This is a genomic window from Synechococcus sp. UW140 (assembly GCF_900474295.1).
Taxonomy (GTDB): domain Bacteria; phylum Cyanobacteriota; class Cyanobacteriia; order PCC-6307; family Cyanobiaceae; genus Synechococcus_C.
The window spans coordinates 54461-110264 of record NZ_UCOB01000014.1; the positions used below are offsets into that span (position 1 = coordinate 54461).

Genomic DNA, 55804 nt, shown 5'->3' on the forward strand with positions numbered 1-55804 from the left:
GACAATGGGCCGTGAACGACACCACAGCGGCGTTGACAGCCCTGAAGCACGACCTAGAGACCACACCACGCACCATCGTGGTCACGAGTGACTCCGAGTTGGGCTATTTGCACGCCACGGCAAGCAGCAGCCTATTTGGCTTTGTGGATGACATTGAAGTGCATGCCGACAATTCACGAGGCCTAATCGAGGTTCGATCAGAATCACGGCTGGGAGACTCAGACCTTGGCGTCAACGCCCGACGCCTTGACGCGATGGCTGAAGCACTGCGCTGAAGCACTGAGCTGAAGAACTGAACAGCCTTGACCAAGCGAAGGCCGAATCCTGAAGACCAACCCTCGATACCTCAAATACAATGTTAGCCATCACGACTGCCACTTTTCGACAATCAACGTGTCGAGACAAGGGCAATCCCAGCACAAGCAGGCACAATTAAAGCGGCAGAATAAATGTGATAGAGCCTTCGACTGTTGATCGCTAATCCCAGCTTCGGATTAAATTCATAATACCAACAACACTAAATACCGCATGGCTAACAAAGATTGTGGTCGACAATGCTGTCACGGCGAAGCCCAGTCCTTGATTTGAGTACCGTCGTCGCACCACAGCGATGACTGACACCACAAGCGCGATGAAGGCCAACAAAACAATCAATCCGTTAGGCACAACATTACCGATCACAAACCTGACCTTCCAATCCATGCCTGACTGTAGGGAGTTCATCAGAAGCCAGAATATCGACTGAAAGAGCTGGATAAAGCCAGCAGCAAGCAAAAGGAGAATTGGCGCGACTTGCATGGTCAATAAATGTTGCGTCGATGATTCAAGGCGACTTGTCGCCACCTCCTTAGCCTATCTCTTTGCCGAAAAGAATCTAGCCCTCCTTAAGTCCTAGTTCCCAGCACTTAACAGTAAAGTCGAAGCCAGTGTGTCAATGGTGCGAGGTCTTTTGTGAAGCCTCAAAACCCAGCAAAAATCATAGGCACGATCAGTACCTAATTCTGTTGAAAAAGACTTGCCGAGGCTTGGAGAAGCCCACAACAACCTTGCCAATATTTGGCGGAAATCAGTCAATTCTCGATGATGATGAGGGGGGCCGCCGCCCCTCTTCGCAGCTCAGCATTCAGAACGCAGAGGATTGCACGCCAAGCATCAACCTCACCAGGTAGCAATCGCCTCATCCAGACTGATCAAAGGCTGGTCGCGGCCGCTAGTCACCTCGATCACACGGCCAATGGCTGAAGGGGTGTGCAGCGCGTCGACACAGCAGCGGGCCACAAGACGGCGTGGAATCGAATCACTGTCCTGCTGATCAGCTGGTGAATAGCGGATTCCTTCAGCCTCAATCCCCTCCTCGCGCTCCGAAAGGCCTCCAGGTCGCACCACCGTCCAGTCGAGACTGCTGGTTTCAAGCACCCGCTCGCCGACGCGCTTCCACACCAGAATCAAGCCAAACAAGTTCAAGGGATGACGCCAGCGACCGGAGCAAAGCGAGCTCACAAGCACCACCCGACGCACACCCACGCGCAGGCAGCTCTCAACCTGACGTTGAACTCCCCAGGCATCCACGCGCATTGGCCCGGTGAGATCGATCGAAGGACGGGCTCCAGTGGCAATCACAAGCGCATCCATACCGGTGAGGGCCGCATCGAGGGCTGAAGAATCCGTCAACGACAACCTGTGTTGATCGCAGCGCGCCAGAGAGGAGGGAAGCTTGGATTCAGTGCGCAGCAACAATTTGGGGCGATCTCCCCTTGCCTGCACTTCCTCTGCAATTCGATACCCGGTTTTGCCGGAAGCGCCGCTGATGGCAACGTTGAGCGTCATGGTCTGCAGGCAGGGATGCGACGCTAACGGCCGATACCAGCCGACGCCAGCGTTGCCATGGGTTGGAAACCTGCACAAGCGTGGACCAGCCAGGAGGCTGTGGGGGGCTATCGCCATTTCCGCCTCGTGATGCAGGGAGGGCGTGGAAAAGAACGGTGGGTGGAACTCGAGGCTGTTCTCGACGCCGGCACCCGCAGGCGAATTGCCTGGCGAGATCTCTGCAACCGAGAGCAGTGGAGCAGCGGCTGGCAACAGATCCCCACCGAAGAAACAGTGGAAACATCCACGCCCGAGAGGATTGAAACCGACGCGGATCCGAGCAGCCACAGCAAGGCCAAAGCTTCGCAATGATGCGCAGATCGGCGAGGACTGTCTTTGGTCACCCAGGTTCTGACCCAGGCCCAACGCATCAAGCTGGACAGCGATGACGACGCGGTCTTTTATCGCGATCCCCGCTTTGTTCATCACCTCGATGCCGGCTTCCGGCAGCGCCTGACCCAGCTCTACCGAGAGCGACTTCACCCCTCAGCCACCCTGCTGGATCTGATGTCGTCATGGGTCTCCCACCTCCCCGACGACATCCGTTACGAGCGGGTCATTGGCCACGGCCTCAACGGTCAGGAGCTGGCTGCCAATCCTCGACTTGACAGTCACTGGATGCAGAATCTCAACCTCGAACAGACCCTGCCACTACCGGACAACTTCATCGACACCAGCCTGATCGTGGCGGGATGGCAGTACCTGCAATACCCGGAGGCAGTGGCCGCCGAGCTGCTTCGCATCACGCGGCCTGGTGGTCAGGTAATCGTGTCATTCTCCAACCGAATGTTCTTCACCAAAGCCCCTCAGATTTGGACAGAGGCTGATGACCGTGGACATCTTGATTACGTTTGCGACGTGCTGACAGCACAGGGCTGGAGCGACCCGATCCGAATCGCCGAGGAGACAAAGGCGACCGGGATGATGGGACTTCTGGGAGGGCAAGGGGATCCCTTCTTATCCGTGACGGCCAGCAAGCCGTAGCCGTGAAGACCAAACGCCCATGTCAGCGATGAGAGTCGTTGGCAGACGAAGTGACCATGGCTAGCCCGGGATGAAGTTCCAGGAGACAAGGCCATGGCTCCCATCGACAAGCCTCTCTACGACGACACCATGGAGGAGCCAAGACACACAGGGGTAGCCGCGCCATCCAAGCCAGACCCTCACGGCAACGAAGTGGCTGCGGAAACGGGCCACCTCAACGTGGCGCGGATGCGTCAAATCCTGAGTGAGCAGGGCCGCCAGGTTGCCGATGCGATCAATCCGCTCCAGAAAAAGCTTGATCTCAAGCTGCACGAACTGGATGAAACCCTGCGGCCGAAGCTGCAACAGCCGGTGAAGGAAAAGCCCCTTCTCTCCGTAGCCATCTCAGCCGGGGTCGGGGTCTTGCTGGGCAGCCTCGGCGCCTTGACCCTCCTGGGCGGTTCCAGATCCCGTTCAGGCGATTGAGCCGTCGGATTAAAGCCCGAGCGTGTCTAGCAATTGCTGCTGGACACGCGGCCCAGCGATCGCATGGGCCGCCATCGCACCACTGGCTGCCACAGGCGGGATGCCGATCCCCGGGAACGTACTGGCACCGCAACGCCACAATTGCTTCAGGGGAGTGCTGACGCCTGGGAACAACCCTTTCGCCGCAGACAGTGCAGGTCCGTAGCTCCCGTGATGCACGTTGAGATAATGACGATGGGTCAGCGGTGTGCCCTCCATCACCACATGACAGCGATCCCGCAAATCGGGGATCCGCGGCTCCAGCACTGACCAAAACAGCTGACAACGCTCCTGCTTAAGCGCTCTGTAAGCAGCGGACCCACGTTCCAGCTCGGCCCAGCGATGCCATGGCTCACTGGCCGGGGTGTAGGCGTGCAAGACATGGTGGCCGTCAGGTGCCATCGCCGGATCGAGCACGGAGGGGATCGAGAACACGGCCGTGTTCTGCTCGGCATCAATCGGTCGATTCCAATCGCCCACCCACACCTGATGCAGTGGAAGGGGGTCAAGGCCGCTGGCGTCAAAGCCGAGATGAAGGTGGAGGAAGGAACCGCAAGCCGGTGTCATCTCAAGCTGCTTGCGCCAGCGCCGGGCTGCCCCATCCGGCAACATTTGCACCGTTCCCCAGGCGTCGACATTGCTCACAACAGCATCGGCACCAATGCAATCGCCATTGCTCAGTTGAACGCCGCAGACGCGGTCGCCGTCCAGACAAAGCTGCCGCACTCTGGTGTGGCAGCGCAACGTACCGCCGTGCCGCACCAGACCCTGCACCAGTGCATGAACGACAGCGGCACTACCGCCCTTGGGGTAATCCAGACAGGCCTCCGGCTCAAACCACTGAGCGAACAAGCTGGCCATGGCTGCGGCATTTGTTTGCCCCATCGGCATGCCACTGATCAAGAAGCAGAGAAGATCGACCCAATGGCGCAGGAACGGATCCTGGAGATGGCGATCCACCAGCGGACCAAACGCCCCGTTCAGATGACGCAGAGCCGGTAGATGGGGAAGCAGGCGCCCACCACGCCGCAACAACGCTCCCATGGCATCAGCCCCGGGCGGAAGGGCCAGCAAGGGCAGGGCCTCGGCGGCCGCAGCCACCGGTTGCAAAGCCTTGGCAAAGCTTCGCCACTCCGCCTGCACCGATGCACCACGCAGACTCTTCACCACCTGCTCGAAGCCGCTGCTGCCGACACCGATGCGCAAATCTCCTTCCGGACAGAGCACGTCCCAATCCCGATAGGTGATCAGCTCAAGAGGTTGATCGAGGGCCCGAAGAATTTGGGTGAGGGGATTGGTGCTGGGCCAGCAACTGAGACCACTCCATAGCGATGGGCCCGATTCGAAGTGATAGCCGCCGCGATTGAAACCATGGGCTGCACCACCGGGAGTTGCATGATCTTCCAGCACCAGCACCTCATGGCCGGCCCGGGCCAATAGGGCCGCACAGCAAAGCCCACCGATGCCGCTGCCGATCACAATCACCTCGGTGCGTTCTCTCGTCATCGCCGACCTCCATCGCAACGCAGGGATGTTTGAGCACGTAAGCAAAAGGCCAAATCCACGGCGCTTCGCATGGCCCCATAAGCCGTGACAAAACCCGGACCCTCGATCCAGTCAGAGCAGAAGTCAAGCGCCAGCCTTTCACACCCCTGCCATGACGCTGGCAGGGGATGGGAGGCGAGCAAAGAGCTGCATGCAAGCCTTTCTCCGGTCAAAGCCAAATCGCAGTCGCACCTCGTCATAGGTCAGCCCCCATCACCAAAGACGTGATCCTGTTTCACTTATAGGCTGCAGGCACCATGATCGAGGCAAGCTCCATGCCGGCATCAGCACCTGCAGGCCAACGGATCGTTGCCATGCTGCGCCGAACACCTCCCCTGGTGTTGCCGATGCTTGTTCTCAGCGCCGGATTAGTGATTGCGGGATCCGTCGCCGTGCGTGGGATCCGCACATCCGCTGACACGATCACGGTGACCGGGGCCAGCACCGAGCGCATCAAGAGTGACTACGTGGACTGGAGGGTGGAAGTAAGGGGCAACGGCTCCAGCCAACAAGAGGCCTATCAGGCCCTCGAACCCCAGGTGGAGCGAGCCGTGGCCTTCCTCAAGGAGCAGAACGTACCGGAAAGTTCCATCCAACTAGGAGTGATTCAGTCGAGCAGTGAAGACGTACGCAACCGCGTCACCGGCGCCCTGATCACCACCCGATGGACTACCCGGCAGCCGATCCTGATCGGCAGCAGCGATGTTGGTCTGATCAGTGGTGTCTCGCGCCAGATCGGCGACCTGGTGGGCCAAGGTGTTCCCATCAGCATCCGGCAGCCGGCATACACGTTCACCCGCCTCTCGGAGAAACGGGTCGACATGCTGGCCAAAGCCACAGCGGACGCCAAACGCAGAGCAGAAGCCATTGCCCAGCAGGCAGGCTCGGGGATCGGCGCCATCACCAAGGCCGACACAGGAACCTTCCAGATCACGGTGCCCAACTCCACAAGCATGAGCAGTTACGGCTCCTACGACACCAGCACCATCTGGAAAGACATCACCGCAGTGATGGGTGTGACCTTCCGGGTCCAGTGAGCCCAGCGGATCAGGGACTCCCTCCCTGGCGACTGTTGTTAAAGCAAGCCCGCCTGAAGGAAGGCCATTCACCGATGGGGCGATGGCTGCAACTGGCGTCGATTGGCCCGGATGGGAGTCCAAGGGTTCGAACCCTGGTGTTCCGAGGATGGTGGAATCACAACAGCCTTGAACTGCTCACGGATGGGCGGAGCGCCAAGCAACAGCAACTGCAGCGCGATCCTCGCGTAGAACTCTGCTGGCTGCTGCCCAAAGCCCAAAGCCAATTCCGCCTGCGCGGACATCGCCACAACCTGGATCAGGGTGAACGGATGCAAAGGCAAACCCACCACTGGCTAAGGCTGCAACCCGAGGCACGCGCGTTGTGGGGCTGGCCACCGCCCGGCCAGGAGCTGGACAGTGCTGGCGACTGGCCCACTGCGATTCCAGATGGCACAACGATGCCCGACAGTTTTGCGCTGCTGCGCCTGGAGATCACCCATGTGGAACTTCTCGAGCTGAGGCATTCCCCTCACCGTCGCCGATGCTGGGGCAGCGAAGATGGTTGGCAGGAAGTCGCACTGAACCCCTGACCAGCCCCGACCCCAGGCCGCAGCCAGCCATGTCCTGGTCCCTGGCGCTTCCCCTTGTACTTGTGGGGATCGCTTGGCTCCAAGAACTGCTGGACACCATTTTATTTGGGGGCCAATGGAACCTTCCACTCGGTCCTGGGACCCCCTGGTGGTCTGTATTCACAGCCCCTTTCAGCCACAGCGGCTTCGGCCATCTCCTCACCAACACGGTGGTCTTTCTCCCCCTCAGCTATCTGGTGATCAGCCAGGGGATGCGCTCATATCTGGCTGTTTGGATTGGCGTGATCGCCGTGGAGATCCCGATCTGGCTGCTGTGGCCAGCGGGAAGCCATGGCCTCTCAGGCATGGTATATGGACTGCTGGGCTTCCTGCTGCTGCTGGGATTGCTTGAGAGGCGGTTGATCACACTGGGGCTGAGCGTGCTGGCCCTGAGCCTCTATGGCTCAGCTCTGATCGGACTGCTGCCCTGGGCCTCTCCCCCTGGCGTGAGCTGGATCGGCCATGCCGGAGGGTTCACAGGAGGCGTGTTGGCCGCTGTGATCACGGCCCGTCCGAAGAATTAACTCTGAGCAGGTATGGCACGTTCCACGCAGGTTCCTTTCGCTTCGATCTTGAGATCCTGCCTTGAGGTCTCTGGGATCTTGAAATCCATTTGAACTGCCATGGTCTGCTCAAAGGAAAACGCAAGACGCCGGGGGTTCAAACGCAGCAGTCCTTCCGTGCGCAGACGTCCCATGCTTTGAACAGGTGCTCCTGGTTCGCTAGGAGGCAACACCATCAAGGGATGCTCATAGGCAAAATCCATCAGCACCTGCCCCCCCTCCAAGCGAGGGATTCCATCGGTTAGATGACGTAAATCGCTGCGCTCCTCAGCCAAATTCCGAGGCGTGATGGCAATGGGGACAGCGCCCTCAGCCATGGTGAGCGTGAACACAGCCTTCTCCGCATTAATGGACGTTGGAGCCACCGGCTTGCCATTGGAGGTGACCCGCTCAGGATCGATCGCGCAACGCAACAGGTAAACAGGCGGTGAAGAGCTCTGAACCTGAGCCAACAGCAACAGCGCAACCGGGATCACGGTTCCTCCTGGGAAAGGAAACGCCCTGAAAACCGAACAGCCATCACAACACTTGCTGCGCCATACACGATGAAGGTGGTGGCCTGAGCAAAGGAACCAGTGCTGTACACCTCGCCAGCGAGCAGGAGCCAATCGATCAAAGAGGCGACGGTTCCCCAGAGAACCACCCACACCGAGACGTAGATCACGCCTCTCACAACGGGATTCATCGTCATTACTGCAGGGATGGTGAGATTAGAGGCAACGGTTCTCGAGGCTGCTGTGACGACACTGCGTTGACGACACTGCTGTGAGGATGCTGCTCAGCCCCCTTCCATCGATTGCTGATGGCTGTGCTGCCGGTAAAGGTCACTGATCGGGTCGATCGGATCATCTGCCGCAGGAGCAGAGTCGCAGTCCGCTGGAGGAGACGAGGAGGGCTTCGCCTTGGACTGCTCAAGGGCCTCCTCCTCACGCTTCAGGATCCGAGCGAAGGCGGCGCTGGAATCGTCCCGCTGACTGGATGTGCGTTGAGAGGCCATATACCGATCCGAGAGAACACTCTGTCGAACGCCTCAGGCAGGCGGCTGCTGGGAACTGCGGCTTGAAAGCTCACAGCCAAACTCGCAGCTGTTGAGGCCCTGAGCCTTGGGGTCAGCATCCTGGAGCCGCTGAAGGATGTGGCGAAGATCAGAGCCTGCGAGCTCGCCATTGGACTCCCACTTCAGGCTCGTTCCTCGACGGGGATTACCTGCGTTGGTCATACGTCTTCCTCGGCAACAGCACTCTGGATCGCCGCAACAGCAGCACGCAAAACAGAGCGACAAGCCTTAATGGAAGTTAAAAACAGTAGCGATTGCTACATAATCTCCCGCAAGCGGCCTGCGGCCCTAGGGTCCGCCCCCTACCAAGGCGCGCAACCCTTGAGACAACGAGAACGGGCCAACCATGTACTCCAACGACTGAACGAGGCCTACCCCGAACCACCCATCCCGCTTGACCACAGCGACCCCTTCACGCTGCTGATCGCCGTTCTACTCAGCGCCCAGTGCACCGATAAAAAAGTGAATGAGGTCACACCCGCGCTCTTCGCTGCGGGACCCACCCCGAAGGCGATGGCCGCCCTCGAGGAGGACACGATCCATCAGCACATCCGTCAACTGGGCCTGGCCAGAACAAAAGCACGCAATGTCAAAAAGCTGGCCCAGATCCTTGTGGTCGCCCACAACAGCGAAGTGCCCGCAAGCTTTGAGGAACTCGAAGCGCTGCCCGGGGTTGGCCACAAAACAGCCAGCGTGGTGATGGCTCAGGCTTTCGGAGTTCCCGCCTTCCCTGTCGACACCCACATTCACCGCCTGGCCCAACGCTGGGGACTCAGCTCGGGCGACAGCGTTCAGCGCACCGAGCAAGACCTAAAGAGACTGTTTCCCGAAGAGGCCTGGAACCGCCTGCACCTCCAAATCATTTTCTACGGACGAGAACACTGCACAGCCCGTGGATGCAACGGCACCACCTGCCCACTCTGCCGAGAGCTTTACCCAAACAGAAGAAGACCAGTCACGTACAAAAAGGCCTAGGGGAAGGAGCTGCTCCCGCAAAGATCTGTTACATTTGTAAATAATTCGACACCTCAGCATGGCCAACCAGCAAGCGTCAGAGAAATGGTTCCAAGACAGTGCAGCCCGATCCATTCATACCGAGCAACTGCGCAAGGTTGAGCTTTTCAATGGCCGTGCCGCCATGCTCGGCTTCGTGATCGGAGTAATCGTGGAAGGGCTTACCGGCCAGGGGATACTCCATCAGATCGGCCTTGGAGCTCTGGTGGATGGCTATGCAGCCTGCAGCACAAAGATGCTTCCTTTCTGCTTCTGACCAGTCCTCTAGCACCCTGTTGTCGGGCGGGTCGGGCGTAGCCTGACCCTTCGCGACAACCCAGGGATGGCCCGAAAGAGGCGCAAACTGAATAAGGAGATGGAAGCGCAGATCGCCGCTGCGCAAAAGAAGGTGGAGTTCATCTCGGCGATGATCCGCGACATCACCGAAGAAGACATCCAAAACGAATACGCCGAAGCATTTGCCCAGGTGCACCTCGCTGCCAAACACCTGGAAGAGCTCTACAAACTCGAGGGCTTTACCGAGGAAAGCGAAGGCACCTTGGCGCTTTACAACGGATTGCTGGCGAGCTTCGAAGAGGAATACGAGCTCTAAGCGTTGATTTGAAATCTCGGCAAAGCTGCAACGATCAGCGCATAAACGCTGTAGAGACGGCGATGAGCCTCTAAAACCGGTCCATCACCATTGTTTGCCGCGGAGCCCAAGCATGTCCGAGGTCAAGGGGACGTCAACTGCGCCGTCCGCTTCTTGGTTCACGTTGGCCATGGCCTGCCGATGGCCCCTGGCCCTGGTCCTGAGCAGCTGGGCTGTGGCTGTGGCGGCCATTCAAATTTTGCGAGAGCCCATTCCCATTGCTCTGCCACAAGACAAACCTTTCCCGGTGCGCTTGGTCGGGGATCTCAAGATCGACTCCCTGCGCCAACCGGTCAGCATTCAAGGGTCGGAGCCTCTGCAAATCCAAGCCTCCGACACCTTGCCGGTGAAAGGGGAGGTCGATGTCAACGGGGAGGTTGATGTCAACGGGGAGGTCGACATTTCCGGCAACGTCACGGTGGATGCGGTCAAAGATCCGGTCAGCGTGCAGGGTGATGACGCAGGCCCCGTCCTCGTGGGGACGAGTCAGGATCAACCGGTTCAAGTGGATGTGGGTGGTGGCATTGACGTCAACCAAGTGAACGGGAAGATCAATGTGCAGCTACGGAATGCAGCCAAATCGATGCTGCCGATTCCCTGATGGCGGCAAACCTCGCTGATCATGCGCAGAACTTGCCGCCTCTCAATCTGGCCGTCGTCGGCCATCAGGAGTGGGTGACCTTTCTGCAAGTCGACGCCTTGCCCCGACCAGGACGCGTGGGCCGTGCCCATCGATCTCTGGAGGAACCGGCGGGAGCCGGAGCAGTCGTGGCCGTCCAATTGGCGCGGCTCACGGGTCGACGGGTGCCCTTTTTTACAGCACTCGGTCGGGATGCAATCGGCGAACGCAGCATCGAACGTCTGCGCGAGCTGAGCGTCGACCCCCTCGTTGCCTGGCGGGATGCACCAAGCCGCCGCGGCATCAGCCTTGTCGAGAGGGGGGGTGATCGAGCAATCACCGTGATTGGTGAGCGCCATAGCCCGCTTGCAGCGGATGACTTGCCCTGGGAGCTTCTCTCAAGATGCGATGGCGTGTTTGTCTCAGCTACCGATGCTGCCGGCCTGCAGCTCGCACGCCGCTGTTCCCTGCTCACCGCCACGCCGCGCCTATCGATACGCGTGCTGCAAGAAGCAGGGGTCGGGATTGATGCCCTGATCGGCAGCGCGCTCGATCCGAGCGAACAACTGCCTGAAAATGCTTTAAAGCCTGCTCCTCAGCTCACGATCGCAACCGAAGGAGACCAAGGGGGTGAGCTCAAGCCAGGCGGTCGCTATGAATCTTGCACTCCCCCCAACGACCCTATTGAGTCGTATGGATGTGGAGATAGTTTTGCCGCAGGCGTAACTGCCGGTCTGGCAGCTGGCTGGACGCCAGCTAAGGCAGCACGCCTGGGAGCATGGTGTGGAGCCGAATGCGTTACACGCTTCGGACCTTACTGATCATCTTTAGGCACGAAGGCCTGCGACAAGGCCACCAGAATGCCGGCAATCAGCAGGGCGGGCAGGATCACAGTTGGGCCGCCAGGAGACGTCTGAGAGGCAAACAGCAGAGGCATTACTCACAGTCTGATGAACGCTGACAGCCTGCCTGAAGCCGGTGGCAACAGCACAAGCGGCAACCTTTCGATATGAAATCCACCCAGCCAAGTGATGACGTGCATTGCTGCGGCTGCGATGTGCTGCTGTTGTTCTCCTGCAAGGGCGTCGGACCTCACTCGGATGCGTTCACCGTGGTGACCAGGCCCTCAAGACGCCAGACCTAGGGACTCTCCCAGGAAGATTTCCCTCTGTTCTCACTGCTGACGCACAGACCCACTAGACACAGAACACTTGGCCTGAGCATTAAGGACACGATTTAGCCATTGCTTAGAGCTCAAAGAGACTGTGCCTTAATTCACATCGCTTCGTTCACGTGTCGAAATGAGCATCGATCCCTTCCCCTCGATTTTGACGAGTTAAAACCTAGAGACTTCTCCACAGCAACATGGCCAGCTACAAGGTGACCATTCTCAGCGAAGGCCAAGAAACAGTCTTCGACTGTCCTGATGACCAATACATCCTCGACGCAGCAGAAGAGAAAGGACTGGACCTCCCATATTCATGCCGGGCAGGTGCCTGTTCGACTTGCGCCGGCAAGGTGATGAGTGGTTCTGTCGATCAAAGTGATCAGAGCTTCCTTGACGACGACCAGATCGAAGCGGGATTTGCGCTGCTCTGTGTCGCCTATCCAACCAGCGACTGCAAAGTGAGCGCTAACGCCGAAGAACAACTCTATTGAGTTGGTCGCCTGAGGCGCCAAAAGATTGGCCACCGCTGAAGCCAACCGCCTGAAACGACGCAACCAAGGCCCTCTCCAATCAGGCCTGCCTGCGATCATCCCAACCATGATTGCAGGCAGATCTCATCGCAAAAACAGCCAAGGTTTCTGATGAACACCTTTGAAAGTGGACTGATGCGCATCAAGCCGAGGCAACCATTTTGATCATTTGAAGCAAGATCCAGAAGAAGCGCGAAAGCAGTCGGCACATCACCAAATTGTCACGACTGATACCCATGTTTTACATCTATTCACATCAACAGGGCAAAAGGGCGCCATATCAGCATGATCCCGAAATGAATCAATGTCTTTCATGCATAGCGGCGCGATACCTCAAACCTATGCCTATCTACTGTAGAGAATCATGATCCGACTTCAAAAGCTAACTCCCAGTGGCTGGGCCAACCTCGCCTTTGACCTGGAAATCCATGAAGCCGTCTCGTTAGCAAAGTACCTGTCAAAACAAAATCAATTCTCCTATCGATTGATGACCGACGAGATGGAGACGCTTTGCTTGATCCGAAGCGATTCATTGGGTGCGAGCGAAAAGGCCCTGAAAGGGTCGCTTCCCACCATCGCGCCCTGAAGCCCAGAGCCGCCGCTCACAGAAGCAGAACGGAACCGTTACATTTCTACACGCAGGGCCTCAGGGACGGGGTCACTAAGGCCTTAGGTGTTTGGAGCCTGGGGCCCTTTTTCTTAGCTGGTTCGCGTTCAGGCAGGCGGAAGCCGAGCCTTCATACACCTCCCCGCCTCGCGGCGCCAACGCCAACGCACCTCAGACGTGATCCAGTCGTCCGATGTTGATCAGCATGACTAACTGGGCCGAGTCGTCACTGACCTTCTCTCTGCAAGGCCAGCTTTCACCAAAACGGTGCTTTTGAAGACGTACGCCCTCAGCAAGGCACAGCATAATTACCTAGTCGGCCTGAGGGGGCCGAGCGTCGTGCCTGGGAGTCTTCTGAGGGGAATGCGATCAGCGACGCTAAACCCCTCTCCCATTGTCATATCTAGCTTTCCGGACGAAGCCGACAGTGCACGACATAAGTCTGAAAGCAAGTGTCGAAGCTTGCCCAACTCCAAGGGAGGTCAGGGCTTTATATCCGCTAGAGCCAGCCAAGGCTTGAAGGCTGTTCAGGGAACTCATGCTGCTTCTGGTGTTCGTCCTCTCCCAGTTACAAACATGGCTACCTCTATCTCAACTCCATCGCCTGGGATGAACTAAAAGCGTTGTTCTTGAGCTGGATCTCAAAAACACGGAACGCCCTAAGGGGATTGCTCGACGCAGCAAAGTGGATTGCCTCAGGGCGTGCGAGAGAGGGCCCATTCTTGTTGTCTGGCCAGACGGTATTTGGTACGCAGATATTTCACCAGACAGAGTCAAAAGAACCATTGAGCAACACATTACAACAAAAACTGTCAAAGGATGGACTTCAAGAAGGACAGCATTTGAGTTAAGACACTCGCCTTCTTGCTGGCGAGACTTAATCTCTTCCCATCCAAATTACGAATCACAAAAAAGTTCGGTCCAGAACCAAGCCTAAGCACCTCAAGAAAGGTGTCTAAATGAGCCTAAATTCTGGGCAGTGAAACCAAAAAAATTCCAGAGTCCACGCCACCACGGCCTCGACAGGCCGCGACTCAAACAATTACGGTGGAAAGCTTAAGCGCAGATCATTTTGCGCTTGTCTTGAGGCTTCCGCTTGGCATTTGCAACATCGATCCGACCAGCAAAGACGGCACTGGAAGCCAGCACTGAACCAGCCTTCTATCCCACCAAATCTGAACTACTCAGCACCTTGCCACCTGAGCTTTCCAAGCTGAGACCGTCAAAGGCATGGGCGAGCCTGGCCATGTCCGTTGGCCTTTCTCTACTGGCAGTTGGCATTGGAACACGCATTCCGCTCTCTGCAGCTGCAGCCCCCCTCTGGCTCCTCTACGGCATGATCACTGGCACCATTGCGATGGGCTGCTGGGTGATCGCCCATGAGTGCGGACATCACGCCTTCCACCCCAGCCGTCGGATTGAAGGAGTCGTGGGATTTGTACTGCACAGCATTTTGCTTGTGCCCTACTACAGCTGGGCCCATAGCCATGCGGTGCATCACGCTCACTGCAATCACCTGGAGCAAGGAGAAAGCCACGTCCCGGCACGGGCAACATCACCCATCGGGAAAGCCACCGAGCGGCTCAAGCGGAATATGAATCCCACCATCTTCGGGATCATTTCTCTCTTTAATCATCTCGTTATTGGCTGGCAGCTCTATCTATTTTTGGGCGTGACTGGAGGAGAGGACTACGACTCCCCCACATCTCATTTTTGGAATCGCAAGCGCAAGATCAACGGGAAACGGCGACTTTTTCCTGAATCATTTGGCAAGTGGATGATGCGATCGAATCTCGGATTGCTCGCCATGGTTGCACTGTTGACCATCGCTTCAGTGCAGTTTTCCCTGCTCCGCGTGCTGTGTGTGTATGGCCTGCCTTACCTGGTGATCAACATGTGGCTGACGACCTACACCTGGCTGCAACATACCAATACCGACATTCCTCACTACTCAAACGAAACCTGGTCTTGGTCGAAGGGAGCACTGCAGACGGTGGATCGCCCCTACGGACCGATCCTCAACCTGCTGCACCACGGAATCGGTTCAACGCACGTATGCCATCACGTCAATTCATCGATTCCGCATTACAACGCCTGGCGTGGGGCCAAGCTTCTGAGGCAAAGGTTTCCTGGGCTGGTGCGGTACGACTCCACCCCGATCCACAAAGCGCTGTGGAGGATTGCCACACGATGCGGTGGCGCTGTTTATCAAAACCCAACGGATCAAGCCTTCTACTACTGAAAAGCGAGAGGCCTGCAAAAAGAAGGGATCACTGCTTATCCAGCATCAACATCCCTAAGCCAGGCCGCCGCCAGCTGATCGGCTTTACCCAGCGATGCTGGAGTGATCGCCGCCACCGACGGAGACGCTTGCTCTTGCCATCACTCAGCAAGGAAGAGACTCCTGCAAGCGATTCAGGCAAGGGAGTGGGATCAGCCCCATGCCTGGCTGGCGTTGCCCTCATGCTGAAGCCCTAGCTTGCAGGCAATACCCTCACCTCCAATTCAGAGGAGCTAAATGCTGTTAGGCGTTCCAGCCATGAGGGCATCAGCCAACTCCCTGGCACGGGACATCCAGGATCTGAACACATCGGGATCAGCCCCAGGCCGTTGGCCACGCTCCACATCCCGATAAAGATCCGCGACGCACCAGGCCTGCGTCTGCGGGTCGCTGCCGAAGCGGGGAATCAGATGAAGGTGAAGGTGACGAGCACCCTCACCAAAGGCGATCAGATAAACCCGGTCACAACCACTCACCTGCTTCACCAACAGGGAGGCACGTTGCACCATCAGCCCCCATTCACGCGCTTCCTCCGGCCAAAAGTCGGCGGGACCGCCAAGGTGGCGACGAGAATCCAACAGACACCACCCCGACATGGGCGCCGGCAGGGGGTGATGACGCAGGAGCCATCTCTCATTGCGCCAGATCTCGAGGAGCTCGAGTTGCGCAGAATCTCTGTGAAGGGAGCAGATGCCGCAACTCAAGTGGGCTTGGTCTCCAATGGGATTGAGACCAACAGCAGCAGCCTGACTGCTGTGTTGTTCAAGCTCACGATGGCAGAAAGAGCGATCAACAGAACACTAAGGAAGAAAGACTCATGCCCATGAAAAAGCCCCCACCTTGCGGCGGGGGCTTTGCGATTCAGCGCAAGCTGAATCTCTTGGAAACTTCAGCCAAAGGCTGTTCCGATCAACCGATGGCAGGTGCTTGCAGAGCCACAGGAGTGGACTCAGCAGCAGCCAGGTCGAGGGGGAAGTTGTGAGCGTTGCGCTCGTGCATCACTTCCATGCCGAGGTTGGCACGGTTCAGCACATCAGCCCAGGTGTTCACAACCTTTCCTTGAGAATCAAGGATGGATTGGTTGAAGTTGAAACCGTTCAGGTTGAAGGCCATGGTGCCGATGCCCATGGAGGTGAACCAGATGCCGACCACAGGCCAAGCACCCAAGAAGAAGTGCAGGCTGCGGCTGTTGTTGAACGAGGCGTATTGGAAGATCAGGCGACCGAAGTAACCGTGGGCAGCCACGATGTTGTAGGTCTCTTCCTCTTGGCCGAACTTGTAGCCGTAATTCTGGGACTCGCTCTCGGTGGTTTCACGCACCAGGGAGGAGGTCACCAGGGAGCCGTGCATGGCGGAGAACAGTGAACCACCGAAGACACCAGCCACACCAAGCATGTGGAAGGGGTGCATCAGGATGTTGTGCTCAGCCTGGAACACCAACATGAAGTTGAAGGTGCCAGAGATGCCCAGGGGCATGCCGTCAGAGAAGGAACCCTGACCAAAGGGGTAGATCAGGAACACCACGAAGGCAGCAGACAGCGGAGCGCTGTAGGCAACGCAGATCCACGGACGCATGCCGAGGCGGTAGGAGAGTTCCCACTGACGCCCCATGTAGGCAGAAATGCCAATCAGGAAGTGGAAGATGCACAGCTGGTAAGGACCGCCGTTGTACAGCCACTCATCAAGAGAAGCTGCTTCCCAAATGGGATAGAAATGCAAGCCGATGGCATTGCTGGAAGGAATAACAGCACCAGAGATGATGTTGTTGCCATAGATGAATGAGCCGGCAACGGGCTCACGGATGCCGTCGATATCAACCGGAGGAGCGGCGATAAAGGCAATGATGAAGCAGATGGTGGCCGCCAGCAGGGTGGGGATCATCAGCACACCGAACCAACCCACATAGATGCGGTTATTGGTGGAGGTGACCCACTGACAAAAGTTTGCCCAGGTACTGGAGCGACCGCTGCGAATGGCAGTAGCCATGACGAAACAAGGAGGACGGGACCTGACCCAAATGTCTTCAACAGACATAAGGGCAGGGCCTAAGCCTATGGAGGGTCGATTGTTTTTTGCCAGATTTAAAAACTTCGAGTCATTGCGCAAACTTCCTTCATGAAGAGCTTCATGAAGAGTTCATGAAGCAATGTTAATCATGCTGTTTTTGCTGCTGTTTGGCCCTGCATCCAGCGGCCGGCCTGTTGAAGGAATCCCTGCCAATTCAGTCGCTCCTGTTCTGAAGCCTTCGCCACAAGTAAGGGAGCTTGTTGCTTCAACAGCTCCAGATCTGGCTTTGCCACACCGGCATTGAGAGCCATCCAATCAGCCATGGAGACACCCACAACCCTGGTGAGATAGGCAGCACTGAGGCCCTGCATCATTCCAGCCGCCATCCAACTGCCACCCTCCAACTTGGCCAGACCCAGCAAAGCCTGACCACTCCACTCCACCACCCCCTGTGCAAGGGCAGCAGCCGCAAGATGCTTGGCCGCCACCTGCAGAACATCGGGCGTCCAACGGCAACCCCAGATCGAACCCATTTCACTCAGCATCAAGCCATTTCCCACGGCCACAGCAAGCAAATCAGTGCTGGGTAAAGGTGAGGCGACAACAGCTCCTGCCACGAGCCACTGGCTGCGTTGAAGCAACCCACGGAAGCGTTGACGCCGCAGGCTTTCCAGCTCCGCCTGCCAATCGCGATGTAGGGCCTCCAGCAACCGTTGACGGGTCAGATCGAGACCCAGGCTGGGTTGCTGAAGCAGCTGTCGAATCGGCAGCAGAAGGGACCTGAGCTGATCGGGCGACCCATCCCAAACCAGTAAGCGTTGATGCCAACGGTCTGGCAACTGGGCCAGCAAAGCCTGGTGAGCAGCGTCCCAATCCCCCTCAAGCTCCGCACGATTCACAGCCAGCCAGGCCGGCTGGCGCAAGGGCACCTCCTGCAGACGCAAGAGATCTGCGGCACGAAGCGGCAGAGGAAGGATGAACAGCAACGCATCCTGTTGCTGAATCGTGAGAGGCCAAGCCCAGCTATCACTGACACTGGGGAGAGGGTGTCCGACACAAAGGTTGAGGGCATGGCGCCCACTCAGCGCTTGCTGGAGAGCCTTGCTCTCTGGCAAAGCCACCCCTTCCGATCCCACCACTGCAACAGTCAGAGGGCCGGAACGCTCCACGACCTGGTCAAGCGCGCGCTGACGTTGGTCACGGCTTGCAGCCGTGCCGGCAAGCTCTTCAAGAGCATCGAATTGGTCAAGCACCGCATCACAGCGCTTCAACCATCCCTGCACCGAAGCAGGGGACTGAAAGGCAGGTGCCTTTGCAGGCCGGCTCAGCCACCAGATGCCTCCACCCACTGCCAACAGCCCAAGGCCACCCCCAGGAACGTGTAAAACGTCTGCCAGAGCCCACTGCGCCACCAGAAAACCACCTCCTGCTACAGCGATGCCACGCAGGAGCCTCGGCTGTTCAAGAAAGGAGCCGATTGACGGCACCGGAAGCATGCGGAACTGGTGAGAAGTCTCGTCTTCCTAGCTCACCCTCGGCAAGGCGACCAGTGGGCGTTGCAGAAGCGAGGCAGAGCGCAATCCGCCCCCCGGCAGCAGACGCACGGCCTGGGCCTCCATAAGTTGAAGGAGTGAGTGCAGCACTCAATGGCGAGCCACCCCGCCGGAACCGATCGACGCAAGGATGTGAAAAGAGTGCTGGTGACAGCACTCTTGCTCAACCTGAGCATGACCGGCCTGAAGCTCACCATTGGGGTGCTGAGTGGCTCCCTGGCCGTGGTGGCTGATGCGATGCACAGCGCCACAGATGCCCTCTCAAGCCTGATGGGCCTGATCACCAATGGCCTTTCTGATCCGAGACCAGATCGTGACCATCCCTACGGCCACGACAAATACGAAGGCATTGGAGCCCTCGCCATTGCAGGCTTCATCCTGTTCACGGCGATCGAGATCCTGCTGAAGGCCGGCGAACGGGTCATGGAAGGCGTGCCGCCCCTCCGCCTTAGCGGCCAGGAACTCCTGCTGCTATGCCTTGTTCTGGGCTTCAATCTCGCTCTAGCACTCTACGAGCGTCGGGAGGGCAAGCGACTGAAGAGTCCGCTGCTACTCGCCGATGCAAAGCACACCACCAGTGACATTTGGACCACAGTGATCGTCCTCGTGGGACTGACCGGTGCCTGGTGGTTCCGATTGAACTGGCTGGATGTGGCTCTAGCGGCTCCACTCGCCCTTCTATTGATCAGGGTGTGCTCGCAGGTTGTGCGGACCAACCTTCCATGGCTCGTTGATCACATTGCGATTGCGCCGGAAGCCATCCACGAACAGGCCATGGCTGTTCCTGGAGTACTCAACTGCCATGACATCGCCAGCCGTGGCGTACTGGGACAGCGGGTGTTTATCGATATGCACATGGTGGTTGACACCGACGACCTACCCACCGCTCACGGCATCACCGAGCGGGTTGAGGAGCAATTGGAAAGGCGCTTCGGCCCAGTTCGCTGCACCATCCACTTGGAACCGAAGGACTACGCCGAACAACAGATCACCTTTCGAGGCACCCACGGCTGATTGGGCCGGTCGTCAGGGCGGCGCTCTCAGGTACTGACTCCCCCCCTGTGATGCGTCACACTTGCGCCTGACTGCAGGCCACGGGCCATGACTGATTCCTACGGAGATTCCCAGCAAAATGGGGGACAGGGTGAAGGTGGCCGTGATGGCGGACGCGATGGTGGTCGCCGTCGCGGTGCCGGGAATCGCGAAGGTGGTGGCTTCCGCATCCGCCTGAGTGACAACGAGATGCGCTCCGTGCGCGCTCTTCAAGAAGCCTTCAACCTGCGCTCCACTGTCGCGGTGCTGGGCTTTGCGGTGCGGAGCCTCGCCCAGATGCTCGAAGATGGCCAGTTGGATGCCCTGATTGAACAGGAACGTTCCCGTGCCCCCCGAGGAGGCGGACGTCGCAGCGAAGGTGGCAGGGGCGGTAGCCGAGGCGACGGTGGTCATCGCGGCGAAAGCGGCAGAGGTGGCGCCGGGGGCAGAGGCGGAGATCGACCTGATCCTTTCGCCCGCCCGGCCAAACCTCAGCAGGCCCCTGTGGAGGAAAACGTAGATGCCCCAGAACCTGAGGGTGCTGCACCCGCAAGCGAGGCGACTGAGAGCGAAGCCACGATCGAAACCAGTGTTGGCAGCACTGCCGAGATCACTGTCGACAGCGACGCCCCTACGGAAGACGCACAAGCCAACCAGGAGTAATCAATGGTCCAGTCGCGGGTTCTTTCCGGCGTCCAGCCCACCGGTGCCCTTCATTTGGGCAATTGGCTGGGCGCCATCCGCAACTGGGTGGAGCTTCAGCGCGATCACGACACGTTTTTTTGTGTCGTCGATCTGCATGCGATCACTGTTCCGCATGATCCCGACCGCCTGGCCGAGGACACCCTCAGCACCGCTGCGCTGTACCTGGCCTGTGGCATTGATCCTGAGCGCAGCACGGTGTTCGTTCAGAGCCACGTGCAGGCCCATGCCGAACTCTGTTGGCTGCTGAATTGCGTCACCCCGCTCAACTGGGTCGAGCGGATGATTCAGTTCAAGGAAAAGGCGGTGAAACAAGGGGACAACGTGTCCGTGGGTCTTCTGGACTATCCGGTTTTGATGGCCGCCGACATTCTTCTCTACGACGCCGATCTGGTGCCAGTGGGAGAAGACCAGAAACAGCATCTCGAACTGGCCCGCGACATCGCCCAACAGCGCATTAACGCCCGCTTTGGCAGCGAAGACGCCCCAGTGCTCAAGGTGCCCAAGCCCCTGATCCTCAAGGAAGGGGCCAGGGTGATGAGCCTGAGCGATGGTCGCAGCAAAATGAGCAAAAGCGACCCCAACGAGGGCAGCCGGATCTCCTTGCTCGATGCTCCTGAGTTGATCACCAAGAAAATCAAACGCGCCAAAACCGATCCCCAGATGGGGCTTGAGTTCAACAATCCCGAGCGCCCGGAGACGGAGAACCTGCTGGGTCTTTACGCCATTCTCAGCGGCAAGGGGCGCCAAGCCGCCGCCGAGGAATGCGCCGAGATGGGTTGGGGCAAATTCAAACCGCTGCTAGCGGAGGCTGCCGTCTCGGCCCTGGAACCGATCCAGACTCGCTACCGCGAACTCATCCAAGACCGCGGCGAACTGAATCGTGTTCTGGTCGACGGCCGCGATCGCGCCAATGCTGTGGCGGAAGCGACGGTGGCAAGAGTGCGCAGCAGTCTGGGGTTTTTGGGCACCCCCTGAGCACCTCGCCTCCACCGAACTGCACGGATCAGACCACTGGGAGCTGATCAGTGCAAGAGCTTCAGAAAAGCTGCGCTAATGATTAAAACTTCCTGAGAGCTTGAAGCATTCTCAACCAGGCCATTGGAGTCGACCCCAGTGACAGCCATGGGTCCCATGGGTCCAAGCTCCTGTTTGATCTAAGAATAAGTGCTCAAACACATGCCAAGACTCCCGTCAAGACCGGTCCCAGACCACTCGCATCCGAACCCCTTGGGTCTGCATCGTGATGGGCCCTTGAACGGACTGTGTGCCCGAACCCTTGCAAGCATGGATGCCCAACATTCTCGGTCGCGTTTTCAACGCTGACCGTCGGATGCACCTGCTTCCCGTGGCCGGAGTGATCGGAACTGTCCTAGTCACAGGACAGGCCTTGCAAGCTGAGCGCTCCGACGGACGCCTGGCCCAAGCCGAAGCGGTCAAGGCCCATCTGCAAGCAGAAGAGGAGAACCTCAGCGCTGACCTCAGTGGTGGTCATTACCAAATCACCCCGGAACGCAGGGCTCTCCTCAACACGATCCGTTATGCCGAAGGCACTTGGAAGGACGGCAAAGACCTCGGCTACAAAACTCTCTATGGAGGAGGCCAGTTCGCGGATCTTTCCCGCCACCCCGACCGGGTGGTCGTGAAGAGATACGCCAGTGCCGCAGCCGGTGCCTATCAGTTTCTGCCCACCACCTGGCGGATTGTTGCGACCGAGCTCAAGCTCACCAGCTTTGAACCGAAGCATCAGGATCAAGCGGCGTTGCGCTTGATTGAGCGACGCGGTGCGCTTGAGGAAGTCGACAGCAACGGCCTCACCAAAACGGCGATGCATCGTTTAGCGCCAGAGTGGGCCTCTTTTCCCACCCATGCTGGCTCCAGCGCCTATGGCCAGCCGGTCAAGAGCCATGCGGAACTTGCGAAGTTCTACTCCGACAATCTGCGTCAGATTCGTCTAGGGGCATGAAGCTGGAGGGGCGAAGGCCCCGATCAACGTTCTTCACCCTCATCGGAGTGCAACGGATGGTGCTCTCTCAATTCAGCTGTTGTGAGATCCGCGCCGAGAGCGACCACACCTCGGTCATCAGCTGATGCCAGGCAGACATCGCCCGCATTGAGACAGCCATCGCCTCAGGCGATGCCTCCAGAAGGGCACGGGTCGCTGTAATCGCCTTATGCCCCTCGACAAGGCGTTGGGCCATGGCCAGGCGCTGCTCAGGGTCCATCACTTGATCCGGGCAGATCGCCAACAATTGCTCCCCACGGTTGAAACAATCGCTGAAGTCTTTGAGCAACGAGTCGAGTAATGACCGAAGCAGCGCCTCTGCCTGCTCATCCCTGCGAGGCTCTCCGGAGCCAGACGAAGTCGATTCCATAGAGCTGCCTGACACGCCCATAAGATGGCGGCTGACACGCAAGTACCGGTGAGCAGCACAGCAGTAACCGCCCTTCCCCCGAACGAAACGGTGGTGCTGCCTAAAACCAGCGAAAGCGAAACGCTGCTGCGCATCCGCCACTCCATGAGCCACGTGATGGCCATGGCGGTACAGAAACTTTTCCCCAAGGCTCAGGTCACGATCGGCCCCTGGACCGAGAGCGGCTTCTACTACGACTTCGACAATCCGGATCCATTCACGGAGGCCGATTTGAAGGCGATCCGCAAGGAGATGATCAAGATCATCAACCGCAAGCTGCCCCTTCAGCGGCTCGAGGTGGATCGTGCCGAAGCAGAGGCCAAGATCAAGGCCCAAAACGAGCCCTACAAGCTCGAGATCCTGGCAGGGATTCAAGAGCCCATCTCCTTGTACACCCTTGGTGACGACTGGTGGGACCTCTGCGCCGGCCCCCATGTCGCCAATACCAGCGAACTCAACCCCAAGGCATTCGAGCTCGAGAGTGTGGCCGGTGCCTACTGGCGAGGCGATGAAACGAAAGCGCAGCTGCAACGCATCTACGGCACCGCCTGGGAAACCGCGGAACAGCTGGCTGAACATCGCCGTCGCAAAGAAGAGGCCTTGCGCCGCGATCACCGCCGCATCGGCACCGACCTCGACCTGTTCTCAATCGAAGACGAAGCAGGGGCAGGACTTGTGTTCTGGCACCCGCGCGGCGCACGCATGCGCCTCTTGATCGAGGACTTCTGGCGTCAGGCCCATTTCGATGGAGGCTACGAACTCCTCTACACACCCCACGTTGCAGATATCAGCCTCTGGAAGACCTCAGGTCACCTCGACTTCTACAGCGAAAGCATGTTTGGGCCGATGCAGGTTGACGAACGGGAATACCAGCTCAAACCGATGAACTGCCCGTTCCATGTGCTCACTTACGCGAGCACCCTGCGCAGTTACCGGGAGCTCCCCATTCGCTGGGCCGAGCTGGGCACTGTGTATCGCTACGAACGTCCCGGTGTCATGCACGGTTTGATGCGCGTTCGGGGCTTCACGCAAGACGACGCCCATGTGTTCTGCCTGCCAGAGCAAATCAGCGATGAAATTCTGCGCATCCTTGATCTCACCGAACGGATTCTCTCCACCTTCGATTTCTGCAATTACGAGATCAATCTCTCCACCCGCCCGGAGAAATCAATCGGCGAAGACGCCGTGTGGGAACTGGCCACCAAGGGACTGATTGAGGCACTGAACCGCAAGGGCTGGGCCTACAAGGTGGATGAAGGGGGCGGTGCCTTTTACGGACCAAAGATCGACCTCAAGATCGAGGATGCCATCGGTCGGATGTGGCAATGCTCCACCATCCAGCTCGACTTCAACCTGCCCGAGCGCTTCAAGCTTGACTACGTGGCTGCCGATGGCTCGAAGCAACGGCCGATCATGATCCACCGCGCCATCTTCGGATCCCTGGAGAGGTTTTTCGGGATCATGACCGAAAACTATGCCGGTGACTTCCCGTTCTGGCTGGCCCCGGAACAGATCCGCCTTCTGCCCGTCACCGACGAGGTTCAGGGCTATGCCGAAGACCTCTGTCAGCAGCTCACCCGAGCTGGTGTACGTGCCTGCGTTGACCGCAGCGGCGAACGGCTGGGCAAACTCATTCGCACCGGTGAAAAAATGAAGATCCCCGTCCTGGCGGTGATTGGAGCCAAGGAAGCCGAACAGAGTGGTGCAAGCCTGCGCAGCCGCCGCGATGGTGATCTGGGCCTTGTCGATGCGGAAGCCTTGATCAAAGCGGCCTGCCAGGCCAATCAAAGCCGCAGCCAGGGACTGTCGTTATGACTGAGACCCCGATTCAGTGCCTCGCCGATTTCGCCACTCTGCGGACGGCACCAGAGCTCAATCCCGACCAGCGAGAGAGATTGCGACCCACACTTGCCGATGCGATGGCGTCATTTGAGTGGTTCACCGTGGGGATCATGGCCCCATCCAAAGCAATCGCCCTCAACGCTTTGCGCAGCCTGGAGATCTCCCTCTCCTGGGAAGCGATGACGATCGAGGATGACGCCGAGGATGTTGGCCCTGTGTTTCTCAAGGCCAATCAATCCAATGGTCTGATCCGCATCCGTGTGGAACATGGACTCGGAGAAGGCATCCTGATCTCTGGCCACAGCAACATCCCCGAGCAAACCGGGATGACTTGGGGCCCGCTTCCACTCGATTTCTTCGCTTGACCTATCCAGTGCATGCTTGCGGTTTTCATGCCCTGCAAGCAGCCTGAGGATCAATCGCATCACAGCCCTGGGGATGGCGGCGAACACCTTTCTGGCAGGCGATGTGGGAGGAACCAAAACCCTTCTCGCGGTGTACGGCCAACGCGAAGGGCAGCTCCAAGCCCTCTATTCCCAGCGCTATCGCTCAGGCGAGTGGTCCTGCCTTGAAAGCATCGTCCACCGCTTCCTCTCCAGCCTGCCGGCCGACCTTCCCAGGCCAAAGACCAGCTGCCTTGCTGTCGCCGGCCCCGTGCAGAACGGCACAGCCACACTCACCAATCTGCCTTGGGTTCTGAGCGAAACGCTGCTGTGTGATGCCACGGGACTCAAGCATCTCGAGCTGGTGAACGACTTTGCAGTGCTCATTCACGGCCTGCCCCATCTGGATGATCAGCAACAAGTCGTTCTGCAGGGTGGTCATCCCTCTCGTTCAGCAGCCCTGCCCCAGGGGGGGGCAGTGGCGGTTGTCGGTGCCGGAACAGGACTAGGAATGGCCCGCGGAATTCCTGGCCCGCATGGTTGGCTGGCCGTGGCCAGCGAAGGTGGGCATCGAGAATTCGCTGCCCGCACAGAGGACGAATGGCAGCTGGCTTCATGGCTCAAGGCTGACCTTGATCTCGATCGCCTGTCCGTGGAGCGCATCGTCAGTGGAACCGGCCTCGGCCATGTGATGCGTTGGCGGCTGCAACAACCGGATGGAGACGGCCACCCACTGCAGCAGGCAGCTGAGGCCTGGCGAAGCAAACCGGTGGATGCAAAGGAGTACCAAGACCTGCCGGCCCTCACCGATCAGGCTGCGCAAAGCGGTGATCCCTTGGCCCGCCATGCTCTCGACCTATGGCTCGGGGCCTATGGCTCAGTCGCCGGCGATCTGGCCCTGCAGGAACTCTGCAGCGGCGGGCTGTGGATTGGCGGAGGCACCGCCGCCAAGCACCTGAAGGGACTGCAGTCCGCCACCTTTCTTGAACCCATGCGCCGCAAAGGACGCTTCCGCGCCTTCATCGACGGGCTCCGTGTTCATGCTGTGATCGATGCGAATGCGGGCCGATTTAGCGCAGCGTGCAGAGCTCGGGATCTCGCGGCTGAGATCGAATCCACCTAGCAACGTTGGTGGCCACGATCGTCAAGCGGCGGCCACTCAGGTGAGACACTGGCTTGAACAGAACAGCAGGGATGGTGCAACCACGCATTGGCCAATCGGTGGTTGTTGATGTTCCTGCCACCTCAGCCAATATCGGCCCTGGATTTGATTGCCTCGGTGCCGCACTCGATCTCAACAACCGGTTCACGATGCGCCGGATCGAGGGAGATGGAGAACGGTTTGAGCTGATCATCGAAGGACAGGAAGGCAGTCATCTAAGGGGTGGCCCCGACAACCTCGTCTATCGCGCTGCCCAGAGGGTCTGGAAAGCTGCTGGTGAAGAACCAGTCGGACTCGAAGCGCGCGTACGTCTAGCGGTGCCGCCAGCGCGAGGGCTTGGCAGCAGTGCCACAGCGATCGTGGCAGGCCTAGTGGGGGCCAATGCACTGGTTGGCGAACCCCTGAGCCGCGAAAAGTTGCTCGAGCTGGCGATTGATATCGAAGGGCATCCCGACAATGTGGTTCCATCCCTCCTCGGTGGTCTCTGCATGACGGCGAAGGCCGCATCCCAGCGCTGGAGGGTTGTGCGCTGTGAATGGGTGCCCACGGTGAAAGCGGTGGTGGCCATCCCATCCATACGACTGAGCACCAGCGAAGCGCGCAGAGCCATGCCCAAAAACATTCCGTTGGGGGATGCCGTTGTCAATCTGGGTGCCCTGACGCTTCTCCTGCAAGGACTGCGCACCGGCAACGGCGATCTGATCGCAGACGGCATGCACGATCGACTGCATGAGCCCTACCGCTGGCGGCTGATCAAAGGCGGACAGGAGGTTCGCGAAGCCGCACTCAAAGCAGGAGCCTGGGGCTGCGCCATCAGCGGAGCGGGCCCCAGCGTTCTGGCCCTTTGCTCCGAAGAGGTCGGTGCCGCCGTTAGTCAGGCGATGGTCCGGGCGTGGGAAGCCGCGGGTGTTGCCAGTCGAGCACCACTACTGAACCTTCAGACCACAGGCAGCCACTGGCATCCCATGGAATCTGAGTAGATTTACTCAGTTCTGGGCGAGGCCCTGATAGGTTCAACATCCATTAGATGGATGCCATGGACGTCAATCTCCCGCTGATTGCCGCGTCCGATGCCACGTTTCCCTGGCTTTCGCTGATCATCCTGCTCCCGGCAGCTGCTGCCCTGGTGATGCCGCTGCTGCCGGGCGATGAGAGCAATCCCTCACCCTGGCCCCGCAACCTCGCCTTGGGTGTTCTGGCAGTCGACTTTGCCCTGATGCTGGTGGCCTTCAGCCGCCATTTCAACCCACAGGACCCCTCACTCCAATTGGTGGAGCGTCTCAACTGGGTGCCGGCCATTGGCCTGGAATGGTCAGTCGGGGCCGACGGTCTATCGATGCCTCTGGTGGTTTTGAGTGGCCTGGTGACCATGCTCTCGGTGGCAGCGAGCTGGAAGGTTGAGCACAAAGCCAAGCTCTACTTCGGCCTGCTGCTCGTTCAGGCCGCCGCCCAAGCCCTGGTCTTCCTCTCCCAGGACTTCCTCTTGTTCTTCCTGGCCTGGGAACTGGAACTGGTCCCGGTGTATCTGCTGATCGCCGTTTGGGGAGGTCAGAACCGCCAATACGCCGCCACAAAATTCATTCTCTATACAGCCCTGGCCTCACTGCTGATCTTGATCAGCGGCCTGGCACTGGCTCTTTCCGGTGACCAGTTCACGCTCAACCTGAGCGAACTGGCCCAACGCTCTCCTGGCGGCACCTTCGGGCTGCTCTGTTACTTGGGCTTCCTGGTGGGATTCGGCGTGAAATTACCGATGTTCCCTCTCCATACCTGGTTACCTGATGCCCACGGCGAAGCCAACGCTCCGGTCTCCATGCTGCTGGCTGGAGTGCTGCTCAAAATGGGCGGCTATGCCTTACTGCGCTTCAACGTGCAAATGCTGCCGGATGCCCACTTGGTCCTGGCACCTGCTCTGATCGTGCTGGGGATTGTCAACATCATCTATGGCGCACTCAACGCCTTTGCTCAGGACAACGTCAAACGTCGGATCGCTTGTAGCTCGGTCAGCCATATGGGCTTCGTCCTAGTCGGCATTGGAGCAATCGACGCCCTCAGCATCAGCGGAGCGATGCTGCAGATGATCAGCCATGGCCTGATCGCCGCGGCAATGTTCTTTGTGACCGGCAGCTTCTACGAACGCACCAAGACCCTCTCCATTCCGAACATGGGAGGACTCGCAAAAGTGCTGCCAATCACCTTCGCGTTTTTCCTCACAAGCTCACTGGCATCGCTGGCATTGCCTGGGATGAGTGGCTTCATCAGCGAGATCACTATCTTCCTGGGCATTACCAGCCAAACCACCTTTACGACAGGCTTCCGAGCGATCACGATTGTGGCCGCAGCCATTGGTCTGGTGCTCACCCCCATCTATTTGCTGTCGATGTGTCGCCGCGTCTTCTTTGGGCCACGGATTCCTGCTCTGGCCTTTGTGGGCGATATGAATCCGCGTGAGCTCGTGATCGGCCTCACCCTGCTAGTGCCCACACTCACCATCGGCATCTGGCCCAGGGTGGCGATGGATGTCTACGAGGCTTCCACCGATGCTCTCGCCAGCACGCTGTCAACCCATAGCCTGATCGCGCTCCACAATCTTCTGCCCCTGGGCTGAAGCGATACGGCATGACCAGCACCAGCCAGCCGGCTCTCCTCACGGGCCGGGGTCTTCCTGACTACGCGGCAATCACCCCTGAAGCGGTGGGAGAACATCTACCAGGTCTGCTGCGAAGACTGGAGGAGCAACTGGTGTCTCTGGAGACCAGCCTCAAGCACAAGCTCGGCCAGGCAGAACCGATCAGCTGGGCTGATGTGATGCCACCGATGCAGGGCATTGGGGAGCAGCTGCGCTGGAGCTGGGGTGTGGTCACCCACCTGAATGGCGTCTGCAACTCCCCGGAATTGCGCGAAGCCCATGCACGCCAACAGCCTGAGGTGGTGCGCTTCGGCAACCGGATGGGCCAGAGCTCGATCCTGCATCAAGCTCTCGAACAATTACGCCATCATCCAGCCCAGTCGCTAGATCCCACCCAAGTGCGGATCGTCGATGCTGAGTTGCTCTCGATGCAGCAGAGGGGGGTTGGTCTTCAAGGCGACGACCAGACGGCCTTCAACCAAGCCAGCGAGCAGCTGGCCGAGTTGTCAACCCAGTTCAGCAACCACGTCCTTGATGCCACCCAAGCCTGGAGCTTGGTGCTCCACGACCTGGATGAGGTCGCCGGGCTTCCATCACGCGCTCTCGACACCCTCGCTTCTGCGGCTCGGGATGCCGATGATCGTCACCGTGACGGCAGCGAAGCAAGCGCAGAACGCGGCCCATGGAGGCTGGGCCTCGACATGCCCCGCTACATCCCCTTTCTGACCTATGCCGATCATCGAGATCTAAGAGAAACCCTCTACAAAGCCCATGTGGGACGCGCAAGCAGTGGCGATCTCGACAACACACCCCTGATTGAATCAATCCTCAGCCTGCGGGCTGATCAGGCCCAAAGGCTGGATTATGCCCACTGGGCCGAACTCAGTCTGGCCAGCAAAATGGCAGACAATGTCGACAGCGTTGAAGCTCTACTTGAAGAGCTGCGCGCTGCGGCCAAGCCAGCCGCCGAAAGGGAGATCGACGCCCTGCGGGACTGTGCCCATCGCCACCAGGCACCGGAAGCGGACTGCCTGGCCCCTTGGGATGTCACCTACTGGGCCGAAAAGCTGCGCCAGGAACAGTTTGATCTCAATCAAGAAGCTCTGCGCCCATGGTTCCCTCTGCCTCAGGTCCTTGAGGGGCTATTCGGACTGTGCGAGCGCCTGTTCTCAATCCGGATCGAGGCCGCTGATGGGGAGGCGCCGATCTGGCATCCGGATGTGCGTTTTTTCCGCGTCTGCGAGCAGGACGGCACAGCCTTAGCAGCCTTTTATCTCGATCCCTACAGCCGTCCATCCAGCAAACGTGGCGGTGCATGGATGGATGAATGCCTCAATCGTTCCCGCAGCGAATCAGGCGAGATGACCTTGCCAGTGGCTTATCTGATCTGCAATCAGACCCCTCCCACGGACAACACCCCAAGCCTGATGAGCTTTGAAGAGGTGGAAACCCTCTTCCATGAGTTTGGCCATGGCCTTCAACACATGCTCACCACCGTGGAGTATCCCCAGGCCGCGGGCATCAACAACGTCGAATGGGATGCCGTGGAGCTGCCCTCCCAGTTCATGGAGAACTGGTGTCTCGACCGCGCCACCTTGATGGGAATGGCCCGGCACTGGCAGACCGGTGAACCCCTGCCTGACTCCGACTTTCAAAAACTGCTGCAGGCGCGCACATTCATGGCAGGGTGCGCAACGCTTCGCCAGGTGCACTTCGCACTCACGGATCTACGCCTACACAGCCAATGGTCGAAGCAGCTCGGGATAAGTCCGGATCAGCTGCGCAGGCAACTTGCTGCCTCCACCACAGTGATGCCGCCGATCGCAGAGGATCACTTCCTCTGCGCCTTTGGCCACATCTTTGCCGGTGGCTATTCCTCTGGCTATTACTCCTACAAGTGGGCTGAAGTGCTCAGCGCCGATGCCTTCGCCGCCTTCGAAGAAGTTGGCCTCGACCAGGAGGAGCAAGTGCAGTCGACCGGTCAGCGTTTCCGCAACACCGTGCTCAGCCTCGGCGGCAGCCGATCGCCCGCCGAGGTTTATGCCGAATTCCGAGGACGCGCCGCCAGCACTGATGCTCTGATCCGCCATTCAGGACTCACCCCCTCTGCGCCAACAGCCTGAGCCGCCAACCATGACGGAGCAGGGATCGGGATCAAACCATGACCCCCTCGCCATCTCTGATGCTTGGGGGCACCAGGCTGATGATCAGATTGAAGCGGCAGCCCTCATCAGCTTCGAGGCAGCACTGGAAACAAGCTGGCTGCGTCGAGGCATCAGCCGTGAAGCCTTCCTGTCTGAACTGCTCAGGGATCTGCATCAGCGCCACCTGATCCCCCTGCTCGCCATCCTTCCCCGCAAATGGAAGCAAACTTCAGCTGTCCTCCCAGACCATCTCCGCGGTCTGGGGGCCGTGCTTGAGGGAGGACTGATCAGCCCCCTGATGCTGGCGGCCCTGGCCGACGACCTTCAGCACCTGATCCCCGCAACAGAGGCGACCCAGCCGTCAAGAGCTGACGCCCTCCAGAAATGGTCTGCGCTCACGATCCAAGCCAGCGAGACAGCCCATCTGCTGCCAGGCTCCCTGGAGGCCTGGCGCAGGCAAGCCAAACAGTTGCCGGATTCAGCCAGGGAAGGGAACAACAGCTCATCCGATGCGCGTTCAGGACTGCGCAGCCTGGGCGCGGGGTTGGTCTGGCGAAACCACGGATTGCAGCATCGACAGACCGCCGAAAGCCGCTGGAGCAACACGCTCCTGGCCCAGGTGCTCAACGCCCTGGGATCGAACCGACTGCTCAAGAGCGCAGGCTGCTACGGCAGCCGGTCAGCCCCTTTCAGCTTCGAGGGCACGACCAGCCCCCGTGAGCTGATTGCCCTCCTGAGCGATCGTGGCTGGACCTGCAGAGCTCGCATCCGAGCCAGTGTCGCCAGCTTCGGAATGGGGGCCAGCTGTCCCAACGACCCGAAGACAGGCAGCGCCTGGAGTCAGGTGCCCCTTGGGGTGGCTTACCGCACAGGATTGCTACGCCAAGACCAAGAGCTGGAAGCGCTGCTGCCTCACTGCAGCTTCGAACTGGAGCTGATACCGCCGGATGGAACAGCCTGCACGTTGCTGCAGTACTACCAGAGCACTGAGGGGCTGAATGGCTGGGCCGCCATGAACGACTTGCATCGCCCCTGGCAGAACGATCGCGCCAATGGAACTGTCGCCTACCCGGGGCAGGTATTCAGGGCTGGGCAACTCTTGCTAGCCCTCGACCTCTGCGACCTGATGGCTGCGGTACACAACACGGCTGCCGACCTGGGCCATCTGCACGCCGGGGGCTATGGAGCCCTGGGATTCTGCATTGATTCAACAGCTCTACTCGAGCAGGCGCTAACGGGACGCAGTCATTTGTTCCCACTCACCCTGGGCGGACTCTGGCGTGAACGCCTCCACAGACAACTCGATCAACTGCTCCAGGATGGTTTGAACCCGGGCATTGGCAACGATGCTGAGGACTGCGTTGCCCGCTATCGGAACGCTCTTCGGGCCCTGCCCTCAGATCTGATCCTGCAAGGTGATGCCTGTGCTCCAGCGCTCGAGCGCCTGGTTGCCAGCCAACCCCGCCATAGCCCCTTCCATGTAGTCCGTCGCCTCAACGGGGAGGACAGTCTCACCCCGCCTGCGTGAGCGCCAGCTCACTGCAAATGGCTGCCACCACCTTGTCGCGATAGTCCCGACTGAACGGCCCGGAATTGCCGTTGTGGCTCATCGCAGGAATCTCGTAACGATGCAGACGTCCATAGGTCAGCCAACGATTCCAATTCGAGAGCGGAAGCAGAGGAAGTCTTCCCGGGTAAGCGATCCTGCCGAGGGCAGCCACAGGATCCTTGGAACCCACCACCATCGACACGTGCTCAAGCGTCTCCAGATCACCATTGCCGCTGAACACCCCGCAGACGGTGATCACATGTACAGGCACATGGCATAACTTCTGAAGCATGGCCGCCGCGCCGATGGCCATCTCGCCTCCTCCGCTGTAGCCAACAAGAACGACGCGGCTGGCTCGACTGGGATGGAAGCCGATGGCAGCTAAACGTCTGGCGATCTTCAATGCCAATTCGTAATTCATCACCGGGCCGTAACGCCGGTCCGATGAAATCCCCACCTTGATGACGTTGTTGGCTTGCACACAGAAGGAGCAGAGAAATCGCACCCAGCCATTGGGATGGTGCTCCTGAAGTGAAAAGAGGCGTTGCCAAAACCAGTGGGCAAACGGAGTGGATTTCAGGCCAACAGGGGTAATTGTGTAGGCCTCAATCCCCTTAACCAACAAAGAATCACGGTCGATCGCCTGCTCCAGATGCTGCAGAAATTCACTCACGCGCGGCGGATGATCCTCCTCGCTCTGATGAATGCCATCGAGATACACCAGATAGTGCCGGTGACCAGAAGTATTGGGATCCAAGGCAGGAAAAAGATCTCGGGGATCCGGCAACCCCCGCATCCAACCTTCCCAGAAGACGAAGTCCACCATCACCGAATACACCCCCACCAAGGCCACCACCACCACCACCAGAGCGCCAGCCATGATCAACAGCTCACGGATGGACTCAGGCTTGAGCAGGATTGCGGCGTCTTGGCGAACCGCACTCACCCCGAGGAACGCCAACACCGAGGTGATCAGGAGGAGGATCACCACCACTCTCCAGCCCAAGCGCAGATGGTTGCGGTGATGCTGAATGGCCGCGCTGGGCTCCATCATCTGCCCACCTCGCGCGCCAGGGTGTTGTAACTGGTTCGCCAGCGCTGGGCAAACACCAGAGCAATCAGCACCAGTGCCAACACAAAACCAGGAAGAGATACAACAAGGCCTTCCTGAAGAGGGATGCCGTAGTGGACCTGAAGCAACAGCATCACGTTGAGGTGAATCCAAGCCAACAGCGTGACGGCGATCAAATCACTGATGTAGGGGGCCGCAACAAGCACGTAGAACAATCCGGGCCACAGGGCCGCCCCCATGCGATTGGCCATCATGATCGGCTGCGGTGGAACATGTTCCATCAACGTCAACATCAAGCTATGGCAAAGAATTCCAAGACTTAGAGCCAGGCTGAGAACAAGGGCATCAAGCACCATTTGCAGCGCGATCTGGCGAAGACAGAGTCGATTCGCCAAAAGCGAAAACAAATGCGAGGCCGACATGGAAAGGCCAACGCCGATCACCAAACCAAGGCCCGTGTCCATGGCCAGCATGGTCTGAACCATGGACTCGAGCAAAGCGCTGAGCGGAAATCCCACAGGATCAAGCACGACGCATTTCCGGACGATTCACGATCCAAATCACCATGATCGACAACACCGCACAGTAGAAACACCAAACAGAATTGAAGGTGGCGCTGTACGTCAGCCAGGTCAGAAAAATCGAGACAAAGATGAGAACACCAAACAATTTCACAGCCCTATCACTTACCGCCAAAAGGGGCAAAACGATGAAGCCCCAATAAAGCAGTTCACCAAGAGGTGAGCGGGTGTTAACGAAGTCATGCCAGATGCTGCCAAGACCACTGAGGTCATACAGCAATCTGCCTGTACTGTGAACTGAAGGCTGCACAGCCGGCATATTGAAAAGGAACGGGGCATAAAAGATAATCCCCAGCACCGATGCAACAATCGCCACCCATTTCAAACGACTCTGCAGCCGGCGAGAGTCAGTACTGCGGCTAATACACCATGCACTCCATGGGATCCAGATCATCCAGAAGCAATAAGCAAAGAAAAGAAAGCCCAGGGCGCCAAAGGTTGCTAGTGGTTCCATTGGCGGAGCCGATCCATTACCGATGGCCGTCCACTCCAATCCTTCAACAAACTGTTGCACCCCGAAAAAGAAAGGAACCAGTGCAAGAGGTTTATATCCAGGGCGTTCAGCATTGGAGGCCAGATGATGGGAGTAGAGACCAAGGGGCATCAAAACCGCCGATGCCGTAAAACTGGCTGAAGCCGAAAAACACATCGGTTGCGATAGGAAAGCTTGGTTTCAGTGTGTCCACGTTGCAGCGAATTGCCATTCAATCCTTCAGGATCGTTTGCATCAAGATTTCAAGCGATAAAGGGTGTGCCATCAGCTGCTGATGGGTCAGCACCGGCACCGCTTGCTGCGTTCCCATTGGCAGCACGGCCTGCCAACCAGGAACCACCATCAGATCCCAGCGGCAGAAGAAACTCGCGCATTCCACACGTTCCAAGGCCGTGAGATCGGCATTGAGGTGGTTAAGAAGGGGACTTCCTCGTTTCATATCTGCGAGACCGGCAAACAGCCAGCGCGGAATCCATTGAGCCGTCACCGTGCCTTGCTGAGGACTTCCCACGCTGATGAACCGACGGCAACGCCTGGACCCACCAAAGTCCTGAAGCCAAACGCGACCGATGACACCACCCATCGAAAAGCCAAGGAGGTCGATCTCCTGATCACCCCAGCGAGCGCTAATGCGCTGGTCGAGCTGTCGAGCAAGATCCGCCAGGGGAACCGCCCCGAGACGATGGGGGAGGTGAGGCACCAGCAGCGAGATCTGATGCTGCTGAAGACGGTGAATCAGGCGCCGAAACAGGTGCGGCGTGTCCCACAGTCCATGCACCAGAACCAGGGGTCTGGAGTCGTTCACACCGTCCAGTGGCGATGGCGTTCAACGGCAACCGTACCCCCGAATCCAGGGATCGGCGCCGAACATTTGCGCAGAAGAACGCGCATGGGCACCGGTCCGTAGAGCTCTTCGAGTAACGCCAACACCCGCTCACTGAAATGCTCAATGGTCTGACACTGAAGCGTGGTGGCCAGCGACTGGACAGCCTGCACCGCAAGGCTGTAGTCAGCGGAACTGGCGAGATCGTCGTTGCGAGCGGCATCGCCCAAATCAAGCCTCATGCTCAGATCCAACGAAAACCATTGGCCATCGCGGCGCTCGTGATCGAGCACACCGACATGGGCCCAGACCCGCAGGTCAGAGATATGGAGGGCGTCCTTCAAAGCTTCAGCGGAAAAAGCGGGCAGGGATTAAGGCGGGAACCGTCAAACCGGCAGATCCCGATGAATGAACTGACACTCCCCTGTCGCGAAGTCTGCAGCGGTATGGCCATCGCCACGGAGGCGGTAGCGGTAGGTCACCAGGCCCTCCAGTCCGACGGGCCCGCGGGGAGGAAGGGTCTGGGTGCTGATACCCACCTCAGCACCGAAGCCGTAACGGAAACCATCGGCAAAACGCGTGGAGCAGTTGTGATAGACCCCCGCACTGTCGACCGCGCGCAGGAAACGCTCTGCAGTCGTGCTATTCGCGGTGGCGATCGCTTCGGTGTGGCGAGAGCCATGGCGGCGGATGTGCTCCAGAGCCGTCTCCAGATCAGGCACCACCCGCACGGCAAGGATCAGATCGAGATATTCGCAATCCCAGTCGGCCTCAGCGGCGGGATGGGTCACACCCAGAGCCATGCAGGCCTGATCACCGCGCAGTTCGACCCCAACACCCGCAAAGGCGGGAATGGCGTCCTTCAGAAAACGTTCGGCGATCGCCTCATGCACCAGAAGCGTTTCAATCGCATTGCAAGCGGCGGGGTACTGGGTCTTGCTGTCAATGGCGATGCGCAGAGCCTGGCCACAATCCGCCTCAGCATCAACGTAGAGATGGCAGACCCCATCAGCGTGGCCAAGCACGGGGATGCGGGTGTTGTCCTGAATGAAGCGCACCAGCTCATTGCTGCCGCGGGGAATGATCAGATCCACCAATCCATCCAGCCGAAGCAGGGCCAGACTTTCCTGACGCGTGGTCAGCAGAGCGAGAGCATCAGCGCTCACCACCGAGTGAGCCAGGCCCTCCTGCAAGGCTGCCATCACCGCCTGATTGGTGCGGTTGGCTTCGCTGCCTCCCTTGAGGATGGCCCCGTTACCGGAGCGGATCGCCAGGGACGCGATCTGGATGACGGCGTCGGGGCGGGCCTCAAAGATCACTCCAAGTACACCCAGAGGCACCGTGATGCGCTCCAGCACAAGTCGGTCGCTCAGCTCCCGATGCAATTGCCTGGATCCGAGTGGATCCTGCAGGTGAGCCACCTGCCTCACGCCCTCAATAGCCCCGACGAGCTTGACCTGATCCAGCTTGAGCCTGGCCACCAATGCCGGAGCCAGACCTTCAGCCGCAGCCTGCTCAAGATCGGCGGCATTCGCAGCTGCGATCCGATCTCCATGGGCCTGAAGGGCTGCGGCCATCGCCGCAAGGGCCTCCTGACGCTGCTGATCCGTGGTCTGCCCCAGATCGATGGCGGCGCGGCGAACCCCCGTTGCCAGGCGCAGTAGCTCAGCGGACGGTTCGGGCACAGCCTGGCTGGTCATCGTCACGAGTGGGATCTGCGATGCATCATCCCGTTTCACGGGGCAATGCCGAAGCTGAGCCCGTCGGCAGACAGCTCAGGCCAGTCGGTCTAAGGCCAGACGAGCAGCGCCAAGGCGGCCTGCACCGTTACCGAGAGCACAGGCCTCGATGCACAGCCCTTCACGACTGACAGCCTGCACCCTCTCCTCCACCTCGCGACGCACAGCCGGCAGGAAATGCTCCGAGGCAGCTGCCAGCCCACCACCGAGCAGCACCCGTTGCGGGGTGAAGAGGTACACCAGTGAGCTGATCCCCACCCCAAGGGTGCGGCCGTAATCCGACCACACCCCACGCGCCTCCACATCTCCGTCCGAAGCCCGACGGGCAAGCTCAGCTGGATCCCCATCCCACAGCCTGCGCAAAGCGGCGATGCTGGCGAACTGCTCAAGGCTGCCTCGATTGCCGCTGTTGCAGGACAACCCATTCGGGTCAATGCTGATCAGCCCCGGTTCCGCAGCAGCACCGTTATGGCCGGTGAACAGCGTTCCACCCAGCATCACGCCACCCCCCACACCGGTGCCGAGAGTGAGCAAGACCACGTCTGTGCAGTCACGGGCAGCCCCAGACCAGGCTTCTCCCACCAAGGCGCAATTGCCATCGTTGGCCAGGGTGACCCTGCGCTGGAGACGGGGCTCCAGCCAGTCCGCCAGTGGCACCTCTTCCCAGCCAGGCAGGTTGATGCACACCCGAGCCACCCGCGCCGCTGCATCCATCGGCCCTGGCAGACCGACACCCACCAGAGAGGCACAGCGATCAGGATCCAGCTGGTCAATCGCCTCGCAGAGCGCCATGCAAATGGCCCCGGGCATGGCCGGCTGCGGAGTGGGGATCTGCTTTTGCGCCAACAACAACCCCTCACGATTGAAGCGCGCCAGCTTGATCGCCGTGCCCCCCAAATCCACCCCGATCACCTGCTCAGCCGATGCCATGGTCAGAAGCGGAAGAACACCTGGAACTGGCTCTGCCAGGTGCCCTGACTGTCAACCGAGCCTGACAAGCTGAGATTGGGATTGATCTGATAAGAGAGCGTCCCCTGGGGGGGGATGTCATTGCGATTGGGGGCTGCGAGCACCGAGAAATTGAAGCGGTCAGTGACGTCAATTCCCAGTTCGGTCACCAGAGCCAACTGAGGTGGCACCTGGCCAGACACACGCTCTTGCTCATCCTGTATCTGTGGCGTGACGTAGGTGGGATACAGAGCGAACTGAAGCCGCTGGCTGAAGGCATCCGTGAGCGTACCGATCACGGGAGTGAGCAACGACTGACCCAGCAATGCCGCCAGCGCGGTTCCCCCTCCAGCACTGGAGAGGCCAGCAAGCGAGTTGCCACCAATCAGCCCGAGGAGCTGGGCGCGGGGCATCGGAGGGGAACTACGCAGCGTGAAGTTGTCGGCGAGACGATCTGCAGGGCCACTGGCTTCCACCATCACCTTCACAAGTCTGAGCTCACCACCAGCGCCAAGACTGCCGCTGCCATTGGTATCAAAAATGTTGGTGGATGCGGAGTTGTTACCGGTGCCGATACTCACACTGTCTGAAACGCGGCTGGAGAGAGCCACGTCGACATAGGGGATCAGCCCCATCGAAGGAGTGAAGATGGCCACGTTGGCCGCACGGCGATCGAGCTGAAAGCTGGTGGTAAAGAAAGAGATGCGTCCAGTCAGCATCTGCACCACACCCTGAAGCTTGAGGCTGGGATCCAGTGCACCATTCAAGGTGAGTCGACCCTTGGTGGTGAAAGCGGCTACCGGCGCGACGGTGACCGCCAACTTCGGACCGAAGCTCACCCGCAGGTTGTTGAAACCCAATGCAGGCAGCTTGGGCATCGCAGCCTTCAGAGAGCGACTGGAGCTGGCCTCCACCTCTGGGCCCAAAAGCACCAGGGGCTTCTGAAAATCCCATTGATCCTCAAGCAAGGTGTTGAAGGCCACGGGCTGGCTTGCCGATTCCTGCCCTCCGTCAGCACGCTGCAAGCGCTTCCTTGAGAACAACGAGGGGGACGGCCGGATCGTGCCATTGCTGATCGCCAGTGCGCCACCGATCCGCGGACGCACCAGCGCACCGTTGACATTGAGATCCGCAGTGACCTCAACATCGGCAATCGGCAGATTGAGACGGGTCTTGCTGAGGGACAGAACGAGGGGCTGAGGCTCAGGCAGTGCGGTGAATAAACCAAGGCCGCCCTTGCCCTCCAAGCGTCCCTTTTTGCCAACCCGAGCTGTCAGCGACTGAACCTCAAGTCGGTTGAAATCAAAGACGACAGAGGTATTGAAGTCACTGATGTCCTGCTTTTCAAGCTGGAACCCACCCTTGTCGACCACCAGGAAACCGTTCGCCTGCGGCTGCGTGAGAGTGCCGCTCAAAATCAGACGAAGGCGGGCATCACCTTTCGTCCATACGAGGCGATCATTGGTGAAACCCGTGAGGAAGCGAAGACCGTCGCCACGGGTAACCACGCGCACATCGAGAGCACTCGACGGTTCCAAGGGGACCTGTCCGGTCACCACGACAGCCTGCTCAGCCGACTCATCACGCAGGGCCAGATCCAGCAGCAATGCGTTCGCGGCCAAGGTGATCTGACCCTTGTCGAGGGTGAGGCGATGGGCACCGATCCGGGCATCTTCAAGAGCCAGTTCCGTCGTCAGCTCAGGAGCTCCATCACCAAGGCGATAGCGTCCCGAAAGACCTATGGCCCCGAGCAACGCAGGGGGAACCGGTGCCACGAGCGCGAGCAGAGAGAAGGGCAGATGCTCCAACGAGACGTGTCCTTCACCCGACCCAATCGGACCGCTGATCCTGGCGACGAACGGTTCGATTTGCAAAGCATGATCAACGTCATCGCCTTCCACCCAGAGGTGGCCGCTGGCCTTGAGTTCAAGATTGAGGTCAGCCAGATGGTCTCCACTCAGGCTGATGCGGGCATCGATCTGACCGCGCAGATCCTCGGGATGGAAGGCGGAGCGATTGCGGACCTTCTGCTCGTGCGCGATGAGGTCTTGCTGCACCACTTTTAAAGCCTGAAGCTGTCCATTCAGCGACCCACCAAAGGTGTTCACAAGCAGGGTGCCGAGATCCTCCGCCCTGCCCTCTTCGACAGGGCGGTCATCGGTGAGGTTCGTGAGGCTGAGCACACCGCGTGTCAGCCATCGAGCACTGAGGCCAAGGGCATCCACCTCAGCATCCAGGCCAGCACCCAAACGACCTTCGGCCTTGAGCAGCACTTGGCCGGAATCAGGCGGAAGCAATTCACCTGTGAGTTGATACCGGCGGTTGCTGTAGGTGCCCTGAAGCTGGGCCTGACGAAGCTGAACACCGAGCAGTCCCGGACGGTCAAAGGTGAGGTTTCCCTCCATGGCAAGAGGCTGCAGTCCGAGCGTGCCCTCCCCAGACAAGCGGCCATACAGTCCCTCGAACCGGCCCTTCGGCGGCAGGGCTACTTCCAAGCCATCCAACGGCAGACGCCGCGCCTGCCATCGATAGGACGCCGGAGTGCCAGCAAGGCTGAGCTCGCCCCCCTGACGCACCAACGTGACTGTGGTTGGAAGCCAGTTGCGCCCGAGCCTGGCCTGAAGAGATCCTCCGATCACAGCATCTGCGGCGGTCATGCTTAACCGACCACCTCCGCCGGGACCGCCCTCAAAGCGCCCCTGCCACACTTCAGCCAGGCGAAGGCGTCCAGCTTCCGGAGTCACCAGCTGAAGATCGAGATCAGGGCGCAGGGCGTTCAACGGACCGCTCAGCTCACCGAAGGCCGAGAAGCGGCCCGCCATCGAGGTGCCGACGATGGGTCCAAGCCGCGCCAGGGAGAAGTCCTTGAGTTGCAGACCCGCCTTGAGGGGGCCCAGCTGCAGACGCCTACCCGTGAGTCGCAGCGGCAGCACCGCCTGGGCCTGGAGGTCAGGGCTGCTGAAACGATCCAAGCGAACCAGGCCCTTGGCCACATCCCAGTCGGCCTTCAGGGACCAGTCCTGCAGCAAAGGATTGGCGCGTTGGCCAAGGGTCAGGCTGAACTGAGGCTTGGTCGTTGGCCCACTGAGGCGAACGCTGCCGCGCACAGGAGTGTTGGCGCCAAGCAGCTCGGGCACCAGCGACAGCTGACTCCAGGCTGATCCGGCCATCTCAAGCTGCTGGCTGGCCACTCCCATGCGGGGGTAAAGCCCGCCAGCGGCCCTGAGTTTGAGCCCGGGCCCGTGAAGATCCAGGCGATCAAGGCTGGCGGTGATTGCCTCTTGGTCACTCCAGTCGCCGCTCAGCTCCAGATCGAGCTTGAGTGGCCCCTTCAAGGCAACGGAGGGAGGCAGGCTCCAACGCCCGCCGATCCGCAGTCGAGGTTGATGCCAAGGCCCCTTGAGATCAGCACGGAGCTGACGGTCATTGCCAGGTTCCTCAAGATTCAGGTGCAGATTGAAGGACCGGTTGAGCGCCACATCGCCTTGCAAGGAGGCCTGATAAGCACCAAAGCTCCAGGGGCTTCGCGGCAGCGTCAGCCGATCGCCTTGACAACTGATCTGTAACTGAGGGCTACGAAGCGGTGCCTGCAGAGCCGGTGAGTTCATTGCGAACCCAACCAAAGAGATCCCTCCATCGCAACGGGCCTTGCCGGCCTGCCAGCCAAGCCGGAGGTCCCCCCCCAATTGCCCCTGAAGTGAGACCTCACTAGCGGGTGGGATCAACCCCTGGATGGACTGAAGACGCAGCTTCTCAATCCGAGCCTGAAGATCGAATTGAGGGTCTCGCCAGCGTCCCTTCAGGCGCATCGCCACCTTGCCCTGCTGGGGGAGAGTCAGCTGAACGGCCGAATCAGCCCAGGACTGATCCAAATGCACATCAGCACGACCCGCTGCCCGCAGCGTCAGGTCCGCAGGCTGAATCCTGATCTGGGCCGGATCCAGAAGACGGATCAAGAGATCCAGCTTCGGAGGAGGCTGATCACCGGCAGGGCCGGGCACCCAGTAGGCCCCCTCGGCATTGCGACGCAAATCAACTCGTACGCCACGCAACTTGACCACCGCCACTGGTTTCCAGCGACGCAGGCTGGCCAGTGGGGCCAAACCGACAGACACAGCGTCAACGGATGCGGTGGAGTCATCCAGCGAACCGCGAAGGACTTCGCTGGGGCCGAGGGAGACACCCCAGAGATGCAAGCCGTTGTAAGGACCAATCCGCAGGGGATGGCCAAGGGGCTTGGCAAGCTGCTGCTCAAGGCTGGGACGCATCCGCGCGACCACCGAGGCGGCGATGCGATCCGCACCGATCCAACAGAGTCCACCGGCAACGGTGAGGAGGACTCCCCTAGTCAGGAGCAGACGCGAGAGGGTCTGCGGTGGTGACCCACTGCCCATCGACCGCGTCAGTCCGTTCAGAAGTCAGCGCAATATAAGGAGCACAACCGCTGATCACCAGCCCATGAATCTGCCCCTGCTGCTTCAGAGTTCCACGGAATGGTTGGCCTGGAGCGGACTCGGCTTCGCTCTGGTCACAGCGATCGCCTTCGCAGCACGTTGGGGACTGCGATTCCGTCTAGTGGGAGTCACCAGCTTCACGCTTCTACTCGCCGTGAGCAGCTGGGCGTTCTCAGTGAGCTACACCCCGCCCGTGGCGATCGAAGGGGCTGTTAGGGCTCCGGTGGTGTTTGACAACGGCAACGATCTGGTGGTCGCGAAGGCATCACCAGAGATGGATCCTGACTCGGTCGATCCAACCCTGAAACAGCTGGCGGGGAATTTGCGTCCAGGTGGACGCAGCAGCGACGTGGTGGTCGTGCGCTTACGCCAGCTGCAACAGGCCGGCGACGGGTTGAGCAAACCAGTGATCCTCGGCCAGACCGAAGTGAAAACAAGAGCGACGGCGAGACTGAACAAAGGATGAGCCGCGAATCTCCACTTCAGGAGCTACCCCAGAGCTTCCGTGATGAGCAGCGGGAACTGGTGGCCGCAGGAATCGACACCTGGGGAGCGCTGCAGCAGCTCAGCGACCACCAGCTCAGCCAGCTCTCTCGCCGCGGCCGTGCCAGCGCCCGGAACTTCAAGCGGCTGAGGGGCATGGCCGAGCTGGTCTGCTGCCTGGATCTCGCACCGGCCGATGCCGCCCTGCTGATGCATGCAGGCCTGGCAACAGTGGCAGCACTTTCAGCGGCCTCACCCCAGGATGTCGTCACGCGTACGGGACGACTCGAACGCCAGCTCCGCAGTGGGAGACCACCAGTCGTGGATCTGGCAGTGGCCCAACGCTGGATCAAAGCCGCCCAAGCATGGCAACCAAGAAACTGACCCCAGAGCGCTGCAAAGCAGGCTGAATGCCACTTCAAATGCAGATAGTCCTTAGGGAGGGTGCATGCGCCATCTCCAAGCCTCGCTGCTGTTGTGCACCTTTGCGGCTGCAGCCACTGCGGCTGCTTCCAGCGCGGTCGCTGCACAGTCTTCACTTCTGGAAAGCGTCAAACGCAACCCCAGCGAAGCCAAAGCTTTGTGCCGGCAGTTCAAGCAGCTCAATGCCCAAGGGGTCTCCGCAACATCCACTACAGCCATCGCGGCTCTGGCCTCTCGGCGGAATCTGACGTCGCAAGACGCCGAGATTTTGGCCACGTATGTGATTGGGCTTCACTGCACGGATGTGTCCTAAGCGGTCCACCTCAACCTCACAATCCGGGCCCATTGATCCACGCTGATCACTCCCTGACGCTTGAAGACGGTGTCGATCTGATCGCAAGGATCTGGCAGCCATCAGGATCTGGCCCCTGGCCAGCTCTTCTGATGCGCCAGCCCTACGGACGAGCGATCGCCTCGACACCGACCTACACCCATCCTTCCTGGTGGGCCGAGCATGGATTTCTGGTTGTTGTTCAAGACGTACGTGGCCAGGGCGCTTCTGGGGGCTGCTTCCGTGGCTTTGAGCAAGAGGCAAGAGATACCACCGCCACCTTGAAGTGGCTGCGATCCCTGTCGCTATGCAACGGACGGATCGGGCTCTACGGCTTCTCCTACCAGGGATTCACCCAACTGGTGGCAGAGGAAGACACCCCTCCTCCCGACTGCCTTGCCCCGGCGATGACCGGTTTAAACGAACGGGAGCACTGGAGCTGCGAGGGGGGAGCCCACTGGTGGCACCTTGGACTGGGCTGGGGTCTTCAGCTCGCCGCTCTGCAAGCCCAACGCCGGGGGGACGCAAGCGCATGGGAGGCAATCCGCTGCAGCCTTGAAGGGAACCGGTACTGCCGTGACGGACTTGATCTACTGCGTCGGTATGACCCGGAAGGGATGGCAGTGCGCTGGCTCGATCGTTCCCCGGAGGATCCTGATGCTTGGACCTGCTATCAACCACCGACCAGCTGGCTGCGCCAGCCAATGCTGCTGATCGGTGGCTGGTGGGACCCCCATCTGCGCGGCGTCCTGGATCTGCATCGTCTCAGCCTGGAGGCAGGTGGTCAGCCAGATCTGCACATCGGCCCTGCGACCCACCTGAGATGGTGGCCAAACGCCCAGCAACTTCACCTGGACTTCTTCCAGCGCAACCTGATCGGCCCCTCTGCGTATCCATCCATCCAAGCGGAGGGGACCGTTCGCCACCGGGGAGCTGTCATGGCCTGGGACCTCTGCGAACAGCGCTGGTACTCCGTCACCGACGCCAGAAGCAGCAGCGGTGGACTGTGGCAACTGAGCGGCAGCTCCCTGGCCTGTCTTGATCCCAGTGCCGGTGAGTTGAGGGCCCTCTCCGCCGCCAGTCAAATCCCCGGCTCGTTGGCTGATACCAGCTCCATCGAGCAAAAGATCAACCGATCCAAGACTGTGATGTCCGAGACTGTGGTGATCGTCCATGATCCCTGGCGTGCCGCCCCGGCAATCGGTGGCCACCTCAGCCCCACCCCAGGCCCCTGTGATCGATCCGAGCTGGATGCCCGCAGCGATGTCGCCACGTTCACCACGGCTCCGCTGAGCCTCACCTGCCATCTGCGCGGCCGACCTATTTTGTCACTGCTGGCGGCTGCAGATCAATTGGGATTTGATCTATGCGTTGCCCTCTCCGTCTGTCCATCAGGTAGCGATCAGGTGCAGCAACTCAGCACTGGTGTTACCCGCGTGAGGGGCCTCAAGCTTGGCCAAGCGTCAAGCCAAACAGTGGCGCTGCAACCCCTCGAAGCCAGGCTGCAACAAGGAGATCGGTTGCGCATTTCGATTGCGGGAGCCTGTTGGCCTGCAATCGCGATCAACCCTGGCCATCCCGATAGTCCCTGTGGTGCCCCCAGCAGCGCATGCCGTGTCACCAGCATTGAACTGACTCTGAATCAATGCCAATTACGTTTTGAGCCACTGATCGATTCACCGGAACGCTGAACCTCCGGCAAACTGACGCCAAACATGCGTCGCCTTCACGCCGTGAACACCACAGCCTGCGTTCTCGCCCTCGCGCTCTGCAGCCCGATCGCATCCGTGATGCCGATGCACAGCAGTCAGGCTCTCGAGATCGCCCAGGCCGGAGCCGCTCCTACAACGACACTGACCGCCGCCCAAGCCACCCGCGCCGCGCGTGAGCTTCTGGAGGCCCTGAAAGCGCAGGATGCCGCTGGCATCTACGCCGGTTTATCAGCTCCTCTCCGCAACACGACCAACGAGCAAGCAGTGCGGACGAGGCTGCGCAACCGCCCATCCCTCAGTGACTATCGGATCAGCGCAATCTCCCGCGGCATGGATGACACCACCGTGGAAGCGGTGGCTGTGCTTGCCGATGGAAAAAAGGAGGCACCGCTCCTGCTGGTTCTCGACAATGAAGGGAAGCTGGTGGCTTGGAAATGGGTGGGCACGACTCTGCCCATCGAGCAGAGCGCTCTCAACTTTGTGCAGGACCTAAACGCGGAGCGATGGGTCGCCGCTCGCTCCTATCTCGATCTCGACTTTCAGAAGGAGATTGGCCCTCAAGACCTCAAGCGCAAATGGAGCAAACTTTCCCGGGTCCTGGGCGGCACGAAGCAGATCAAGAGCGCTCTCGTCGCAAGCCAAGGAGGCGAGCAACAGCTCGTGCTGGTCACGATCGAATTCGGCAAAGTGACCGACAATCTGTTTGTGATTTTCAACCGCGAAGGCCGAATCATCAACGTCGATTTCTCGGCCGATCTGGTCTGATCGGTTCAAGGGCTGGCAACCGACCGCAGGAACCAGGGCTTTTCCGCCTAAGCTCCCGGCCAATACTGCCTTTAGGTCATGGCTGCTGCGGTCCTCGACTGGATGATTGAGGATGGTCTGCGGCTGGCGGAATGCCGCCACGACCATCCGCTTTCCGTTCTCGGGCCCCAGACCACAGACAGCGGCTGGACTGTGCGTGCCTGGATGCCCGAAGCCGATCGTGTCGATCTGGTGGTGGATGGCGAGGTCATCAGCACCGCCACCCCCCACCACCCCTGGCTGTTTGAAGCGGAGCTGGCTCAAGATCCAGGTCAGGCCTATCGCCTGCAGGTGAGCCGTGGCGGCATCAGCCACGAGCAGAACGATCCCTGGGCGTTCAGGGATGAATGGATGGGCGAGATGGATCGTCATCTCTTCGCCGAAGGGAACCATCACCACATCTGGCGAAAGATGGGTGCCCATCTCACCACAATCGGCAACGTTGCCGGGGTGATGTTCTGCCTTTGGGCGCCCCACTCTCGCAGTGTGAGCGTGATCGGGGACCTCAATGGATGGGATGGGCGCCACCACCCCATGCAGCAGCGCAACGGGGGCATCTGGGAATTATTCGTTCCCGGTTTGAGCGAAGGAGCTCTCTACAAATATGAAATTCGCACCCAGGAAGGGCACTGTTATCAGAAGGCAGACCCCTATGGCTTCCGCCATGAGGTCCGTCCGGCTACCAGCTCATTGGTGTCCCGTCTCGACAACTTCCAGTGGACAGATTCCGCCTGGATGCATGAACGGGACCGTCGAAATGCTCTCGATCAACCGATCTCGGTCTATGAGATGCACATGGGCAGCTGGATTCATGCCGCTGCCGATCAACCCTTCATCGAAGCCGACGGAACTGCTCGCCCGCCCGTTCCTGCCGCGGACCTCAAACCCGGTGCCCGCCTTCTCACCTACCCGGAACTCGCGGATCGCGTCATCCCCTACGTGAAGGCACGCGGCTTCACGCATATCGAACTGATGCCGATCACCGAGCATCCCTTCGACGGTTCCTGGGGGTATCAGGTGACCGGTTGGTACGCCCCAACCAGTCGTTTCGGCAACCCCGATGAATTCCGCGCCTTCGTCGACCGATGCCATGCCGAAGGCATCGGCGTGATCATCGACTGGGTCCCTGGTCATTTCCCAAAAGACAGTCATGGCCTGGCGTTCTTCGACGGCACACACCTGTATGAGCACGCCGATCCCCGGATCGGTGAGCACAAGGAGTGGGGCACGCTGATTTTCAATTACAGCCGCAACGAGGTGCGGAACTTCCTTGTTGCCAACCTGGTGTTCTGGTTTGAGCAGTTCCACATCGACGGCATCCGTGTGGATGCAGTGGCCTCCATGCTCTACCGCGACTACCTGCGCCCCGACGGCGAATGGCTGCCCAACGAACATGGCGGCCGCGAAAACACCGAAGCGGTGCGCTTCCTGCAGCAGGCCAATCATGTGCTGTTCGAGCACTATCCCGGTGCCCTCTCAATTGCAGAGGAATCGACAACCTGGCCGATGGTGACGCAGCCCACCGACATCGGCGGGCTCGGCTTCAATCTGAAGTGGAACATGGGCTGGATGCACGACATGCTCGATTACTTCGAGCTCGATCCCTGGTTCCGCCAGTTCCACCAGAACAACATCACCTTCTCGATCTGGTACACCTACACCGAGAACTTCATGCTGGCGCTGAGCCACGATGAGGTGGTTCACGGCAAGAGCAATCTCCTGCACAAGATGCCTGGAGATGACTGGCAGAAATACGGCAACACACGCGCGCTTCTGGCCTACATGTGGACCCACCCCGGCAAGAAGACGATCTTTATGGGGATGGAATTCGGTCAGCGGGCCGAATGGAATGTGTGGGGAGACCTGCAGTGGGATCTGTTGGGATACGAGCCGCACCAGGGCGTGCAGCGGCTGGTCGATGACCTCAACGTGCTCTACAAGGCAGAACCAGCCCTCTGGCGGGATGACTTTGATCAGTACGGCTTCCAGTGGATCGACTGCAACGACAATCGCCACTCCGTGATCAGCTTCATGCGTCGGGAGAGCACTGGCGGTACCTGGCTGGTGGTTGTGGCGAACTTCACACCCCAGAGCCATGCCCATTACCGCGTGGGCGTCCCCCTAGCCGGCTTCTACACGGAGATCTTCAACACCGATGCAGAGCGCTACGGCGGTAGCAACCTGGGCAACATGGGTGGGAAGCATTCAGACGAGTGGGGAATCCATGGCTACGACAACTCCCTCGACCTCTGTCTGCCTCCTTTGAGTGTGATGGTGTTCAAGCACGATCCAAAGCGGAGCCTCGCCCCAGACTCCACTGCTGGCTGAGTTTGAGGCCAAAAGCGTGTGACGAAGCAGATGCTTTACCTGAGAAGAGCCTCAGTTGCTCAGGTTCTCTCAGGTAGGTTGCCCGCTTGATCTCCACTTCCCGATGAGCGACTCCCTGCCCCTGCTGCTGCGTGCTGCCCGCGGAGAGGCTGTTGAGCGTCCCCCGGTGTGGATGATGCGTCAGGCAGGTCGGTACATGAAGATCTACCGGGACCTGCGCGACAAATATCCCAGTTTCCGAGAACGCTCCGAGAATCCTGACCTCTCCTACGAAATCTCGATGCAGCCGTTTCGGGCCTTCAAGCCTGATGGTGTGATCTTGTTCTCAGACATCCTCACGCCGCTACCTGGAATGGGGATCGACTTCGACATCATTGAGAGCAAGGGGCCTCAGATCGGGGATCCGATTCGCAGCATGAGCCAAGTGGACGCACTGCGGACCCTCAATCCGGCTGAGTCGATGCCGTTTGTGGGCGAAGTCTTGGGTCGCCTACGCCAGAGCGTCGGCAATGAAGCCGCAGTGCTTGGTTTCGTGGGTGCCCCCTGGACCCTGGCTGCCTATGTGGTGGAGGGCAAGAGCAGTAAGAACTACGCGGTGATCAAGGCCATGGCCTTTCAAGAGCCCGAGATGCTGCACAAGCTGCTCGATCACTTCGCCGAATCGATTGCTCATTACCTTCGCTACCAGATCGATTCGGGCGCCCAAGTGGTGCAGATGTTCGATTCCTGGGCAGGCCAGCTCAGTCCTGCCGACTACGACACCTTCGCTGCGCCTTATCAAAAGAAGGTCGTTGATCTGGTCAAGCAAACCCACCCAGACACCCCGTTCATCCTTTACATCTCCGGCAGTGCCGGTGTGCTCGAACGCATGGGCACAACCGGTGTGGACATCGTGTCGCTCGACTGGACCGTGGACATGGCCGAAGCCCTGGCCCGCCTACCCGAACACATCGGGGTCCAGGGCAACGTCGACCCAGGCCTGCTCTTCGGAACCCCCGAAGCGATTGAAGCCCGCATCGATGACTGCGTCCGCAAGGCCAGGGGTCGCAGGCACATTCTCAACCTTGGCCATGGCATCCTCCCTGGCACACCCGAGGAGAATGGAGCAGCCTTCTTCCGCTCTGGCAAGAGCGTGATGGAACGTCTGGGCGCCGCGGCCTGACCCACTCTCCCTTGCGCAAGGAATCCTTGACCACAGCACCGGCACGCATCCTGATCACGGGCGCCAGCGGCTGCGTCGGCCAGTACACCACTGCCTGGCTGCTCGAGCATTCCAATGCTGAACTGCTGCTATGGCTTAGGGACCCAAGCAAACTCTCGGCGATTCCCCACGATCACCCGCGCATCAAACTGCTCGTTGGTGATCTGAGGGATACCGATCGCTTTGCGACGGATCTAGGCAGCGTCAACAGGGTGATTCACACCGCCACAGCCTGGGGCGACCCTGAACGTGCTCAGCAGGTGAATGTGGTGGCAGTGAAGCGAATGCTGAGTCTGCTTGATCCCAACAAGATCGAGCAGGTGGTGTATTTCTCCACGGCCAGCATTCTCAACCGCGATCTGCAGCCGTTGCCCCAGGCCCTGGCCTACGGGACCGAATACATCCAGACCAAGGCCCAATGCCTGAAGGATCTCGAACAACATCCGCTCGCTGAACGGATCGTGGCCGTGTTCCCCACGTTGGTCTTTGGTGGACGGACTGACGGCAGCAGCCGCTTCCCGACGAGTTATCTCACCGAAGGTCTTACTGAAGCCAGCAAGTGGCTCTGGCTGGCGCGATGGCTACGGGCCGATGCCAGCTTCCACTTCATCCATGCCGCCGACATCGCTGCCATCTGCGGGTCGTTGGCCACGACTCCCCATCAACGAAATCCCGAGCCGGGGCAGGGCCCTGTCCGCCGAATCGTGATGGGCCAGAAAGCGATCAGTGTGAATGAAGCGGTGGCCACACTCTGCCGCTGGCGTGGTGTCGCCAGAACGCCTGGAATCCCTCTATGGCCCTGGCTGATCGAAGGGCTGATCAGGGTGCTGCCCATCGAGGTGAATGACTGGGATCGTTTCAGCATCCGCCAGCGCCACTTCATTCACAACCCAGTCACCCAGCCTGAACGCTTCCAACTCACCAGTCATGGACCGGATCTTGAAGCTGTTCTTGAAGACTCGGGATTGCCTAGGCGTGGACAGGTGTCAATGCAGCTAAACTTAAGCAAGTGACTTTGACGTGATGATCCATCATCTGCGTTCCCTTCTTTCCGCCTGTATCGCCCTCGTTCTGGTGATCGGCATGGGTGTGGCCTCCGCAAGCGCCGCCACTGTTGAGGTGAAGCTCGGATCCGATTCCGGCATGCTGGCGTTCGAGCCCAGCACCGTGAACATCAAGGCGGGCGACACCGTCAAATTTGTGAACAACAAGATGGCTCCTCATAACGCCGTCTTTGATGGGCACGATGAGCTCAGCCACTCCGACCTTGCCTTCGCTCCTGGCGAATCATGGGAAGAGACGTTCTCGACAGCTGGCAGCTACGACTTCTACTGCGAGCCTCACCGTGGAGCAGGGATGGTTGGCAAGGTCATCGTTGAGTGATCGCCCAGATCAGTAGTACCCCTCTGATCTGACCCGTTCAAAACAAAAGCCATAACCAATGCCCCTCGGTGTGAATCAGTAATCACATCGAGGGGCTTCACATGAGCGTCGCCATGGATAAGGTTGAAGTCCATCATGTGCCGCGTTCGACCATGCCGCAGCCAGCAGCGATTCTCCCCTTGATTCTGGCGATGGTGATCGGCCTATTTGGGGTTCTTCCTGTTGCCGCGACTGAATCTCAACCAGACCTTGAAAACGGCGGTCAGATCTTTTCAGCCAATTGTGCCGCCTGCCATATGGGTGGAGGCAACGTTCTCAGAGCCAGTCGCACCCTCAGCCAACCTGATCTCCAGGCCCATCTGAACGCCTACAGCCAAGACCACCTTGAGGCGATTGAACATCAGATCGAAAACGGCAAAAATGCCATGCCTCCCTATGAAGGCAAACTGAGCGAAGCCGATATCGCGGATGTCGCGGCCTTCGTGGAAGAACAAGCCGAGCGGGGCTGGCAACGATGAGCCGCCAGGGTCTCAAAGATTTTGTTCATGCTGTGGAACACAGTGCAGCTCTGCGAAGGGAGTTGCACCAGCTCGATTCAATGCATGCCCTCCTAGCGATGGCCCACAAATTTGGTTTCAGCGTGAGTGAAACCGATCTCAAGGATGATGAAACCTGCGCACAGGTTGAGACATGGTTCGCAAGCAGCTGGATTTCCTGAGCGCAATCACACATTGAGGCCACACCATCAGCCAGGAAGGCTGGTCGGATACACATCAAGCGGATGGCATCTGCCCAGCGCAGGCCAAGCAGCCACCGTTGATGCGATAGGGGGCCAGATGATTGCGAAGGCAACGGGTACCGCGGAAAAACAACACCTCTCCCCGCTCCCTGGCATGGGCATCGGTGAGTGGTAACGACAGCCAGCGCTCAGGCACGGTTCCCTTGAGCTCAACCCGACTGCGCTCAGCCTCTAAGCGACGACGACGCTCCTCTCGATCGTTCTTGGCGCAAACCGCCTCTACCTGGAGTTCGCGGGAGCAGGCGAGGCAGGCCATCACCACTGGTTTCTTCCGTGCTGTGTTGTGAGACAGCTTGTCGCTGGGCACTTCCCGCTCTCGTCCACAACTACAGCGACACCACCAGAACGCATTCCCACTTTTCGTACGCCGCTCGGAAGCCCTCACCACCAGCAGTTGGCCATACACCTCACCAACGCGGTTGCGGGGCTTCGATGGCATTCGATCATCAAGAGCGCTACCACCAGCATGGGATCTCAATGCCGACCTCTGCCATGGATGCAACAGAGCAACTCAGAGCAGAGGCGCTGGCCAGCCTCAAGCGCAAACGAGCATTCCATAAACAACTGAAGGCATACCTGTTGGTCAGCCTCACGCTCATGCTGGTTTGGTGGGCAGACGGGATGGGTGACTTCTGGCCCATCTGGCCGATCGCGGGCTGGGGCCTGGCGTTGATTATCCAAGGGTGGACTCTGTCTCACACCGAGCAACCGATCACAGATAGGGAGATCGAGACCGAAATGGAGCGGATGCGGGCAGAGCCCTAGTCCGAGCCATCGTTGGGCCCGACTTCAAGGCCTCGTCCTGCGCCGACGGATGATCCTGCAGATGACAGCTCAGACTGAGTTTTTCGCCGCTTAACTCCATGGCTGTGGTGACCCTGCTCAGCGATTTCGTCGACGGCACCTCCATGGCTCTGAGCGAAGACACCGAGGCAGAGACGCTGAATGCATACATGACTGCTGCCCCTGGACGCCTTTGGGCAGGCATTCAGCAGCGTCGCCTGGCTCGACATCTCACCCGTGAACGCCGCGGACCTGGCACCCTTTACTTCGCAACAACGGCAGAGGCTCACGCCACGGTGATGGCGTATCTACAAAGCGACACGGGGTCGTGCGAGGAGAGCAACAAGCTCAAAGCGATGCAAGCGGCAGGGGTTGAAATCGCTCCACACATCGGCAAGGCATCAGAACGAGACGTTCTGATACGAGGCCAGCAGCGTGATCTCACCGCTCAGGCCCGAGCGAAAGGATTCGGCTAAACCACTTCCACTTCGGATGCAAGCCAGAGCCACGACGCCGCAACGAGCAACGGCTCTGCGTCAGGACACGGCTCAACAAAGTCGGTGAGCAAGCTCACCAGCGCAACGACTTGCCGTCATCAGCTGCTGCCTTGATCAAAGCAAGGGTGAAGGCATCCAAGAGAGCCAACCCTCTCCACCCCCATGCATCAGCCATGAATGCCTTCACCAAAACTCTCACCTGTGTTGCCCTCGCCGCAGCCAGCCTCGGCGTCAGCCAACAGGCAGCGGAAGCCCACTCCATCGCCTCTCGATCCAACTGGAATTACATCGGGCCCACCCGCTCTGGGAAGAACATCTATGCATCCATCCGGCAGGTGAGATTCAACGGTGCTCCAGTGATCACCTACGACCGATTGGCGATCAAACGCCATGGCCGACGCCGCTATCAACTGGTCCAGGCGCTGTGCGATCGCCGTGGTCTTTATCGAATCAACAACGGCTTTTTCAAGACGGCGCGCTTCGGCTCATTCCGCCACTACGAAATCCAGCGTGTCTGTGCCAATGGTCGCTTCTGGAGACGGCAGCCGTTCCGTCAAGCCGTCATGCCCTTCGCGGCCCGAGCCTTCAGTTCCGGCGGCCACTCCCATTGATCCAGCGCAAAGCTGTCCACTCATGAGCTCGCAGTGCCATCAACCTGGTTGGTGCCATTGCGAGCAGCGCTGAGCACAGCGAGATAAAGCTCCTCATTCACCTCACGGATGTCGTACTCCGTAGGCATGGCACCGTGATGATGTTCATGCACCACCATCCAACACATCCGTTCCAGCTCCCTTGGAGTGGATCCATACAGCTCGTGCAATCGCTGCACCAGCACTCGCACCAGCTCCGCATCCAACGCGCTGCTGTCGTCCATCGTCCTGGCTCTGATCGGCTGACCCTACCGAGCCAGGTCGGTTTGCCGCAGTCTGGTGGGCAGACCGACCGTGGCGGATCGGTTCTCCGCTCGAAGACTGCGAACACTCCTCATACGGTCTGAACAACAGAGCGAAGGACATGCAACCAACCGCAGAACAATTCACTGAGAAAGCCTGGGCCACGATCGTTTCCTCCCAGCAACTAGCGCAGAGTCAGCGCCACCAACAAATCGAAACCGAGCATCTGCTGCTGGCACTGCTGCAACAAAATGGATTGGCCAGCCGCATTCTCGAGAAAGCAGGTGCCTCGCCACCCGAACTTGAGGCCGCGGTTGAACAACACCTCAAACAACTGCCAGCGCTCCAGCAGCGACCGGAATCGGTCTATCTCGGCAAAGGCCTCAGCGACGGGCTCGACCGTGCAGACAGCCTCAAACAGAGCTATGGCGACAGCTACATCTCCATCGAGCACCTGCTGCTCTCCCTTGCTGACGATCAGCGCTGCGGGAAGCGGCTGCTGAACCAGGTTGGAGTGAACGCAACATCCCTGAAAACCGCTATCGATGCCGTGCGTGGCAGCCAAAACGTGACCGATCAGAACCCTGAAGGAACCTATGAATCCCTGGAGAAATACGGTCGCGATCTCACCGCAGCCGCCCGCGACGGCCAGCTCGATCCGGTCATCGGTCGCGATGAGGAGATTCGCCGCACGATTCAGATCCTCAGCCGCCGCACCAAGAACAACCCTGTCTTGATCGGTGAACCCGGGGTCGGCAAGACAGCGATCGTGGAGGGATTGGCGCAGCGCATCGTCAATGGCGATGTTCCTCAGGCTCTACAGAACCGACAGTTAATTGCTCTCGACATGGGTGCCCTGATCGCTGGTGCCAAGTACCGAGGTGAATTTGAGGAGAGGCTCAAGGCCGTCCTCAAAGAAGTGACCTCCTCAGACGGAGGGATCGTTCTCTTCATCGATGAGATCCATACCGTTGTGGGCGCAGGAGCGACCGGCGGAGCCATGGACGCCAGCAACCTGCTCAAACCGATGCTGGCCAGGGGTGAACTGCGTTGCATCGGCGCCACCACCCTCGATGAACACCGCCAGCACATCGAGAAGGATCCGGCCCTTGAACGGCGCTTCCAACAGGTTCTGGTGGATCAGCCCACGGTGGAAGACACCATCTCGATCTTGCGCGGCCTGAAGGAGCGCTATGAGGTGCATCACGGCGTACGTATCGCTGACAGCGCTCTGGTGGCCGCTGCCATGCTCAGCAGCCGCTATATCGCTGATCGATTCCTGCCCGACAAAGCCATCGACCTGGTGGATGAATCCGCCGCCCGCCTCAAGATGGAGATCACCTCCAAGCCGGAGGAGATCGACGAAATCGACCGCAAGATTTTGCAGCTCGAGATGGAGAAACTCTCCCTCGGCCGCGAATCCGATGCCGCCAGCCAGGAACGGCTGGAGCGACTGGAGCGGGAACTCGCGGAACTCTCTGAGCAACAGAGCACTCTTAATGCCCAGTGGCAACAGGAGAAAGGAGCGATCGACGCTCTCTCCACCCTCAAGGAGGAGATCGAACGCGTGCAGTTGCAAGTGGAACAAGCCAAACGCAGCTACGACCTCAACAAAGCAGCGGA

Annotated in this window: 61 protein-coding genes (2 of these 61 cut by a window edge); 41 read left to right on the top strand and 20 right to left on the bottom strand. The window is 59.4% G+C overall.

Features of this window, described 5'->3' with window-relative positions; all coding sequences use genetic code 11:
- Positions 1 to 275: the 3' portion of a DUF1499 domain-containing protein gene (locus DXY10_RS05150; protein ID WP_115016837.1), read on the top strand. Its footprint begins 133 nt before the window's first position; 275 of the gene's 408 nt are visible here — the last part of the coding sequence; its start codon lies off the left edge, out of view; its stop codon occupies positions 273 to 275.
- 202 nt (positions 276 to 477) lie between these two features.
- On the opposite strand, the gene DXY10_RS05155 is transcribed toward DXY10_RS05150, so the two are convergent.
- Positions 478 to 798 carry a hypothetical protein gene (locus DXY10_RS05155; RefSeq protein ID WP_115016838.1) on the bottom strand — a complete coding sequence of 107 codons (321 nt, stop codon included), beginning with the start codon at positions 796 to 798 and terminating at the stop codon, positions 478 to 480.
- A gap of 360 nt (positions 799 to 1158) precedes the next feature.
- Positions 1159 to 1827 (bottom strand): NAD(P)H-binding protein, encoded by a 669-nt coding sequence (locus DXY10_RS05160; RefSeq protein ID WP_115016841.1) that lies wholly within the window; start codon positions 1825 to 1827, stop codon positions 1159 to 1161.
- Between the two features lie 57 nt (positions 1828 to 1884).
- Here DXY10_RS05160 and DXY10_RS05165 point away from each other — a divergent pair, with 57 nt between their 5' ends.
- The 3 genes from DXY10_RS05165 (at position 1885) to DXY10_RS05175 (ending at position 3315) form a co-directional block, all read left to right on the top strand.
- Entirely contained in the window at positions 1885 to 2178 is a 294-nt protein-coding gene (locus tag DXY10_RS05165) for a TIGR02450 family Trp-rich protein (RefSeq protein ID WP_115016842.1), read from the top strand.
- 24 nt (positions 2179 to 2202) lie between these two features.
- A complete protein-coding gene (locus tag DXY10_RS05170) occupies positions 2203 to 2850 on the top strand; it encodes a class I SAM-dependent methyltransferase (protein ID WP_115016845.1) in 648 nt (215 codons plus the stop codon).
- Between the two features lie 93 nt (positions 2851 to 2943).
- On the top strand, positions 2944 to 3315 hold the full coding sequence (locus tag DXY10_RS05175) for a hypothetical protein (protein WP_115016847.1): 372 nt from the start codon (positions 2944 to 2946) through the stop codon (positions 3313 to 3315).
- A 9-nt stretch (positions 3316 to 3324) separates the two neighbouring features.
- On the opposite strand, the gene DXY10_RS05180 is transcribed toward DXY10_RS05175, so the two are convergent.
- On the bottom strand, positions 3325 to 4860 hold the full coding sequence (locus DXY10_RS05180) for an NAD(P)/FAD-dependent oxidoreductase (RefSeq protein ID WP_115016848.1): 1536 nt from the start codon (positions 4858 to 4860) through the stop codon (positions 3325 to 3327).
- 314 nt (positions 4861 to 5174) lie between these two features.
- On the opposite strand from DXY10_RS05180, the gene DXY10_RS05185 reads away from it, so the two are divergent.
- From DXY10_RS05185 to DXY10_RS05195, 3 genes are read left to right on the top strand one after another with little or no spacing between them, the layout of a single operon-like run.
- Positions 5175 to 5936: an SIMPL domain-containing protein gene (locus DXY10_RS05185; RefSeq protein WP_115017364.1), complete on the top strand. Its 762-nt coding sequence runs from the start codon at positions 5175 to 5177 to the stop codon at positions 5934 to 5936.
- Positions 5933 to 6508, top strand: a complete 576-nt coding sequence (locus DXY10_RS05190; protein WP_115016850.1) for a pyridoxamine 5'-phosphate oxidase family protein — start codon at positions 5933 to 5935, stop codon at positions 6506 to 6508. Before DXY10_RS05185 ends, DXY10_RS05190 begins: the two co-directional genes overlap by 4 nt.
- Before the next feature lie 29 nt (positions 6509 to 6537).
- Positions 6538 to 7071, top strand: coding sequence for a rhomboid family intramembrane serine protease (locus DXY10_RS05195; RefSeq protein WP_115016851.1), 534 nt, complete (start codon positions 6538 to 6540; stop codon positions 7069 to 7071).
- Here the strand turns inward: DXY10_RS05195 and DXY10_RS05200 are convergent.
- The 3 genes from DXY10_RS05200 to DXY10_RS05210 all read right to left on the bottom strand — a co-directional run bounded on the left by DXY10_RS05200 (position 7068) and on the right by DXY10_RS05210 (position 8107).
- A complete protein-coding gene (locus tag DXY10_RS05200) occupies positions 7068 to 7586 on the bottom strand; it encodes a hypothetical protein (RefSeq protein ID WP_115016854.1) in 519 nt (172 codons plus the stop codon). The genes DXY10_RS05195 and DXY10_RS05200 overlap by 4 nt on opposite strands.
- Entirely contained in the window at positions 7583 to 7795 is a 213-nt protein-coding gene (locus tag DXY10_RS05205; protein WP_115017367.1) for a hypothetical protein, read from the bottom strand. Before DXY10_RS05205 ends, DXY10_RS05200 begins: the two co-directional genes overlap by 4 nt.
- Positions 7796 to 7888: 93 nt before the next feature.
- Positions 7889 to 8107: a hypothetical protein gene (locus DXY10_RS05210; RefSeq protein WP_115016855.1), complete on the bottom strand. Its 219-nt coding sequence runs from the start codon at positions 8105 to 8107 to the stop codon at positions 7889 to 7891.
- A gap of 381 nt (positions 8108 to 8488) precedes the next feature.
- Here DXY10_RS05210 and nth point away from each other — a divergent pair, with 381 nt between their 5' ends.
- The 8 genes from nth to DXY10_RS05260 all read left to right on the top strand — a co-directional run bounded on the left by nth (position 8489) and on the right by DXY10_RS05260 (position 14978).
- Positions 8489 to 9142: an endonuclease III gene (gene nth, locus DXY10_RS05220; RefSeq protein WP_115016859.1), complete on the top strand. Its 654-nt coding sequence runs from the start codon at positions 8489 to 8491 to the stop codon at positions 9140 to 9142.
- A gap of 58 nt (positions 9143 to 9200) precedes the next feature.
- Positions 9201 to 9437 (top strand): chlorophyll a/b-binding protein, encoded by a 237-nt coding sequence (locus DXY10_RS05225; protein ID WP_115016861.1) that lies wholly within the window; start codon positions 9201 to 9203, stop codon positions 9435 to 9437.
- 66 nt (positions 9438 to 9503) lie between these two features.
- Positions 9504 to 9773: a hypothetical protein gene (locus tag DXY10_RS05230; protein WP_115016863.1), complete on the top strand. Its 270-nt coding sequence runs from the start codon at positions 9504 to 9506 to the stop codon at positions 9771 to 9773.
- 112 nt (positions 9774 to 9885) lie between these two features.
- A complete protein-coding gene (locus tag DXY10_RS05235) occupies positions 9886 to 10413 on the top strand; it encodes a FapA family protein (RefSeq protein ID WP_244281945.1) in 528 nt (175 codons plus the stop codon).
- Positions 10413 to 11252: a PfkB family carbohydrate kinase gene (locus DXY10_RS05240; protein WP_115016866.1), complete on the top strand. Its 840-nt coding sequence runs from the start codon at positions 10413 to 10415 to the stop codon at positions 11250 to 11252. The genes DXY10_RS05235 and DXY10_RS05240 overlap by 1 nt, the downstream gene beginning before the upstream one ends.
- 544 nt (positions 11253 to 11796) lie before the next feature.
- The gene (locus DXY10_RS05245; RefSeq protein WP_115016868.1) at positions 11797 to 12090 is read left to right on the top strand and encodes a ferredoxin; all 294 of its coding nucleotides are present in this window, start codon (positions 11797 to 11799) and stop codon (positions 12088 to 12090) included.
- Positions 12091 to 12493: 403 nt separating this feature from the next.
- Positions 12494 to 12715, top strand: coding sequence for a hypothetical protein (locus DXY10_RS05250; protein WP_115016870.1), 222 nt, complete (start codon positions 12494 to 12496; stop codon positions 12713 to 12715).
- 1267 nt (positions 12716 to 13982) lie between these two features.
- On the top strand, positions 13983 to 14978 hold the full coding sequence (locus DXY10_RS05260; protein ID WP_244281946.1) for a fatty acid desaturase: 996 nt from the start codon (positions 13983 to 13985) through the stop codon (positions 14976 to 14978).
- Positions 14979 to 15250: 272 nt separating this feature from the next.
- Here DXY10_RS05260 and DXY10_RS05265 read toward each other — a convergent pair whose 3' ends face one another.
- From DXY10_RS05265 to DXY10_RS05275, 3 genes are all read right to left on the bottom strand, one after another.
- Positions 15251 to 15595: an HIT family protein gene (locus tag DXY10_RS05265; protein ID WP_371411121.1), complete on the bottom strand. Its 345-nt coding sequence runs from the start codon at positions 15593 to 15595 to the stop codon at positions 15251 to 15253.
- A 331-nt stretch (positions 15596 to 15926) separates the two neighbouring features.
- Positions 15927 to 17003, bottom strand: a complete 1077-nt coding sequence (gene psbA / locus DXY10_RS05270) for a photosystem II q(b) protein (RefSeq protein ID WP_115016876.1) — start codon at positions 17001 to 17003, stop codon at positions 15927 to 15929.
- Positions 17004 to 17170: 167 nt separating this feature from the next.
- Positions 17171 to 18520: a YcjF family protein gene (locus tag DXY10_RS05275; RefSeq protein ID WP_115016878.1), complete on the bottom strand. Its 1350-nt coding sequence runs from the start codon at positions 18518 to 18520 to the stop codon at positions 17171 to 17173.
- Positions 18521 to 18670: 150 nt separating this feature from the next.
- Between DXY10_RS05275 and DXY10_RS05280 the strand changes: the two genes are divergently transcribed.
- The 4 genes from DXY10_RS05280 (at position 18671) to DXY10_RS05295 (ending at position 22277) form a co-directional block, all read left to right on the top strand.
- Positions 18671 to 19591, top strand: coding sequence for a cation diffusion facilitator family transporter (locus DXY10_RS05280; RefSeq protein ID WP_115016880.1), 921 nt, complete (start codon positions 18671 to 18673; stop codon positions 19589 to 19591).
- A gap of 87 nt (positions 19592 to 19678) precedes the next feature.
- Complete coding sequence (locus DXY10_RS05285) at positions 19679 to 20272, top strand: hypothetical protein (protein ID WP_115016882.1); 594 nt, start codon at positions 19679 to 19681, stop codon at positions 20270 to 20272.
- 3 nt (positions 20273 to 20275) lie between these two features.
- Positions 20276 to 21289: a tryptophan--tRNA ligase gene (trpS, locus tag DXY10_RS05290; protein WP_115016884.1), complete on the top strand. Its 1014-nt coding sequence runs from the start codon at positions 20276 to 20278 to the stop codon at positions 21287 to 21289.
- A gap of 313 nt (positions 21290 to 21602) precedes the next feature.
- Positions 21603 to 22277: an endolysin gene (locus DXY10_RS05295; protein ID WP_371411122.1), complete on the top strand. Its 675-nt coding sequence runs from the start codon at positions 21603 to 21605 to the stop codon at positions 22275 to 22277.
- 67 nt (positions 22278 to 22344) lie between these two features.
- Here DXY10_RS05295 and DXY10_RS05300 read toward each other — a convergent pair whose 3' ends face one another.
- On the bottom strand, positions 22345 to 22686 hold the full coding sequence (locus tag DXY10_RS05300) for a DUF2605 family protein (protein WP_115016886.1): 342 nt from the start codon (positions 22684 to 22686) through the stop codon (positions 22345 to 22347).
- 24 nt (positions 22687 to 22710) lie between these two features.
- Here DXY10_RS05300 and thrS point away from each other — a divergent pair, with 24 nt between their 5' ends.
- From thrS to DXY10_RS05335, 7 genes are all read left to right on the top strand, one after another.
- A complete protein-coding gene (gene thrS / locus DXY10_RS05305) occupies positions 22711 to 24540 on the top strand; it encodes a threonine--tRNA ligase (RefSeq protein WP_115016888.1) in 1830 nt (609 codons plus the stop codon).
- Positions 24537 to 24932, top strand: coding sequence for a DUF1824 family protein (locus DXY10_RS05310; protein WP_115016890.1), 396 nt, complete (start codon positions 24537 to 24539; stop codon positions 24930 to 24932). Before thrS ends, DXY10_RS05310 begins: the two co-directional genes overlap by 4 nt.
- Positions 24933 to 25005: 73 nt before the next feature.
- On the top strand, positions 25006 to 26073 hold the full coding sequence (locus DXY10_RS05315) for a glucokinase (RefSeq protein ID WP_115016892.1): 1068 nt from the start codon (positions 25006 to 25008) through the stop codon (positions 26071 to 26073).
- Positions 26074 to 26144: 71 nt separating this feature from the next.
- A complete protein-coding gene (gene thrB, locus DXY10_RS05320) occupies positions 26145 to 27092 on the top strand; it encodes a homoserine kinase (RefSeq protein ID WP_115016894.1) in 948 nt (315 codons plus the stop codon).
- Positions 27093 to 27148: 56 nt separating this feature from the next.
- The gene (locus DXY10_RS05325; protein ID WP_115017371.1) at positions 27149 to 28720 is read left to right on the top strand and encodes an NAD(P)H-quinone oxidoreductase subunit 4; all 1572 of its coding nucleotides are present in this window, start codon (positions 27149 to 27151) and stop codon (positions 28718 to 28720) included.
- Positions 28721 to 28731: 11 nt separating this feature from the next.
- Positions 28732 to 30864 carry a M3 family metallopeptidase gene (locus DXY10_RS05330; protein WP_115016896.1) on the top strand — a complete coding sequence of 711 codons (2133 nt, stop codon included), beginning with the start codon at positions 28732 to 28734 and terminating at the stop codon, positions 30862 to 30864.
- Between the two features lie 10 nt (positions 30865 to 30874).
- Complete coding sequence (locus tag DXY10_RS05335; RefSeq protein WP_115016898.1) at positions 30875 to 32413, top strand: arginine repressor; 1539 nt, start codon at positions 30875 to 30877, stop codon at positions 32411 to 32413.
- On the opposite strand, the gene DXY10_RS05340 is transcribed toward DXY10_RS05335, so the two are convergent.
- From DXY10_RS05340 to DXY10_RS05375, 8 genes are all read right to left on the bottom strand, one after another.
- Complete coding sequence (locus tag DXY10_RS05340; RefSeq protein WP_115016900.1) at positions 32397 to 33488, bottom strand: alpha/beta hydrolase; 1092 nt, start codon at positions 33486 to 33488, stop codon at positions 32397 to 32399. The genes DXY10_RS05335 and DXY10_RS05340 overlap by 17 nt on opposite strands.
- Entirely contained in the window at positions 33485 to 33991 is a 507-nt protein-coding gene (locus DXY10_RS05345) for a hypothetical protein (protein WP_170955722.1), read from the bottom strand. The genes DXY10_RS05340 and DXY10_RS05345 overlap by 4 nt, the downstream gene beginning before the upstream one ends.
- 37 nt (positions 33992 to 34028) lie before the next feature.
- Positions 34029 to 34736, bottom strand: a complete 708-nt coding sequence (locus DXY10_RS05350) for a DUF6629 family protein (RefSeq protein WP_115016901.1) — start codon at positions 34734 to 34736, stop codon at positions 34029 to 34031.
- A 55-nt stretch (positions 34737 to 34791) separates the two neighbouring features.
- A complete protein-coding gene (locus DXY10_RS05355; RefSeq protein WP_115016903.1) occupies positions 34792 to 35394 on the bottom strand; it encodes a triacylglycerol lipase in 603 nt (200 codons plus the stop codon).
- The gene (folB, locus tag DXY10_RS05360; protein WP_115016905.1) at positions 35382 to 35747 is read right to left on the bottom strand and encodes a dihydroneopterin aldolase; all 366 of its coding nucleotides are present in this window, start codon (positions 35745 to 35747) and stop codon (positions 35382 to 35384) included. Before folB ends, DXY10_RS05355 begins: the two co-directional genes overlap by 13 nt.
- 42 nt (positions 35748 to 35789) lie before the next feature.
- Positions 35790 to 37103 carry a glutamate-5-semialdehyde dehydrogenase gene (locus tag DXY10_RS05365; protein WP_115017376.1) on the bottom strand — a complete coding sequence of 438 codons (1314 nt, stop codon included), beginning with the start codon at positions 37101 to 37103 and terminating at the stop codon, positions 35790 to 35792.
- Between the two features lie 75 nt (positions 37104 to 37178).
- Positions 37179 to 38072: an ROK family protein gene (locus DXY10_RS05370; RefSeq protein ID WP_115016907.1), complete on the bottom strand. Its 894-nt coding sequence runs from the start codon at positions 38070 to 38072 to the stop codon at positions 37179 to 37181.
- A gap of 2 nt (positions 38073 to 38074) precedes the next feature.
- Positions 38075 to 42484, bottom strand: coding sequence for a translocation/assembly module TamB (locus tag DXY10_RS05375; protein WP_115016909.1), 4410 nt, complete (start codon positions 42482 to 42484; stop codon positions 38075 to 38077).
- A 64-nt stretch (positions 42485 to 42548) separates the two neighbouring features.
- Between DXY10_RS05375 and DXY10_RS05380 the strand changes: the two genes are divergently transcribed.
- From DXY10_RS05380 to DXY10_RS05430, 11 genes are all read left to right on the top strand, one after another.
- Positions 42549 to 43010, top strand: coding sequence for a Ycf51 family protein (locus DXY10_RS05380; protein WP_115016911.1), 462 nt, complete (start codon positions 42549 to 42551; stop codon positions 43008 to 43010).
- Positions 43007 to 43411 carry a DUF4332 domain-containing protein gene (locus tag DXY10_RS05385; RefSeq protein WP_115016912.1) on the top strand — a complete coding sequence of 135 codons (405 nt, stop codon included), beginning with the start codon at positions 43007 to 43009 and terminating at the stop codon, positions 43409 to 43411. The genes DXY10_RS05380 and DXY10_RS05385 overlap by 4 nt, the downstream gene beginning before the upstream one ends.
- A gap of 64 nt (positions 43412 to 43475) precedes the next feature.
- The gene (locus tag DXY10_RS05390; RefSeq protein ID WP_115016914.1) at positions 43476 to 43763 is read left to right on the top strand and encodes a hypothetical protein; all 288 of its coding nucleotides are present in this window, start codon (positions 43476 to 43478) and stop codon (positions 43761 to 43763) included.
- Positions 43764 to 43798: 35 nt separating this feature from the next.
- On the top strand, positions 43799 to 45472 hold the full coding sequence (locus tag DXY10_RS05395) for a CocE/NonD family hydrolase (RefSeq protein ID WP_244281961.1): 1674 nt from the start codon (positions 43799 to 43801) through the stop codon (positions 45470 to 45472).
- Between the two features lie 24 nt (positions 45473 to 45496).
- Complete coding sequence (locus DXY10_RS05400) at positions 45497 to 46258, top strand: DUF3887 domain-containing protein (protein WP_115016916.1); 762 nt, start codon at positions 45497 to 45499, stop codon at positions 46256 to 46258.
- Between the two features lie 78 nt (positions 46259 to 46336).
- On the top strand, positions 46337 to 48625 hold the full coding sequence (gene glgB / locus DXY10_RS05405; protein ID WP_115016918.1) for a 1,4-alpha-glucan branching protein GlgB: 2289 nt from the start codon (positions 46337 to 46339) through the stop codon (positions 48623 to 48625).
- A 103-nt stretch (positions 48626 to 48728) separates the two neighbouring features.
- On the top strand, positions 48729 to 49787 hold the full coding sequence (hemE, locus tag DXY10_RS05410; RefSeq protein ID WP_115016919.1) for a uroporphyrinogen decarboxylase: 1059 nt from the start codon (positions 48729 to 48731) through the stop codon (positions 49785 to 49787).
- 26 nt (positions 49788 to 49813) lie between these two features.
- Entirely contained in the window at positions 49814 to 50839 is a 1026-nt protein-coding gene (locus tag DXY10_RS05415; protein ID WP_115017382.1) for an NAD(P)-dependent oxidoreductase, read from the top strand.
- A gap of 10 nt (positions 50840 to 50849) precedes the next feature.
- On the top strand, positions 50850 to 51209 hold the full coding sequence (gene petE / locus DXY10_RS05420; RefSeq protein WP_115016921.1) for a plastocyanin: 360 nt from the start codon (positions 50850 to 50852) through the stop codon (positions 51207 to 51209).
- A gap of 152 nt (positions 51210 to 51361) precedes the next feature.
- Entirely contained in the window at positions 51362 to 51727 is a 366-nt protein-coding gene (locus DXY10_RS05425) for a c-type cytochrome (protein ID WP_115017385.1), read from the top strand.
- On the top strand, positions 51724 to 51927 hold the full coding sequence (locus tag DXY10_RS05430) for a Nif11-like leader peptide family natural product precursor (protein WP_115016923.1): 204 nt from the start codon (positions 51724 to 51726) through the stop codon (positions 51925 to 51927). The genes DXY10_RS05425 and DXY10_RS05430 overlap by 4 nt, the downstream gene beginning before the upstream one ends.
- Before the next feature lie 55 nt (positions 51928 to 51982).
- On the opposite strand, the gene DXY10_RS05435 is transcribed toward DXY10_RS05430, so the two are convergent.
- On the bottom strand, positions 51983 to 52447 hold the full coding sequence (locus DXY10_RS05435) for an early protein (E6) (protein ID WP_115016925.1): 465 nt from the start codon (positions 52445 to 52447) through the stop codon (positions 51983 to 51985).
- 38 nt (positions 52448 to 52485) lie between these two features.
- On the opposite strand from DXY10_RS05435, the gene DXY10_RS05440 reads away from it, so the two are divergent.
- From DXY10_RS05440 to DXY10_RS05450, 3 genes are all read left to right on the top strand, one after another.
- Positions 52486 to 52773 (top strand): 2TM domain-containing protein, encoded by a 288-nt coding sequence (locus DXY10_RS05440; RefSeq protein WP_244281948.1) that lies wholly within the window; start codon positions 52486 to 52488, stop codon positions 52771 to 52773.
- A gap of 98 nt (positions 52774 to 52871) precedes the next feature.
- Complete coding sequence (locus DXY10_RS05445; protein ID WP_115016927.1) at positions 52872 to 53267, top strand: hypothetical protein; 396 nt, start codon at positions 52872 to 52874, stop codon at positions 53265 to 53267.
- Positions 53268 to 53461: 194 nt separating this feature from the next.
- A complete protein-coding gene (locus tag DXY10_RS05450; protein WP_115016974.1) occupies positions 53462 to 53899 on the top strand; it encodes a hypothetical protein in 438 nt (145 codons plus the stop codon).
- A gap of 20 nt (positions 53900 to 53919) precedes the next feature.
- On the opposite strand, the gene DXY10_RS05455 is transcribed toward DXY10_RS05450, so the two are convergent.
- Positions 53920 to 54162, bottom strand: a complete 243-nt coding sequence (locus tag DXY10_RS05455) for a hypothetical protein (protein WP_115016975.1) — start codon at positions 54160 to 54162, stop codon at positions 53920 to 53922.
- 140 nt (positions 54163 to 54302) lie between these two features.
- Between DXY10_RS05455 and clpB the strand changes: the two genes are divergently transcribed.
- Positions 54303 to 55804, top strand: the 5' portion of a protein-coding gene (gene clpB, locus DXY10_RS05460; protein ID WP_115016977.1) for an ATP-dependent chaperone ClpB. Its footprint extends 1111 nt past the window's final position; the window shows 1502 of its 2613 coding nt (coding positions 1–1502); its start codon is at positions 54303 to 54305; the stop codon falls past the right edge of the window.

Coding starts and splice junctions, on each gene's coding strand:
- DXY10_RS05155 (WP_115016838.1), bottom strand. CDS start 798: ATGCAAGTCGCGCCAATTCTCCTTTTGCTTGCTGCTGGCTTTATCCAG.
- DXY10_RS05160 (WP_115016841.1), bottom strand. CDS start 1,827: ATGACGCTCAACGTTGCCATCAGCGGCGCTTCCGGCAAAACCGGGTAT.
- DXY10_RS05165 (WP_115016842.1), top strand. CDS start 1,885: ATGGGTTGGAAACCTGCACAAGCGTGGACCAGCCAGGAGGCTGTGGGG.
- DXY10_RS05175 (WP_115016847.1), top strand. CDS start 2,944: ATGGCTCCCATCGACAAGCCTCTCTACGACGACACCATGGAGGAGCCA.
- DXY10_RS05180 (WP_115016848.1), bottom strand. CDS start 4,860: ATGACGAGAGAACGCACCGAGGTGATTGTGATCGGCAGCGGCATCGGT.
- DXY10_RS05185 (WP_115017364.1), top strand. CDS start 5,175: ATGCCGGCATCAGCACCTGCAGGCCAACGGATCGTTGCCATGCTGCGC.
- DXY10_RS05195 (WP_115016851.1), top strand. CDS start 6,538: ATGTCCTGGTCCCTGGCGCTTCCCCTTGTACTTGTGGGGATCGCTTGG.
- DXY10_RS05205 (WP_115017367.1), bottom strand. CDS start 7,795: ATGAATCCCGTTGTGAGAGGCGTGATCTACGTCTCGGTGTGGGTGGTT.
- DXY10_RS05210 (WP_115016855.1), bottom strand. CDS start 8,107: ATGGCCTCTCAACGCACATCCAGTCAGCGGGACGATTCCAGCGCCGCC.
- DXY10_RS05225 (WP_115016861.1), top strand. CDS start 9,201: ATGGCCAACCAGCAAGCGTCAGAGAAATGGTTCCAAGACAGTGCAGCC.
- DXY10_RS05230 (WP_115016863.1), top strand. CDS start 9,504: ATGGCCCGAAAGAGGCGCAAACTGAATAAGGAGATGGAAGCGCAGATC.
- DXY10_RS05235 (WP_244281945.1), top strand. CDS start 9,886: ATGTCCGAGGTCAAGGGGACGTCAACTGCGCCGTCCGCTTCTTGGTTC.
- DXY10_RS05240 (WP_115016866.1), top strand. CDS start 10,413: ATGGCGGCAAACCTCGCTGATCATGCGCAGAACTTGCCGCCTCTCAAT.
- DXY10_RS05245 (WP_115016868.1), top strand. CDS start 11,797: ATGGCCAGCTACAAGGTGACCATTCTCAGCGAAGGCCAAGAAACAGTC.
- DXY10_RS05250 (WP_115016870.1), top strand. CDS start 12,494: ATGATCCGACTTCAAAAGCTAACTCCCAGTGGCTGGGCCAACCTCGCC.
- DXY10_RS05260 (WP_244281946.1), top strand. CDS start 13,983: ATGTCCGTTGGCCTTTCTCTACTGGCAGTTGGCATTGGAACACGCATT.
- psbA (WP_115016876.1), bottom strand. CDS start 17,003: ATGGCTACTGCCATTCGCAGCGGTCGCTCCAGTACCTGGGCAAACTTT.
- DXY10_RS05275 (WP_115016878.1), bottom strand. CDS start 18,520: ATGCTTCCGGTGCCGTCAATCGGCTCCTTTCTTGAACAGCCGAGGCTC.
- DXY10_RS05280 (WP_115016880.1), top strand. CDS start 18,671: ATGGCGAGCCACCCCGCCGGAACCGATCGACGCAAGGATGTGAAAAGA.
- DXY10_RS05285 (WP_115016882.1), top strand. CDS start 19,679: ATGACTGATTCCTACGGAGATTCCCAGCAAAATGGGGGACAGGGTGAA.
- trpS (WP_115016884.1), top strand. CDS start 20,276: ATGGTCCAGTCGCGGGTTCTTTCCGGCGTCCAGCCCACCGGTGCCCTT.
- DXY10_RS05295 (WP_371411122.1), top strand. CDS start 21,603: ATGCCCAACATTCTCGGTCGCGTTTTCAACGCTGACCGTCGGATGCAC.
- DXY10_RS05300 (WP_115016886.1), bottom strand. CDS start 22,686: ATGGAATCGACTTCGTCTGGCTCCGGAGAGCCTCGCAGGGATGAGCAG.
- thrS (WP_115016888.1), top strand. CDS start 22,711: ATGGCGGCTGACACGCAAGTACCGGTGAGCAGCACAGCAGTAACCGCC.
- DXY10_RS05310 (WP_115016890.1), top strand. CDS start 24,537: ATGACTGAGACCCCGATTCAGTGCCTCGCCGATTTCGCCACTCTGCGG.
- DXY10_RS05315 (WP_115016892.1), top strand. CDS start 25,006: ATGGCGGCGAACACCTTTCTGGCAGGCGATGTGGGAGGAACCAAAACC.
- thrB (WP_115016894.1), top strand. CDS start 26,145: ATGGTGCAACCACGCATTGGCCAATCGGTGGTTGTTGATGTTCCTGCC.
- DXY10_RS05325 (WP_115017371.1), top strand. CDS start 27,149: ATGGACGTCAATCTCCCGCTGATTGCCGCGTCCGATGCCACGTTTCCC.
- DXY10_RS05330 (WP_115016896.1), top strand. CDS start 28,732: ATGACCAGCACCAGCCAGCCGGCTCTCCTCACGGGCCGGGGTCTTCCT.
- DXY10_RS05335 (WP_115016898.1), top strand. CDS start 30,875: ATGACGGAGCAGGGATCGGGATCAAACCATGACCCCCTCGCCATCTCT.
- DXY10_RS05340 (WP_115016900.1), bottom strand. CDS start 33,488: ATGATGGAGCCCAGCGCGGCCATTCAGCATCACCGCAACCATCTGCGC.
- DXY10_RS05345 (WP_170955722.1), bottom strand. CDS start 33,991: ATGGTTCAGACCATGCTGGCCATGGACACGGGCCTTGGTTTGGTGATC.
- DXY10_RS05350 (WP_115016901.1), bottom strand. CDS start 34,736: ATGTGTTTTTCGGCTTCAGCCAGTTTTACGGCATCGGCGGTTTTGATG.
- DXY10_RS05365 (WP_115017376.1), bottom strand. CDS start 37,103: ATGACCAGCCAGGCTGTGCCCGAACCGTCCGCTGAGCTACTGCGCCTG.
- DXY10_RS05370 (WP_115016907.1), bottom strand. CDS start 38,072: ATGGCATCGGCTGAGCAGGTGATCGGGGTGGATTTGGGGGGCACGGCG.
- DXY10_RS05375 (WP_115016909.1), bottom strand. CDS start 42,484: ATGGGCAGTGGGTCACCACCGCAGACCCTCTCGCGTCTGCTCCTGACT.
- DXY10_RS05380 (WP_115016911.1), top strand. CDS start 42,549: ATGAATCTGCCCCTGCTGCTTCAGAGTTCCACGGAATGGTTGGCCTGG.
- DXY10_RS05385 (WP_115016912.1), top strand. CDS start 43,007: ATGAGCCGCGAATCTCCACTTCAGGAGCTACCCCAGAGCTTCCGTGAT.
- DXY10_RS05390 (WP_115016914.1), top strand. CDS start 43,476: ATGCGCCATCTCCAAGCCTCGCTGCTGTTGTGCACCTTTGCGGCTGCA.
- DXY10_RS05400 (WP_115016916.1), top strand. CDS start 45,497: ATGCGTCGCCTTCACGCCGTGAACACCACAGCCTGCGTTCTCGCCCTC.
- glgB (WP_115016918.1), top strand. CDS start 46,337: ATGGCTGCTGCGGTCCTCGACTGGATGATTGAGGATGGTCTGCGGCTG.
- hemE (WP_115016919.1), top strand. CDS start 48,729: ATGAGCGACTCCCTGCCCCTGCTGCTGCGTGCTGCCCGCGGAGAGGCT.
- petE (WP_115016921.1), top strand. CDS start 50,850: ATGATCCATCATCTGCGTTCCCTTCTTTCCGCCTGTATCGCCCTCGTT.
- DXY10_RS05425 (WP_115017385.1), top strand. CDS start 51,362: ATGCCGCAGCCAGCAGCGATTCTCCCCTTGATTCTGGCGATGGTGATC.
- DXY10_RS05430 (WP_115016923.1), top strand. CDS start 51,724: ATGAGCCGCCAGGGTCTCAAAGATTTTGTTCATGCTGTGGAACACAGT.
- DXY10_RS05435 (WP_115016925.1), bottom strand. CDS start 52,447: ATGCCATCGAAGCCCCGCAACCGCGTTGGTGAGGTGTATGGCCAACTG.
- DXY10_RS05440 (WP_244281948.1), top strand. CDS start 52,486: ATGCCGACCTCTGCCATGGATGCAACAGAGCAACTCAGAGCAGAGGCG.
- DXY10_RS05445 (WP_115016927.1), top strand. CDS start 52,872: ATGGCTGTGGTGACCCTGCTCAGCGATTTCGTCGACGGCACCTCCATG.
- DXY10_RS05450 (WP_115016974.1), top strand. CDS start 53,462: ATGAATGCCTTCACCAAAACTCTCACCTGTGTTGCCCTCGCCGCAGCC.
- DXY10_RS05455 (WP_115016975.1), bottom strand. CDS start 54,162: ATGGACGACAGCAGCGCGTTGGATGCGGAGCTGGTGCGAGTGCTGGTG.